The organism is Nostoc foliaceum FACHB-393, assembly GCF_014698505.1.
Lineage (GTDB): Bacteria > Cyanobacteriota > Cyanobacteriia > Cyanobacteriales > Nostocaceae > Nostoc > Nostoc foliaceum_A.
In genome coordinates, this window is sequence record NZ_JACJTD010000031.1 from 1 (window position 1) to 57,671 (window position 57,671).

The 57,671-nt window shown below is 42.0% G+C and carries 42 protein-coding genes and 1 tRNA gene (1 of these 43 running past the window's edge); 26 read left to right on the forward strand and 17 right to left on the reverse strand.

Annotated features, from left to right (window positions below):
* The 5 genes from H6G92_RS22960 to H6G92_RS22980 all read right to left on the reverse strand — a co-directional run.
* Nucleotides 1–182 (reverse strand): transposase (locus H6G92_RS22960; RefSeq protein WP_242059280.1); only part of this gene is annotated, 182 nt, incomplete at its 3' end.
* A 27-nt stretch (nucleotides 183–209) separates the two neighbouring features.
* Nucleotides 210–944 (reverse strand): FHA domain-containing protein, encoded by a 735-nt coding sequence (locus H6G92_RS22965; RefSeq protein WP_190896209.1) that lies wholly within the window; start codon nucleotides 942–944, stop codon nucleotides 210–212.
* Between the two features lie 902 nt (nucleotides 945–1,846).
* Entirely contained in the window at nucleotides 1,847–3,451 is a 1,605-nt protein-coding gene (locus H6G92_RS22970; RefSeq protein WP_190896093.1) for a serine/threonine-protein kinase, read from the reverse strand.
* Between the two features lie 694 nt (nucleotides 3,452–4,145).
* Nucleotides 4,146–4,976: a squalene/phytoene synthase family protein gene (locus tag H6G92_RS22975; protein ID WP_190896095.1), complete on the reverse strand. Its 831-nt coding sequence runs from the start codon at nucleotides 4,974–4,976 to the stop codon at nucleotides 4,146–4,148.
* A 746-nt stretch (nucleotides 4,977–5,722) separates the two neighbouring features.
* The gene (locus H6G92_RS22980; RefSeq protein ID WP_190896097.1) at nucleotides 5,723–7,252 is read right to left on the reverse strand and encodes an FAD-dependent oxidoreductase; all 1,530 of its coding nucleotides are present in this window, start codon (nucleotides 7,250–7,252) and stop codon (nucleotides 5,723–5,725) included.
* 581 nt (nucleotides 7,253–7,833) lie between these two features.
* Between H6G92_RS22980 and H6G92_RS22985 the strand changes: the two genes are divergently transcribed.
* The 3 genes from H6G92_RS22985 to H6G92_RS41350 all read left to right on the forward strand — a co-directional run bounded on the left by H6G92_RS22985 (nucleotide 7,834) and on the right by H6G92_RS41350 (nucleotide 16,003).
* Nucleotides 7,834–10,215: a glycoside hydrolase family 31 protein gene (locus H6G92_RS22985; protein WP_190896099.1), complete on the forward strand. Its 2,382-nt coding sequence runs from the start codon at nucleotides 7,834–7,836 to the stop codon at nucleotides 10,213–10,215.
* 186 nt (nucleotides 10,216–10,401) lie between these two features.
* Nucleotides 10,402–14,802, forward strand: coding sequence for a PAS domain S-box protein (locus tag H6G92_RS22990; protein ID WP_190896101.1), 4,401 nt, complete (start codon nucleotides 10,402–10,404; stop codon nucleotides 14,800–14,802).
* A 601-nt stretch (nucleotides 14,803–15,403) separates the two neighbouring features.
* A complete protein-coding gene (locus tag H6G92_RS41350; RefSeq protein WP_190896103.1) occupies nucleotides 15,404–16,003 on the forward strand; it encodes a LuxR family transcriptional regulator in 600 nt (199 codons plus the stop codon).
* A 297-nt stretch (nucleotides 16,004–16,300) separates the two neighbouring features.
* Here H6G92_RS41350 and H6G92_RS23000 read toward each other — a convergent pair whose 3' ends face one another.
* Both H6G92_RS23000 and holA read right to left on the reverse strand, forming a co-directional pair.
* Nucleotides 16,301–16,783 (reverse strand): DUF4168 domain-containing protein, encoded by a 483-nt coding sequence (locus H6G92_RS23000; protein WP_190896105.1) that lies wholly within the window; start codon nucleotides 16,781–16,783, stop codon nucleotides 16,301–16,303.
* A gap of 109 nt (nucleotides 16,784–16,892) precedes the next feature.
* Nucleotides 16,893–17,882, reverse strand: a complete 990-nt coding sequence (holA, locus tag H6G92_RS23005) for a DNA polymerase III subunit delta (RefSeq protein ID WP_190896107.1) — start codon at nucleotides 17,880–17,882, stop codon at nucleotides 16,893–16,895.
* 211 nt (nucleotides 17,883–18,093) lie between these two features.
* Here holA and H6G92_RS23010 point away from each other — a divergent pair, with 211 nt between their 5' ends.
* Nucleotides 18,094–18,882 (forward strand): DUF1868 domain-containing protein, encoded by a 789-nt coding sequence (locus tag H6G92_RS23010; RefSeq protein WP_190896109.1) that lies wholly within the window; start codon nucleotides 18,094–18,096, stop codon nucleotides 18,880–18,882.
* A 413-nt stretch (nucleotides 18,883–19,295) separates the two neighbouring features.
* Here the strand turns inward: H6G92_RS23010 and H6G92_RS23015 are convergent, their stop codons facing one another.
* A complete protein-coding gene (locus tag H6G92_RS23015) occupies nucleotides 19,296–20,081 on the reverse strand; it encodes an RDD family protein (RefSeq protein ID WP_190896111.1) in 786 nt (261 codons plus the stop codon).
* Nucleotides 20,082–20,123: 42 nt separating this feature from the next.
* A complete protein-coding gene (locus H6G92_RS23020; protein WP_190896113.1) occupies nucleotides 20,124–20,969 on the reverse strand; it encodes a hypothetical protein in 846 nt (281 codons plus the stop codon).
* A gap of 80 nt (nucleotides 20,970–21,049) precedes the next feature.
* Here H6G92_RS23020 and H6G92_RS23025 point away from each other — a divergent pair, with 80 nt between their 5' ends.
* The 10 genes from H6G92_RS23025 to H6G92_RS23070 all read left to right on the forward strand — a co-directional run bounded on the left by H6G92_RS23025 (nucleotide 21,050) and on the right by H6G92_RS23070 (nucleotide 31,614).
* Nucleotides 21,050–22,003, forward strand: coding sequence for a stage II sporulation protein M (locus H6G92_RS23025; protein WP_190896115.1), 954 nt, complete (start codon nucleotides 21,050–21,052; stop codon nucleotides 22,001–22,003).
* 574 nt (nucleotides 22,004–22,577) lie between these two features.
* Nucleotides 22,578–23,591, forward strand: a complete 1,014-nt coding sequence (locus tag H6G92_RS23030) for a PstS family phosphate ABC transporter substrate-binding protein (RefSeq protein WP_190896117.1) — start codon at nucleotides 22,578–22,580, stop codon at nucleotides 23,589–23,591.
* Nucleotides 23,592–23,702: 111 nt separating this feature from the next.
* Nucleotides 23,703–24,617: a phosphate ABC transporter permease subunit PstC gene (gene pstC / locus H6G92_RS23035; RefSeq protein ID WP_190896119.1), complete on the forward strand. Its 915-nt coding sequence runs from the start codon at nucleotides 23,703–23,705 to the stop codon at nucleotides 24,615–24,617.
* 1 nt (nucleotide 24,618) lies between these two features.
* Nucleotides 24,619–25,542 (forward strand): phosphate ABC transporter permease PstA, encoded by a 924-nt coding sequence (gene pstA, locus H6G92_RS23040; RefSeq protein ID WP_190896121.1) that lies wholly within the window; start codon nucleotides 24,619–24,621, stop codon nucleotides 25,540–25,542.
* Complete coding sequence (pstB, locus tag H6G92_RS23045) at nucleotides 25,536–26,330, forward strand: phosphate ABC transporter ATP-binding protein PstB (protein ID WP_190896123.1); 795 nt, start codon at nucleotides 25,536–25,538, stop codon at nucleotides 26,328–26,330. The genes pstA and pstB (H6G92_RS23045) overlap by 7 nt, the downstream gene beginning before the upstream one ends.
* Before the next feature lie 1,205 nt (nucleotides 26,331–27,535).
* Nucleotides 27,536–28,315: a phosphate ABC transporter ATP-binding protein PstB gene (pstB, locus tag H6G92_RS23050; protein WP_190896125.1), complete on the forward strand. Its 780-nt coding sequence runs from the start codon at nucleotides 27,536–27,538 to the stop codon at nucleotides 28,313–28,315.
* 119 nt (nucleotides 28,316–28,434) lie between these two features.
* Complete coding sequence (locus H6G92_RS23055) at nucleotides 28,435–28,761, forward strand: hypothetical protein (protein WP_190896127.1); 327 nt, start codon at nucleotides 28,435–28,437, stop codon at nucleotides 28,759–28,761.
* 81 nt (nucleotides 28,762–28,842) lie between these two features.
* Nucleotides 28,843–29,547, forward strand: a complete 705-nt coding sequence (locus H6G92_RS23060) for an SDR family oxidoreductase (RefSeq protein ID WP_190896129.1) — start codon at nucleotides 28,843–28,845, stop codon at nucleotides 29,545–29,547.
* 106 nt (nucleotides 29,548–29,653) lie between these two features.
* A complete protein-coding gene (hppD, locus tag H6G92_RS23065; RefSeq protein ID WP_190896131.1) occupies nucleotides 29,654–30,709 on the forward strand; it encodes a 4-hydroxyphenylpyruvate dioxygenase in 1,056 nt (351 codons plus the stop codon).
* 212 nt (nucleotides 30,710–30,921) lie between these two features.
* Complete coding sequence (locus H6G92_RS23070) at nucleotides 30,922–31,614, forward strand: HAD family hydrolase (protein WP_190896133.1); 693 nt, start codon at nucleotides 30,922–30,924, stop codon at nucleotides 31,612–31,614.
* Nucleotides 31,615–31,802: 188 nt separating this feature from the next.
* Here H6G92_RS23070 and H6G92_RS23075 read toward each other — a convergent pair.
* Nucleotides 31,803–31,876 (reverse strand) — tRNA-Pro (locus H6G92_RS23075).
* A gap of 138 nt (nucleotides 31,877–32,014) precedes the next feature.
* On the opposite strand from H6G92_RS23075, the gene lipA reads away from it, so the two are divergent.
* The 4 genes from lipA (at nucleotide 32,015) to H6G92_RS23095 (ending at nucleotide 36,655) form a co-directional block, all read left to right on the forward strand.
* Nucleotides 32,015–32,893 carry a lipoyl synthase gene (gene lipA / locus H6G92_RS23080; protein WP_190896135.1) on the forward strand — a complete coding sequence of 293 codons (879 nt, stop codon included), beginning with the start codon at nucleotides 32,015–32,017 and terminating at the stop codon, nucleotides 32,891–32,893.
* Between the two features lie 50 nt (nucleotides 32,894–32,943).
* Complete coding sequence (locus tag H6G92_RS23085) at nucleotides 32,944–33,870, forward strand: NAD(P)H-dependent glycerol-3-phosphate dehydrogenase (RefSeq protein WP_190896137.1); 927 nt, start codon at nucleotides 32,944–32,946, stop codon at nucleotides 33,868–33,870.
* Between the two features lie 575 nt (nucleotides 33,871–34,445).
* Entirely contained in the window at nucleotides 34,446–35,696 is a 1,251-nt protein-coding gene (gene sigC / locus H6G92_RS23090; protein ID WP_190896139.1) for an RNA polymerase sigma factor SigC, read from the forward strand.
* A gap of 503 nt (nucleotides 35,697–36,199) precedes the next feature.
* The gene (locus H6G92_RS23095) at nucleotides 36,200–36,655 is read left to right on the forward strand and encodes a Fur family transcriptional regulator (RefSeq protein ID WP_190728729.1); all 456 of its coding nucleotides are present in this window, start codon (nucleotides 36,200–36,202) and stop codon (nucleotides 36,653–36,655) included.
* Nucleotides 36,656–36,786: 131 nt separating this feature from the next.
* On the opposite strand, the gene H6G92_RS23100 is transcribed toward H6G92_RS23095, so the two are convergent.
* Together H6G92_RS23100 and cobN are read right to left on the reverse strand one after the other, a co-directional pair.
* Nucleotides 36,787–37,923, reverse strand: a complete 1,137-nt coding sequence (locus H6G92_RS23100; protein ID WP_190896141.1) for a peptidoglycan-binding domain-containing protein — start codon at nucleotides 37,921–37,923, stop codon at nucleotides 36,787–36,789.
* 9 nt (nucleotides 37,924–37,932) lie between these two features.
* Nucleotides 37,933–41,952, reverse strand: a complete 4,020-nt coding sequence (gene cobN, locus H6G92_RS23105; protein ID WP_190896143.1) for a cobaltochelatase subunit CobN — start codon at nucleotides 41,950–41,952, stop codon at nucleotides 37,933–37,935.
* A 95-nt stretch (nucleotides 41,953–42,047) separates the two neighbouring features.
* On the opposite strand from cobN, the gene H6G92_RS23110 reads away from it, so the two are divergent.
* On the forward strand, nucleotides 42,048–44,075 hold the full coding sequence (locus H6G92_RS23110) for a GAF domain-containing sensor histidine kinase (protein WP_190896145.1): 2,028 nt from the start codon (nucleotides 42,048–42,050) through the stop codon (nucleotides 44,073–44,075).
* A 120-nt stretch (nucleotides 44,076–44,195) separates the two neighbouring features.
* Here H6G92_RS23110 and H6G92_RS23115 read toward each other — a convergent pair whose 3' ends face one another.
* Nucleotides 44,196–45,026 carry an ATP-grasp domain-containing protein gene (locus tag H6G92_RS23115; protein WP_190896147.1) on the reverse strand — a complete coding sequence of 277 codons (831 nt, stop codon included), beginning with the start codon at nucleotides 45,024–45,026 and terminating at the stop codon, nucleotides 44,196–44,198.
* Between the two features lie 31 nt (nucleotides 45,027–45,057).
* Entirely contained in the window at nucleotides 45,058–45,969 is a 912-nt protein-coding gene (locus tag H6G92_RS23120) for a hypothetical protein (protein WP_190896149.1), read from the reverse strand.
* A 134-nt stretch (nucleotides 45,970–46,103) separates the two neighbouring features.
* On the opposite strand from H6G92_RS23120, the gene H6G92_RS23125 reads away from it, so the two are divergent.
* The 3 genes from H6G92_RS23125 (at nucleotide 46,104) to H6G92_RS23135 (ending at nucleotide 49,007) form a co-directional block, all read left to right on the forward strand.
* Nucleotides 46,104–47,024, forward strand: a complete 921-nt coding sequence (locus H6G92_RS23125; protein ID WP_190896151.1) for a metallophosphoesterase family protein — start codon at nucleotides 46,104–46,106, stop codon at nucleotides 47,022–47,024.
* A gap of 248 nt (nucleotides 47,025–47,272) precedes the next feature.
* Entirely contained in the window at nucleotides 47,273–48,622 is a 1,350-nt protein-coding gene (locus tag H6G92_RS23130; protein ID WP_190896153.1) for an MATE family efflux transporter, read from the forward strand.
* Nucleotides 48,623–48,713: 91 nt separating this feature from the next.
* The gene (locus H6G92_RS23135) at nucleotides 48,714–49,007 is read left to right on the forward strand and encodes an antibiotic biosynthesis monooxygenase family protein (protein WP_190896155.1); all 294 of its coding nucleotides are present in this window, start codon (nucleotides 48,714–48,716) and stop codon (nucleotides 49,005–49,007) included.
* A gap of 163 nt (nucleotides 49,008–49,170) precedes the next feature.
* Here the strand turns inward: H6G92_RS23135 and pcrA are convergent, their stop codons facing one another.
* Nucleotides 49,171–51,495, reverse strand: coding sequence for a DNA helicase PcrA (pcrA, locus tag H6G92_RS23140; RefSeq protein WP_190896157.1), 2,325 nt, complete (start codon nucleotides 51,493–51,495; stop codon nucleotides 49,171–49,173).
* Between the two features lie 599 nt (nucleotides 51,496–52,094).
* Here pcrA and H6G92_RS23145 point away from each other — a divergent pair.
* The 3 genes from H6G92_RS23145 to H6G92_RS23155 are packed head-to-tail and all read left to right on the forward strand — an operon-like array spanning nucleotide 52,095 to nucleotide 54,109.
* On the forward strand, nucleotides 52,095–53,063 hold the full coding sequence (locus H6G92_RS23145) for a sodium-dependent bicarbonate transport family permease (RefSeq protein ID WP_190896159.1): 969 nt from the start codon (nucleotides 52,095–52,097) through the stop codon (nucleotides 53,061–53,063).
* A gap of 4 nt (nucleotides 53,064–53,067) precedes the next feature.
* Entirely contained in the window at nucleotides 53,068–53,379 is a 312-nt protein-coding gene (locus H6G92_RS23150) for a P-II family nitrogen regulator (RefSeq protein ID WP_190896161.1), read from the forward strand.
* Nucleotides 53,380–53,407: 28 nt separating this feature from the next.
* Nucleotides 53,408–54,109 (forward strand): carbonic anhydrase, encoded by a 702-nt coding sequence (locus H6G92_RS23155; RefSeq protein ID WP_190896210.1) that lies wholly within the window; start codon nucleotides 53,408–53,410, stop codon nucleotides 54,107–54,109.
* A gap of 83 nt (nucleotides 54,110–54,192) precedes the next feature.
* Here H6G92_RS23155 and H6G92_RS23160 read toward each other — a convergent pair whose 3' ends face one another.
* Nucleotides 54,193–55,866 (reverse strand): sensor histidine kinase, encoded by a 1,674-nt coding sequence (locus H6G92_RS23160; RefSeq protein WP_190896163.1) that lies wholly within the window; start codon nucleotides 55,864–55,866, stop codon nucleotides 54,193–54,195.
* A gap of 1,068 nt (nucleotides 55,867–56,934) precedes the next feature.
* On the opposite strand from H6G92_RS23160, the gene H6G92_RS23165 reads away from it, so the two are divergent.
* Nucleotides 56,935–57,372, forward strand: a complete 438-nt coding sequence (locus tag H6G92_RS23165; RefSeq protein WP_190896212.1) for a CAAD domain-containing protein — start codon at nucleotides 56,935–56,937, stop codon at nucleotides 57,370–57,372.
* 134 nt (nucleotides 57,373–57,506) lie between these two features.
* Here H6G92_RS23165 and H6G92_RS23170 read toward each other — a convergent pair whose 3' ends face one another.
* Nucleotides 57,507–57,671, reverse strand: the final stretch of a protein-coding gene (locus H6G92_RS23170; protein ID WP_190896165.1) for an S-layer homology domain-containing protein. It continues 1,005 nt past the right edge of the window; 165 of the gene's 1,170 nt are visible here — the last part of the coding sequence; the start codon falls outside the window, past its right edge — the gene reads right to left on this strand; its stop codon occupies nucleotides 57,507–57,509.

The window sequence follows — 57,671 nt, forward strand, 5'->3', positions numbered from 1 at the left end:
CTCCCCTTAACTTTACGTGCTAATTTTTTCTGCTTACGTTTGAGGTTTTTCTCGTGTTTGGCAAGGTGTTTAGGATTGTCGTAAAAAGATATTTTCTTGCCATCGGTTACGACAGCAAAGTGTTTTAGTCCTAAGTCAATACCGTAAATCTTGCCCCTAAAAATTGTGTATATTTCACCCAATTGAAAATGACTATAATTTCCAATTTTTTAGCTGGGATTATATGGTATCTGTCTGCTAAAAAAGCGATCTAAAATTTCTGATTTTTGTTCTGAACTGAAGTTGTCATACCAATGTTCAAACTTCTCAACTAGCCCAGAATTTTTGAAAATCTCTGAATTATCATCTGGTTTTTCAAACAAAGGTTTTGGTCTGTCATGAGGATAAGTAAGTATTTCTACTTGATTATCGCTCTTTCGATGCACAAGTTGCATCAATAACTCCATTGCGACAGTTGGCAAAACGCGACACGTATAATTCATGAAAAAATCAAAAGTCATACTACCTAGACGGATGCGATCGCCATCTTTGAGCTTGATCGGCTTCTCTGCGCGATCGCCATTCACAAATGAGCCATTGGTACTCTTGAAGTCTATGAAGTAGAAACCTTGATCATCAATATATTGAATAGCAGCGTGGCGACGAGACATATAACTATCAGGAATGCAAATACCACTGCTGCGATTACGACCTATTGTCCAGATTTGCTGTGGCTGCCGTAAACTTTGGGTCTGATTGTCGCACAAGTTAGTCATCAAATAAACAGCAGCACTATCCACTACACCATGTACATAACATACTTTTACCCTCCTCAACGACGGTTGAGATAGGTTTTCTAGCTGAAGAATTTCATCTAGAAGGCTGCTGTGGTGTTCATACAACTTCAGGAATACCTGGTATAAAGTTAATCGCCGTTCTATTTCCGTTTGTGCAAAGTCAGCCATCATACATAAACCTTGTACTACCTGATTTTGGTTATGAATATTTTGCTTCAGTCTACAATCAGGGATAATTACGTTTTCACTTTCCGCTGGCTTAATAGCGTTAGGTTTAACAAATTTTAGGTACGAAATTCCCTGTTGTTTCTAGGCATCAAAAGAAAGCATGAAAATATCTTTAAAAAATTATTATACTTTATTGTTTATTGTAAATAATCATTTGCTATTTGTAACAGATAAAAACCATGAAGATTTGATTAAGAATTACCAAAAGTTAGCATATTTTTGCTACAAAACTGGATCTTTCTTAACATTTGCGAGAGCAATGGCTATCGCTCAACCCAACTATTATATATACTTGGTCAATTTTGAATAAATCTGAGTTTTACCTGAAGAATAAGAGCTACTTTATCAAGCTAGTGAGGAAATCAAAGCCTTGTGAACCTTAGAGGGTATTTTAAAAGTATTTGACGAATGGAATTCGCTACTACAAAAGCAAAGCCCACCTCCGTGGACTAATGCAAAATTAAGGGTTTTGCGTGTGTAGCTATGATTTATAAAATATATAAAAATAAACTTTTATAAGAGAATGCTTTAAAACAATACAGTTCAGTTTAAGACTTGATCCTCCTTAACCGTCCTTAAAAAGGAGAGAACAGTGCTCTTTTATTACTCTGAAAAAATAAAATATTTGTAGATTGGGTTGAACAAAGTGAAACCCAACAAAATCAAGGATTCTTGATGTTGGGTTACCCTACGGGATTTTGCTACGTTCCTCAACCCAACCTACGCCTAGATTTATAAAAACTAATCAGAAACATTGGTTTCTAATTTTTATCTCGTGAGAGTCATAAAACAGCGTTAGTCTGGCAACCAGAGCGAGTAGCTCTCAAATTTAAACTTTCAACTTACAATAAGCCTCGTTTCCCATTAGGACGCACGGTCATCCAATTTGTTTTTGCTAGTGCTAGCTGCTCATCAGAAATTTTGGCATTGGTGAGATTGGCACCACACAGATTAGCTCCTCGAAGGTTAGCATTGCTGAGATAAGCATTACTGAGGTCTGCGCCTCGCAGGTCTGCTCCTTCTAAATCAGCATGGTTAAAGTATGCTTTGCTCAAATTAGCATCCTTGAGATTTGCTTGCGTGAGACTGGCTCTGCCAAAGTCACTATTGTGGAGATTAGCTCCCTGGAGATTGGTTTTTTGCAATTGAGCGGAATGGAAATTTGTTTGGGATAAGTCAGCACCTTGCAGATTCAGCAAATTTAAATTGTGTAAGGCAAAATCCCGTCTTCCCTTGAGATAGGCTGTTAATAAACCTTGGGTATCTAACTTACGCTCAATTTTAGAATTTTGAACTTGCGAACCATTGCTGTTGCTGTTAGCTAAAGTCGTTGATTTGCCCATCCCAGAGCCGTGATGTAATCCAGCAGCTTCCGCAGCCTTGGCTCGTCTGGCGCGAATTGCTGCCGCTACCTGTGCCACTCCTGCACTGGTAACAGCAGCAGAATGGTTGTTACATAAAACAGCAGAATTTTCCAAGTGGTTGTGTGTTCGCTCTTTAGCTCCGGTATCAGATTTAAGCAGTAAACCCTTTGCTAAACTTTCTAAGTATGGTTCTATTTCCAATGCTCTGAGAACTTCTGCCGCTGACTGATAGCGACTACGTACAGACACGTCTAACATTTTTCGCAATACATTGCTCAAGTGGTCACTCACTTGCACAAGCTGCTCCCACATCATCTCGCCAGTGTGGGGATTGTAATCTAAATCTTTAGGAGTTTTACTAGTCAGTAAATAAATGCATGTCACCCCCAGTGCATAGATATCACTGGCGTAGACTGGACGCATCGCCATTTGCTCTGGAGGTGCAAAACCAGGAGTGCCAATGGCATATGCAGTTAATGCTGTCTGCCCTGATTGACTTGTCGCACCTTGGCTGACTTGGTTTTTGACCGCACCAAAGTCGATGAGTACCATTCTGGCATCTTGAGTGCGGCGAATTAAGTTGGCTGGCTTGATATCACGGTGAATCACCTTTTGCTCATGGATATATTGCAATAGTGGCAGAACCTCGCTCAAAAATTGCTTGACTCCAGTTTCGCTCAAGATGCCGTTAAGTTTCACCTCCTCCTGCAATGTATCACCACTGATGTATTCTTGAACTAAGTAGAATTGTTCATGATCTTCAAAATAGTCTAACAATCTTGGTACTTGGGGATGATTGCCAATCTTACCTAGAGTTTTGGCTTCTCGCTCAAAGAGTTCTCTGGCCATCTGTAAAACGTGTGGGGCGCTTCCTGATGGGCGTAATTGCTTAATTACGCAACTCGGTTCTCCTGGTAAGCCTTGATCATGGGCTAAGAAGGTTGCTCCAAAGCCACCCTGACCTAATGGTTTGATCACCTGATAGCGATCGCGCAACAGTAGTTGCGAGCCACAAGACTGACACCTTTGGCTATATACCAAATTTTCTGGATTGGGACAGGTAGGATTTAAGCAGTAGCTCATGCACTGTCAACTCGCTGCACGAATAATCACGGGGAGTGTTATACTCCCTTTCAATTATTTAGATATTAATCAACTCTTGCAAGGTAATTTTTGCTGGAAATCCTTTGAAGAGTTTCTAAAGTTTAATTGATATTACGTAAAGCGATCGCCAAAACAAAATAATTTATTATACTTACGTTGCCCAAAATACTTAGTTTACTTTATACTATATACCAAATCGTAATAACACTCTCTTAAAGCTTGTTAGATGTGGCGTGCTGCTCTCCCGACTCGCTAAGGTAGTTCGGAATTGAGCAAGTCAGCTTTAATCTAGATTTTTGCATGATTGTATCTATAATCTTATTCTGGATAATTGGTATTTAAAAGTATTGGAGGGGCAGTGCCCAACGCCAGTTGCTCTATTTGGATAGAAGTCAAAACGGCAACTTGGGCTGATAGCGCAGCGTTAACCGTGTTCGCTTAACCCTACTCAAAAGCTAGCTATGCGCAGCGTCTCGTAGAGAGCGTCTGGCTTTGCCAAGCAAGAGGGCGAACTGAACTTCTCCTTCTCTTCTCTACGAGACGCTGCGTCAACGGAGATGCTACGCAATGGGAGAAGACCGCACTGGCTCCCCTACAGAAAATAGCTATAGGATTTTGGATGCCCAAATTTGGAGGCAATTTAGAATCATCTCCATTAGTCGTTAAGAGACTATTAGCTGGCTTTCATGTTCACACTAATCAGTTGTTCGATAAGTGCAAAAACATCACTGCGGCTGAGTTTCTCTTTACCGTTAGCAAGGGCGTCAAGAGTTCCATTAGCTAAGGTTAAGGGAATTTGGCAAAAATCTAAGGCTGGGCCGGTAGGAAGTTCTTTGGTGTAAGCTTCTGCCAGGGCTAGATTGCGCCGCGCATACTCTTGCATATTTGCAGCACTCCAACCCTCTGGGAAAAAGTCTACCCCACGCCCTAAATCCTCAGTATGGTTACGCAGGATATTAACTGCTTGTAAACCCCGACCAAACCCAATTGCCTGGGTACGGTTAGTTTGTGTTCCATCGTACCAATTCCATAAGTCTGATAGTAACAATCCCACTGCACCTGCAACCCCAAAGGTATAACGATCCAAATCAGATTCTGTATCAATTTCCCAGTTTCTTTCTGCCCAGTAAGCCATCCGGTCTGCCATTGCAGCAGTGGCATCCCAAATTCGAGGTGCAATGGTCTCTGGTGCTAGCAGCAACCATTCTCTAATCCTCACAGTGACTTCTTCTAAGGTATTCTCATACCCACTAAATCCTGCCAAGAAAGCATCTACCGCGAAGCCATCAACCCCTGCCTGTAATGTCAGGCTAATCGTTTTTAAGAGCTTTGCTTTAGTAGCGTTATCTAGTTCGGGATTATCTTCAATTTCATCAATGGCACGCATACACAAATATGCTGATGCTACTGCTTCTTGTAATCCTGGCGGTAAAAGACTAATTGGGATATAAAAAGTTCGGCTAGTTTCTTTGAGGATTTGCAATGCATCTCTACGTAAATTCATGTTTTCACTCCCCGATTGATTTTTGCACCACATGAAGTTTGCAGTTTTTTGATGATACTGGATATAGTTTTGACTAAACCTTAAAAACTATAGACTATAAGATACGTTAGTATTTAATCTAAAAATTAATAGTTTTTGGTGCTGCAATTAACAAAACTCTCAAATTTAACAAAGTCTAATCCAGTATATAGGCTTTTGGTCGCAAAAATGTGTAATATGCCGTTTAATATAGCTTTCATAAACTTTTAGCGTATATATATATATAAATGCTAATATTTGGTTGATTGACGCGAATTTTTTCCATCAGCAAACATCCATTTTAGGGATTTGAAAGTGTTTTAAGTCTGCGTTAATCTGACTATCAAATTGTAATTATTGTATATATAAAGACAATCTAGGAAAAGCTGGTAACGAATAACAGGAACTGTACGCAGCTATTAGATGCGAACGGCGGCTTGTTCAAGAGTTAGGGTAAGTTAAATTGGACATAGAGGGCTGCGATGCCTAGGTTAGGCTACACCTACGCTTGATTGGTTACAGTGGGAACCTCCTTGCTGTTGAAGGTGACATAAAGTGACCATAAGAGAGAACAAGAAGTTCCCGTATATTTACGAGATTGACAATAAAAAAGTGGGCTGTTGGCCCACTCAATAAAATATTTATGAATATTTGACCTCTCACCGGTCTCAATACATGGAAATTCAAGTAGTTGTTTCGAGTCAGGTTAAAGCTACAGTCTCCACTTTTTACTTGTTTTCCACTGGTGCCAGCCCATTAATTGCTGGGCCGTTGATTACCTTGCCCTGGGTATCAAACCGCGAACCGTGACATGGACAATCCCAGGTCTTTTCTGAGGAATTCCAGGCAACGATACAGTTAAGGTGGGTACAGATTGCAGAATGTTCGTGCAGTATGCCGTTTTCATCTCGGTAAGCTGCGACTTTTGTCAAACCATGCCGCACTACTGCACCTGTACCGGGAGCAATTTTTTCAACGGAATCAACATCCCCTGGTGTCACCCACTCTAAATACTGGGCAGCAACGTTAAGATTCTCGGAGATAAAATCACCTACTCCACCAATTCTCACACGTGATGGGTCATAAAGCTCTGTCCAGGTATTCTTTCGCCCTAAAATTAAGTCAGTTAGGAGTATCCCCGCGATCGTGCCGTGGGTCATTCCTATGCCTGTATCACCCGTGACGATGTAGACGTTTTCCTCATCAAAAGGATTTTTGCCAATGTAGGCAATACCATCATCAGAATTCATTACCTGACCCGACCAGCGAAATAAAACCTCCTGTACCATCGGAAAACGTTCTTGTGTCCACGTTTGGAGTCTGGCATATCGTGAGGAGGCATCGTCAGCTTGTCCGGTTTTGTGGTCTTCGCCACCAACAATTAATAGATCATATTGTTCGTCAATGCTTTGTAATCTTACGTAGTGGTAGGGGTCGAGGGTATCCCAATAAAGGGCTTTAGGAACAGAACCGCGAGGTACTTTTGCACCGATGACAAAAGTCATGTATGGAGCCTGTTTAAAGTGCATAGTAGCTAAATTACTGATGGGTGAGTTGGTTGCTACTACCACAGCATCAGCTGTCACAACTTTTCCACTGCTTGTTTCAACGCGGGCAGGTAAACCACCTTGGATTTTTTCTACATGCGTCCCCGTATAAATTCTACCACCACGGCGTTGTATGGCTTCTGCAAGCCCAGCTAGATACTTTAGTGGGTCAAATTGCCCTTGTTGGGGAAAGCGTAGACATACTCCTGTATCAAAGCCAGTCAACGGCGCTTTTTTCACCATTTCAACATTAGTGAGTCCAACTCGGTGTACTGCTTCTAACTCGTGCTGAATCTCATCTATTGATTTGAGGTCTGGCGGAAAAAGATAGCCGTCAAGTCGCTCGAAATCGCAGTTAATGTTTTCTTGAGTAGCGATCGCCTCTATAGTATTAATTGCTGTTGTATGACTTTGAGCAACAAGTTGTGCGCCCTCTTTACCGTGCATTTGCTCCAGTTCCTGGTAACGATAAGTCAGGACATTCGATAGATGTGCCGTTGTTCTTGCCGTTTGACCACCACCAATAGGGCCATCATCCAGCACCACCACTGATTTACCTGCGCGGGTTAACATATAGGCAGTTGACATTCCTGCTATCCCAGCACCGACAACGCACACATCTGCATGAGTATTTTCGGTAAGCACGGGTTGATCTGGGACTTCTGCCGTTGTCATCCAAATAGAAATAGTTTTACCAGAGTCGTTTTGCATATTTTTTAGAGTCTCAAGCCTAATTTATTCTGCTGGAAAGAAGGTTATGGAGGTAAGAGCAATAGGAAAGTAAGAAGGAAAAATATCGAAACATTTTTCCTTCTGTGATTATGCCTTTATGTGTCTTTAATCCGTGCCACAACTCAGCTAAAATGTCTATTCCAGCTTGTTATTGTATAAGCGTAGACTATTAATTGTAAATAATGTATCTGCATCATGATAGACATAAAAATATGCTTAATAGGGGATGAAATTGCAAAATATTTGTAGACTAAAAAAATAGATTCTTTATAATATTCTTGGGTAGTGACAGCAAATATGATTGGTAATGCCTGGATATGCGATGTTCTACCAAATAAATATACTGAATAAACACCGTATTTGTCTTTCTCGCCTCATTCATAATTCTTGGTGTTGGATTACCCTGCCGTAATAGCACAAACTTGTGCATTACAAAAACCACTCTTGCTAAAAAAATATCTGCTAATCTTTCACTCAACTTCTAGCGAAAGAAAGAGTTTGAGGCTAAGTATCTCTGTAATCATGAATGCGGACAAGTGTTAACCCTCTTAATAAGTGATATGCCGCAATATTTCGGAAAACTACCCACTACTAACCAACCTTGGACAACTGTTAGTAATGTAAAAGCTGTAACCTGGGACAATAATATTATTAATTTTGATTGTGGCGACTCACGCCTTACCATCAGCGTACTTGCGCCCAATTTAATCCGCGTGCGTTTTGCACCAACAGGGGAATTTATGCCCCGCCGCTCTTGGGCAGTGACGCTAGATGATGGAGAATGGGCGACAACACCTTTTGCAGTCCGGGAAACTGAAGCAACGGTAGAAATTGAAACAGCGCAGATTCGTGTGTGTGTCCAGCGAGAAAAGTGCCGTATCGCCTGTTTCGACAAAGCTAATCGCCCTTTTGCACAAGATGCAGAGATGGGTATAGGTTGGCGGATGGGTGCAGTTGCAGGATGGAAAGAAATTGCAGCCGATGAACATTTCTATGGTTTTGGTGAACGCACAGGCTTTCTGGATAAACTCAGCGAAGTAAAAACCAACTGGACAACGGATGCCTTAGATTATGATGCACTGACTGATGAAATGTACCAAGCAATTCCATTTTTTATGGCTTTGCGCCCAGAGTTAGGCTACGGCATCTTTTTCAACACTACTTTTTGGAGTCAGTTCGATATTGGTGCTGAACAGCCAGGTATTTGGAAGATGGAAACTCGTGGCGGGGAGTTGGATTATTACATTATCTACGGCCCCGAACCAGCCCAAATCCTGGAGACTTACACTCAGCTAACTGGGAGAATGCCATTACCGCCTAAATGGGCGCTAGGTTATCACCAATGTCGCTGGAGTTACGAATCAGAAACCGTTGTGCGGGAACTGGCGCAAGAATTTCGTCAGCGCTGCATTCCCTGCGATGTTATTCACTTGGATATTGACTATATGCGGGGTTATCGGGTGTTTACTTGGAGTCCTCAACGCTTTCCCAACCCGACAAAACTCATTAGTGATTTAGCAGAGGATGGTTTTAAAACAGTTACAATCATCGATCCTGGTGTGAAATATGAACCAGAAGCCAACTATCACGTTTTTGACCAAGGATTAGAAAACGACTATTTTGTGCGTAAAGCTGATGGTGCTTTGTTCCACGGCTACGTTTGGCCTGAGAAAGCTGTTTTTCCTGACTTTTTACGTCCTGATGTGTCTAACTGGTGGGCTGATTTACACAAAAGCCTAACTGATATTGGAGTGGCAGGAATTTGGAATGATATGAATGAACCTGCCATAAACGATCGCCCTTTCGGGGATGATGGTGAAAAGATTTGGTTTCCGCTAGATGCACCGCAGGGGGGACAAGGGGACAAGGGGACAAGGGGACAAGGGGATAAGGAGAATATCTCTGTGTCTGCTTCTACTCATACGGAAGTGCATAACTTGTATGGGTTGATGATGGCTAAAGCTTGTTATGAGGGGTTGGAACGGCATCGAAGTTCAGAGCGATCATTTGTGTTAACGCGATCAGGTTATGCTGGTGTGCAACGCTGGTCTTCTGTGTGGATGGGGGATAACCAATCGTTGTGGGAGCATTTAGAAATGTCTCTGCCGATGCTTTGCAATATGGGACTTTCGGGTGTCGGGTTTGTGGGTTGCGATATTGGCGGGTTTGCTGGTAACGCCACGGCTGAATTATTCGCTCGGTGGATGCAGGTAGGAATGCTTTACCCATTAATGCGCGGCCACTCGGCAATGTCTACTGCTCGTCATGAACCTTGGGTATTTGGCGATCGCGTTGAAAATATCTGTCGAGAATATATTAATTTACGCTACCAACTACTTCCCTATATCTACACTCTTTTCTGGGAAGCGGTAACAATAGGCGCACCGATTTTAAGACCATTATTGTACCATTTCCCTAACGATCCGAAAACCTATAGTCTCTACGATCAAGTATTGCTAGGTGCGTCGTTGATGGCTGCACCAATTTACCGCCCTGGAGTTGAGCATCGATCTGTCTATTTACCCCTGGGCACTTGGTATGATTGGTGGAGTGGCGATCGCTATGAAGGCCCGATTCACATTCTTGCTCATGCACCACTGGAAAGAATGCCACTCTATGTCCGTAGCGGTGCGATCGTCCCCATGCAACCTGTCAGGCAATACGTTGATCAACACCTACTCGAAGAGATCCGATTACGGATTTGGCCTGGTAATAACGAATATCAGCTATTTGAAGATGATGGACAGACAAGCAAGTATCAAGCTCAAGAGTTTTCACTCACCAATATAAGTGTATTTACAGAGGCAACCCAAACAATAGTAGAAATTGGAGCAAGAGTTGGGAAATGGACACCTCCACTGCGTGAAGTGATTGTAGAACTTGTTGGTGTTGGAGAGCAACGTTTCCAAGATGATGGTAAGCGACAGACTCTGGAATTTTGAAATACTCGCAAAGGTGGTTTTTGAGCCACCATTATTTCCTACTCTAAATTGTGCAAGAAAAAATATGCATAGAGGTAGATGAAAAGTAAGTCAAGGGGTAGCCTAAAATACAAAGGACATAAATGATTAACCCGTAAGAAATACGGAAGTTTACTACGCTAGATAGATGCGGTTAGAGAACACTAAATGTTAAATATTAACCGCTTGCGGCTGCAAGATATATTTAAAATCCCTACAAATTCGCTTGTGGCACAAGTCGCAAGTGCGATGGCTGTTTTTGTTGGCAGCTTGGTACTAATTGGCTGGTACCTTGGCATTGAAGTTTTTAAGCGCGGCTTCCCTGGTAGTCCTGCCACAATGAAAGTCAACACAGCACTATGTTTTGTGTTGTGTGGTGTATCGCTGTGGCTGTTTTCAACAGGAGGAAGCAGGGCAGAAAGCAGGGGGAACAGAACAATTCAAAATTACCCCCACAGCGCCCGATTTCCTACTCTGCTAATTTCCAGGGTCTGTGCAATAGCTGTCACCACAATTGCTGCGCTCACACTCTGTCAATATTTGTTTGGCTGGAATTTCGGTATTGATGAACTAGTGTTTGGTGATTCGCCAACTAGTATAGCGACATCACATCCGGGGCGAATGGGGGTAAACACAGCAGTGAACTTTATGCTGGTGAGCATCGCCCTACAACTTTTGGTTCATCCAAAAACCCAGCGCAGTTATTGGTATGCCCAGATTATCGCTCTGGTTGCGGCTTTAATTTCCTTTCAGGCAGTCATGGGCTATGCCTATAAAGTGAGAGTTCTCTACGGAATTGCCCCTTATACAACATCAATGGCCTTACACACAGCGGTGCTGTTCAGCTTACTAAGTATAGGCATTTTGTGGGCGCGGGCAGAACAGGGATTAATGAGGGTAGTTACAGGCGATACTTATGGTGGCTTACTTGCACGTCGTTTATTAGTTGCCGCGATCGCAGTACCTTTTATACTGGGGTGGTTAATTGTTGAAGGTGAACGAGCAGGACAATACGGCGCGGCATTTGCAGTGTCGCTGTTTGCGATCGTTCTGATTGTGATTTTTACTATTTTGATTTGGCAAAGTGCGTCGGTTATTGAACGCCTCAGCCATCAACACGATCTCGCCCAAGAAGTACTGAAAACTTACGAAGCTAAACTGGGGAGTTTCGTAGATGCTAATGTCATCGGGATTCTGTTTGGCGATGTGTACGGCGGTATCCACAAGGCAAACGACGAATATCTGAGGATGATTGGTTACACGCGTGAGGATTTGTTAGCAGGTAGGGTAAGTTGGAGCAATATCACAGCACCAGAGTATCGATACTTGGATGAGCGAGGTATCGCCGAAGCAAAGGGAAACACCAACGCTGCTTGTACGCCTTACGAGAAAGAATATATCCGCAAGGATGGTAGCCGTATCCCGGTTTTAGTTGGTTACGTGCTGCTAGGAGAAAGCCGGGAAGAGTCAGTAGCGTTTATCCTCGACTTGAGCGAACGTAAGCAAGCAGAAGCAGAGCAACAAAAATTAGTATCGCTGGTAGAAAATAGCTCTGACTTTATTGGCATCGCTACCCTTGAGGGGCAATTACTCTACATAAATGATGCAGGTCAAAAGCTGGTAGGGCTTGCCAGCCTTGATGAAGTCAGGCAAAAAGCAGTATTAGATTACGCCATGCCCAAAGACAAAGCCTATTTTCAAGAACACATACTGCCAACTGTGCTATTACAAGGGCGCTGGCAGGGAGAATTCTGCTTCCGGCATCTCCAAACAGGTCAACCGATACCAGTTGATTACAATATCTTCACTGTTAAAGACAAGAAGACAGGTCAGCCAATTGCCTTAGCAACTGTGACTCGCAATATCGGCGAGCAAAAGCAGGCTAAAGAACAAATATTACAACTAAACAAGGATTTACAGCGCCGCATTACTGAGTTACAAACTTTGTTGGAAGTAATTCCCATTGGAATTGGCATTGCTGAAGATCCAGAATGCCAAAATATCAAAGTAAACCCTGCTTTTGCCAAGCAGTTGGGGATATTGCCAGATACAAATGCCTCCCTCAGTGCTTCCTTGGAAGAAAAACCAACATTTAAAATCTACCGAGAAGGAAGGGAACTCTCAGCAGAGGAACTCCCGATGCAGTACTCTGCTGCTCATGGTGTCGAAGTTTTGGATTTTGAAGTCGATATTGCCCATGAAAATGGAAAAATTGTCAACCTGCTGGAGTATGTTGCACCCCTGTTTGACGAAGAGGGTAAAACCAGAGGATGTGTTGGTGCATTTTTAGATATTACAGAGCGCAAACAGGCAGAGGAAGCACTCCTAAATCAGCAAAAATGGCTGGAGGATGTGTTAAATCTGATGCCAAGACCGTTGCTGTTTATCGAACCAGGAACGGCGCGGGTAACTTTTGCCAATCGCTCTGCTGACGAATTAGCTGGAGGCGAATTTCCCAAGGGTGTACCAGCCGCAGAGTATCACACAGTTTATCACTACACGAATGCAGCAGGCGATCGCATCCCCAATGAGCAAATGCCAGGAGTACGGGTTGCCCTTGGCGAACGCCTGAATGGATTGGAGGTAGACTGGCACACTCCTGGGGGTGTGCGTTCTCTATTAATATTTGCTGATACCCTGCCAGCAATGCACGGTCATCCGGCTACCTGTATTTTGGTGTTCCAAGAAATCAGCAACCTCAAGGATACACAAAAAGCCCTCTCGTTAGGTTACAAAAGGCTAAAGCTACTATTTGAGACAGCTAATGATTTACTATCGAGTCAGCAACCAGTAGCACTAATCGATAGTGTCTACCGAAAACTCTCAGACCAAATTGGTTTAGATATTTACTTTAACTATTTGGTTGAGGATAACTCTCAGGTAATGCGGTTGGGGTCTTACAGTGGCATTTCCCAGGAGGTGGCAAAGGAAATTGAGTGGTTGGCACTTAATCAAGGGGTTTGTGGTACTGTAGCGCACGAACGCCATCCCATGTCTGTAGAGAATGTACAGGAATCTACTGACCCAAAAACAGAATTGATTCGCTCTTTAGGCATTACTGCTTATTATGCATACCCATTGATCGCCCAAGGACGGCTGTTAGGTACTCTTTCTTTTGGCAGCCGCACTCGGTTAAGCTTCACCGAGAACCAAAAGGGGATGATGCAAGCAGTATGCGACCAAATAGCGATCGCAATGGAACGAGCTAGTTTAATTGCTTCTTTGCAAGAACAAACTGAGCAGTTGCAAGAAGCTAACCGCATGAAGGATGAGTTTCTGGGAATATTATCCCACGAGTTGCGATCGCCCCTCAATGCCATCCTTGGCTGGGCGCAATTACTACAACGAACCAAGCTCAGTGAAACCCAAATGGCTAGGGCTACAGAGACAATTGAGCGCAATGCCAAAGCGCAAACCCAGCTAATTGAAGACCTGCTGGATATATCGCGGATGACTAGAGGCAAATTACGCCTCAATGTCCTTACTTGTAATTTGGTTCCGATGATTGAGTCGGCCATCGACACTGTTAGCCTAGCCGCCCAGTCCAAGGAAATCGATTTGAGATTTTCCCTCATTCCCTCAAAAGAAACGCGAAATGCGCCACCAGGGATACACCCTGTGGTCACTTTCGCGTCAAATTCAGATTCGGGATTCGGGATTAATAGCGAAAATCTAGAATCTCCACAAGCACAATTCCAAACCAATCAACACCAAGAAAACAACTTCCTGGGCGAAAATTCTCAATTCTTAGTTTCCGGGGATTTCGAGCGTTTGCAGCAAATCATCTGGAATCTGCTATCCAACGCTATCAAATTCACGCCCGCAGGAGGACGGGTAGAGGTGCAATTGTCAGTGGTCAGTGGACAAGAAAAAGAACAGACAACGGATAAATACGCCCAAATTCAGGTGATTGATACAGGCATTGGGATCAGTCCTGATTTTCTTCCTTACGTCTTTGATCGCTTTCGTCAAGCTGATAGTTCTAGTACTAGAACCTATGGTGGATTAGGACTAGGATTAGCGATCGTCCGTCATTTAGTAGAATTACATGGCGGTACTGTCCACGCAAATAGTCAGGGTGAAGAACAAGGAGCGACGTTTACAGTCAAGCTACCACTTTTGAAGAGTGCCCCGATCAGACCCTTTGCCCCTGCGCCCCTCCCGCCGTCTTCCCCTCTCCCCGTCTCCCTCCTTGGCGTGCGGGTACTGGTTGTAGATGACCAAGCCGATAGCCGTGAATTCATCACCACAGTTCTCGAACAGTACCAAGCCGAAGTTCAAGCAGTTGCATCAGTTCAAGAAGCATTGCAAGTAATTACACAGTGGAAACCAGATGTTTTAGTTAGCGACATCGGTATGCCCCAGGAAGATGGTTACTCTTTGATCCGCAAACTGCGATCGCAACGCCCAGAACTAGGAGGAAATATTCCAGCCGCAGCGTTGACAGCTTATGCTAAACCAGAGGATCGGATGCGAGCTATACAAGAAGGTTATCAGCTACATTTACCTAAACCTATTGAGGCGGCGGAGTTAGCTACAGTAGTTGCCAGCCTTGTGGGACGAACTTAGAGAAAATGGGGCTTTGGGCATTGGCAATCTCCTTCTTTTCTAATATCAAAATTTATATAAAATTCAAACTTTTTCCTAATTAACAATCACCAAAAAGCAGTTTTTTTATTTGTGATTTAGCGTACTTGGTGAATACTTACATATAAAAATAACTTATATGTAAATTTTTATTTCAATATGAATAATTATTGCGTATTGGGGCGATCGCTATTTAGCAAAAGCGGCTTCAATAGGCAATGCAATGACTCCTCTTAAAAAGGCTTGCTCTTTTATTTCCTCCTTTAGTGCATTTTGAAGAAGGTCACTACAGGCGGGGAGAAATTATCCAAGGTTTATTAGAAGTGACTTCCGAAATAGGCAATTTCAAAGTTGTATTTAAAGTATGTAACTAAAATGGGTGACAAAGAGGCTACATAATTTGTGAATTAAGTATTATAAGAAAATAGTGTTAAAAATAACATTTGTATTTACTGATACTAGCATGATTGACCTGTAATATTCACCCAATTATTCAGTTAATCACGCAAAAAATAGATGATGCGTCTTTTAACTCTCATGTATCTAACAAACAAGGATTATTTTATACAATAATATAACTCCTATGATCGCCCTAAAACAAACATTAACTGAACCACAACAACTAGATAGTATTGACTTACATAACTCGAAGCGAGCTGATTTTTTACAAGAAGTAATTGAAGGCTTAGAAGACGGAATATTAATTTTAAGCCAAACTGGTGAAGTAGTTCATGCTAATGCATCTGCTCATCGCCTTTGTTGTCAATTCAATCAAGGCAATTTTAATCAGAATTTTGTTCCCCCAGCCATTTGGAATCTTTGTAAATCGTTACTCAGTAGTCGGTATTTGTTTTCTGATAAACTTCTGATTCTGTCGGATGAGATTGTGCTTGATAAGTTAAATATTTTTCGGATTAGGGTGAGACTGCTAGATTTAGATGGGTTTGAAGCGCCTTGTTTATTAGTGACCATAGAAAACCAATATGAGTCTGTAAAAAATGCAGCACTCACTGAAGTTAAAAAATTTGACTTGACACCGCGAGAATCTGAAATTTGGTTTCTCTATAGAAGCAACTACAGCTACAAAGAAATAGCGACTAAGCTTTACATCACCATAAACACCGTAAAGAAGCACATGAAAAATATTCACACCAAGCGACAAGCAAACATGTCCTATAATTGAATGGTAGTATCGCATTGAAGAAAAATTCAAAAGCGATCAATGAGTGTAAAATTAAAAAGATCCACTCATTGTTAACGCTTGTTTCTTTGCAAGAGTACACTATCTAATGGCTTTATTTATTCTTGATAAAAACTGATTTGGAAAATGCAATAGGTTATTAGCCATTAATCTAGTATCCACCAACAAATATTTGATGAATCAATGTAGTGTTTTTGAGAAAAGCAATACTAGCCCTCGCTTTCATGCGGGGGTAGTTATTTTTAACATGCTCCTCTCTAATTTTTATGTAAGTTCTAACTACGGAGAATCAGGAGTTTTTTGCAGGCGTAATAAGGTATTGTAAACCTGCCGTTTTAAGATATTGTTATTTTGTAGCTCTATAGTAATTTTGTTGAACTGATCAATACTCAAACCATTATCTTGGACAATTTTTTGAGAGCGGGTACAGTAATTCACTGCGATATCTTGAGCTTTTCTTGGAAGACCATTTAAACTGTTAGAATCGTTACAAACAATCTTGGGAATTTCTCCATTGCCAATAAGTTTTTTAATTTCTTCAAAGGCATTTTGACGTGCTGGCTCCATTGCTAGCACGGCTTGAGCGTAGCTGTCGATTTCAGTATTGTTAACTATTGGTGGTGGAGTTTGACCATAAGCTTTTGAACTCAATGAAAAAGCGTTGGAAATTACACCCGCAGTAGCGATCGCGCCGAAAAAGAATGATTGGGAAAGGATTCGCTTTCGGCTAGGACGAGAAAAGAAATCGGAAATTTTCTTCATATAGTGTGTGACACAGAACTACATCAGGGATATTATAAGAACTTTGAATTATTTTCAGAGTTGGAAGTTCCGGCAACTGCTCAATACATCATGCTTTTATATTTGATTGTCAACTTCCTCGGCATACTTGACAAAGTTCGATAACTTTAGTCTGGAATGTTGACATTTCTGATGCTCCTTGCTTGAGACTCACTTCTAACTCCAGTAGTAGGGGGAAGCAAGAGATTAACTGTTGCACAGAAAGCAGCTTGATTTCTTGCTGTAAAAAGTAGATGCGTTTGGGATTACCGATATCAGCAGCAATAGCGATCGCTTGTTGATTGCGCTCCCCACTTTCTATCATAATCTTGACCCAGAGCCACGTGCGAAATTGTCCAATGAGTGTGGCAACTATCCGTAATCCCGGCTCGGAAGCATTGATCAAATCTGCCAGTGTTGTCAAAGCTTTAGCTGTATCCCCTGTTCTAATTGCTGCTGCTAATTGTAAACTATTTTGGGTAGTATTTCTTACTAACTTGGTGACAGTATCTATGTCTAAAGGCTTATTGCTACCTTGGGCATATAGCCGCAATTTCTCTAACTCATTGTAGAGCAAACGTGTATCATTTCCGACAGAATCAGCCAACAACTGGGCAGTATTAGCAGTCAGTTTCACGCCCACAGTCTGAGCTGCTTGATTAACAGATTGCACCAGTAATTCAGTTTTCCAAGGGGGAATGAGGGGAAATTCTCGGAACTCCGTGGCAAATTGTTTTAACAACTTCGTAGATTTGAGGCGTTCATCTGGCTTGTTGCGACTGGTGAGCAATAAAAATGAGTTTTCGGGAATGACTGGTAGCGATCGCACCAATTCTGCTAAAACATTCTCTGGACAGTGCTGACACAGGGTTGTATTGATTAGCCATACCAAGCGCCCACCAGCGCCAAAAGTGGGTGTCATGACCTGATTTAACCCCTGAATAGTGGCATCAGCTTGATCTGGGGTGAATGAAGTGTAATTAAAACTTATCCATTGGGGATCGAGGACGCGATCGCGCAGCGTAGCGATCGCCTTTTCTATGGCAAAATCATCTTCACCCCAGTAAACATAGATTGGCATAGGTAAACCTCCTAGTAGATGGGGTCATTGGGCATTGAACATTGGGAATAGGTAAAGAATTTAACTTTTGATCTTCTGCCTCTTGCCCCTATGCCCCTCATCCCCCGATAAGCTTCTATTACACCCAAAAACTAAATACTTTTGAAATCATTCTCTTAATCAAGGTAATTTTCCCTAAAATCTATCAAGTGAGAGCGTGAGGCTATGAAGATTGGACGACAACTATCAAACTTACTTAAATCGGTTAGCACGACTGACGCTGCCAGAAACCCACAGATCCCAAGTCCAGCATATCCAGGAATCTTCTAAATTTCAGCCACATTCTGGGTTGAGACAAGCAGCGTCCTTTCCTGGCTATACGCTAATTACACCGCCCGCAGGAGAAGAATCACAAAACTCTGCTTTCTATGCCAAATTACAGACTTACCAACAGGAACTTTTACAGTTGCCTGTAAACCGTGATTTGATTGTGCCTCTACCTCCTGCTAGCTTCCATCTAACTTTAGCGGATTTAATTTGGGACAATGCTTACCTTGATGCCTGCGAAAAAAATCCCAAATTTGACGAGGAGTTACACTCTTGTTTAGCCGAAATGTTTCAGCAATATCAACAATTGATGACAAATAGGAGTCATCCGATTAAATGGCAAATGCTGGGACTGATACTGATGCCAAGAGCTGTAGCCGTTTGTTTAGTACCTCAAGATGAACGCTGCTACGAGGAAATTATTAAATTTCGTCGAACAATTTATCAAAATCCCAAGTTAATTGCTTTGGGTATTGAGCAGCATTATCACTTCACAGCCCATGTTACTTTAGCCTATTTTGGGGAGGTTTCATCTGATTTAGACCGCACAAGTTTTAGCACAATGCTTTCTCAATTGAATGAACAATGGCTGTTAAATTTGCCAGAATTTTTGATCAATCGCGTCGAATTGCGAAAGTTTGACAACATGACACGCTATTATCGTGAACCAGACTGGCCGATTTTAGATTTTTGACCTGAAACCGGATCATCTGAACAACATGAAACTTGGGTTTACTAATATAGCGGTTTTCAGTTGAGTCCAATACAGAGCTAACAAGAACAGCCCCTTTCCTAACTCTCTCCTACGAGGCTACGGTGTACACACATCTTTTTGCTGGGTGAAAAATGTGTATTGATCCCCCTAAATCCCCCTTAAAAAGGGGGACTTTGAGAGCTTTTTGCCCTCCCCTTTTTAAGGGGGTTGGGGGGATAAAAAGCCTGTAGAGCAACTCTAGAAGACTTGTGTATACACCGTAGCCTAAGAGGAGAGGGAAACGGAAAAACTTTTGTTGCTAGAAGCGGAGTAAGATTCAAAGCCTCTCTCTTTTTAGGAGAGAGGTAAAACTGTATTGTATATAAACGAAAAGTGCTATAGTTTTTTATTATCTAAAATTCTGGTTGTTGATATCCGAGGTAAACAGCTTCTAAAAAAACATCAGGTGTAACAGCTTCTGGCAACTTTTCTAAATTAATAATAGCTACAACTTGCTCGGCTAACTTTAGCGATAGCGAGGCTCTTGCCTTTAATGACATTGCACCACGTCGCTGCAAATACTCACGAATCACAGCAAAATCATCTGGCATCAATGGTGATAAATCGGCAATTTGTACTAACTGTTCATGAAGTATCTTTGCCTGTTCTGAAAGTGTCAATGTTGCAGATGCAGTGGGTGTTTGAGCTTGAATCACAATTGTCCCAGCAGCCAAATCACCTAAGCGCTTTTCGCGGCTACCCAACATAATTAAAAAAGCGCCAATAAACAAAGTTTCATCAAAGGGTCGCAGTAAAGCACGTAGCGTTGCTTGTTGTAGCCCGATTAGTCTACCATCATCTCGAACTACGCGAATTTTAGCAAACCGTTTACCAGGAGTTTGTCCAAACCATAAGGTTTCAAAAAAGACAAAATAGCTGATGTAAATTGCAAAAGCGATCAGAAAGAAAATTGCTATTAACCAAAGTCCTAAATTCTGAGCATTTGTAATTAAATCCTCAAAAAAATTGAACAATTGTGTCGAAAAAACAGTCCATGTAAGGAAAAAGACAAGCAAAGTTACAGCCAAAACTGTATAGTCAATCAGGAGTGCCAAAGCTCGATTACCGATTCCCGCTAGAGTGAATTCCAACTCTACACTTTCTGGAGTCTGGAATGTGATGCGATTAAAAAAGCGCATATAACTAATTCAAAATTAATAGAGTTGGATTAAGGTGTTGAGTTAACGAAAATCTTGCGAGGGAGGTTCTCGTAATTGCAAACCTAGACCCTCACGCCGACTACGTAAGTCCAAGTATAAAACAGCTTTTAGTGCTTGCCAGAAGGGCATAATTAAAATTCCACCTATCAAGCTTCCAATCCAAGAAATCAAATACACAATAGAGTAGATAGCAGAACCTTGTTCAAGCCTTATTAAGAATAAGCTAGGTATATAGTTTAATACAAACAGCAATGGCAATGTAACGATAAAAGCAACTAAAACTACGCCCTGAATACGAAATACTGAGGCTTTAGTTAACTCCCAACTTCTGGCAACACTTTCGCCACCATTAATATTTTCTTCAACCGCTAAGGGCACTTCAGCTACTATCCAACGGGAGTAGAACCAAGTTAGTCCTAACAATACAATGCCTGCCGTTACAATTATTGCCAATGTGGTTGCAACTATAATGCTGGAAGTACCTAATATCCCTCCTAATACTACTCCGATCAAGCCAGCTAGCACACCGCCTACGATCGCGAGTCCAAAATAAACTACCAGTAAAGATATACCTACTTGGAAACCAACTCTCAAAAATGACCACAGACGTGGATTGATATGGCTGTTGGCTGTTTGGACACCTTCAGGTTGGTAAATCAATTCTCCAAAAGCCAAGCGAGAAATTAGTCCAGAAATGGCTGCATATTTTGCCCAGCCATAAATTGGAACTAGAATCCACAAGTGAGCGATCGCAGCCAGATTAAGATAAGTTTTTAGATGAGAACGATACAAGCGTACCGCAGCACTGACAACGTTACCGATACTCAGTGGTTGTATGTGACCGGGAGATCCAAAGTTTTCAGACATAATGGCAAATTTTCCTTGAAACTACGGAGATGAATGTGAGGTTATCTTAAGCTAAGTTAAACTCAGTGTTCCCAAAATTCATGAATATTCAACGTTGGATTGCACGACGAGAAGCAAATTGGCAGCGTCTGGATGCCCTACTAAGGCAGATAGAAAAAAAAGGGTTAAAGTCCCTACGGGCAGCAGAAATTAGAGAGTTAGCGAGTTTGTATCGTTCCGTAGCAGCAGACTTGGCACGTGCCCGCACTCAGCAAATTGGCAATACTTTGATCCAAAGTTTACAAACTTTAACAACTCGTGCCTACACGCAGATTTACCAAGGTTCGCGGCGACAAGAATGGCAGGCAATTCTAGAATTTTACCGCTGGGGATTACCATCTGTAGTCCAGAAAACATTTGTATACATTGCTGCTGCAACGGCGCTGTTTCTACTGGGGGCATTAGTGGCTTGGTGGTATTCTTGGCAAAACCCCAGCTTTATGCCTTTGATCGTACCTGAAAACTTGATTACCAAGGTGCGAGATGAGCATAAATTATGGATGGGGTCAATTGTCGGCATTGAACCCCTGGCATCCAGCGGTATTATGATCAATAATCTATCGGTGTCTTTTGGGGCTGTCGCTGGTGGGATCACGGCTGGGCTATACACAGCCTATTTGATGGTATTTAATGGCTTATTGATTGGTGCTGTTAGCACTTTGGTGGGTCAAAATAATCTGGCTTATCCATTTTGGGCGTTTGTGTTGCCGCATGGTTCCTTAGAATTACCTGCGATCTTTTTTGCTGGGGGTGCAGGATTTTTATTAGCAAGAGCAATTGTATTTCCTGGTAAATATCGCCGTGGGGAAGCACTGAAATTCTATGGTTCTCAGGCGGTGCAGCTAGTATTTGGGATTGTACCAATGCTGATTATTGCTGGTGCGATCGAAGGCTTTTTTTCACCTAATCCCAGCGTACCTGATGCGATTAAATATCTGGCAGGAATAGGATTATTTGTACTTTTGGTAATGTATTGTAGCCGCAAACAAAGATGAAAAACTTTAGATATCAGCGGATTGGTAAACTCGAAAAATATTTTAGAATAAGGTAAATAATTTTCAGTTAAGACTTCACCGAGTTAGGACTTAACTATGTAAGAAAATTATCATAATTTGAAACTAGGATAATCATGGTAAAAACACTTGACGGTAGGTGAGATTTTTGGGTGGTTAAAGGTGACTCTGTAATACAGCAGTTTTTAAGTTGGTGAGTTCAAAAATACCCCACCTGCGCTGTCGCGTACCCTCGCCGATGCCTTAGGGAGAAAGAATTGGTTTCGATGCTGTTTATGCAGTCCTACTTGCCAAAAAGAACAGTTGAAATATTTCTCAGATTGATATATTCGTATTTGCTAATTACATAGCTCAGTCCAGGTATATTTTGGCTGAGGAATGCATCAATTTTGATTAACCTTTAATTAACTAAAATTTAACTCACGCATTAACTGGTCATGTCATCTTCTTGACTATGGACAGCCGGGTTATTCACTAAATTTTTAACTAGAAAAAATAGTTATGTATTGAGGTGAATTAACGGAAATTTAATGTCCAACAAACTAGGAATGTTTTTATGAACAAGATGAACTTTAAGCTTAACAGCCTGACAGTATTAGGTATAGTCTCATTAGTAGCCGCCACCTTTAGTGTATCAATATCTGCGGTTCATTCCCAAAGCGTCAGCACAGTTACAGTTGATGGTTCTAGCACCGTTTTCCCAATTACGGAAGCAGCAGCGGAAGACTTCCAAAAGGCGCAAAGAGGTAGAGTCAGAGTTACAGTGGGCGTTTCTGGTACTGGCGGCGGCTTCAAAAAGTTCTGTCGTGGCGAGACAGACATCTCTGGTGCATCTCGCCCCATCCTACAAAAAGAAATCGATGCTTGCAAAGCTGCGGGGATTCGTTATATTGAACTACCAGTAGCTTATGATGCTTTAACAGTAGTGGTTCACCCCCAAAATTCCTGGGCAAAAAATCTCACAGTCGCCGAATTGAAGAAAATGTGGGAACCTGGGGCACAGGGTAAAGTCAACAACTGGAATCAGATTCGCAACGGATTCCCTAATGCACCACTGAAGTTGTTTGGCCCTGGTGCAAACTCTGGAACCTTCGATTACTTTACCGAAGCTGTTGTTGGCAAAGCCAAGTCTAGTCGGGGTGACTTTACTGCTAGCGAAGATGACAACGTACTTGTACAAGGTGTTAGCCGTGATAAGAACGCCCTTGGTTACTTCGGTTATGCTTATTACGCAGAAAACAAAAATAAACTAAAGGCAGTGCCAGTTAACGGCGTATTGCCTTCGGAAGCGACAGTGAAAAATGGTAGTTACAATCCACTATCTCGCCCCATTTTTATCTATGTCAGTTCTAAGTCTATTGACAAGCCAGAAGTAAAGCAGTTTGTGCAATTTTACTTGCAGAATGCAGCTAAGTTCTCTCAAGAAGTAAAGTACGTTGCTCTGCCAGCATCAGCATATACTACCGCCCAGAATCACTTCAATAAAAAGAGATATGGCACGATTTTTGGTGGACAAGAATCGGTTGGGCTGAAGATTGAAGAATTATTAAGCCGTGAAGCTAAAGAATAAGCTTAATTGTCAATTTTGAATTAGTTCAAAATCTGCAATTCATCAAAGGGAGGTGTAGTACCTCTCTTTGCCTATTTAAATTTATCATCTCAGGAGCGATCGCATCCCAGCATGAGTAGTGCAAAACAAACTCAACTTTCTCGAAAGCTAGTGCGTGATTTGCAAGAACGGGCAATTGAGTCTGTCTTGTTTTTGGCGGCACTTTCTTCTGTGGCAACAACAGTAGCTATTCTTGGTATATTATTTTACGAATCTATACTATTTTTCCAGAAAGTATCTTTATGGAAATTCCTGACAGATACTCAATGGACACCTTTATTTGATGACAAGCATTACGGTATTTTGCCGCTGGTGACAGGAACTTTAGTTACCACATTAGTTGCTTTATTAGTAGCAGTACCACTAGGTACGATTATTGCTATTTACCTGAGTGAATTTGCTTCACCCATCGTTCGGGAAATTGTCAAGCCAGCTTTAGAACTGCTAGCGGGTATTCCCACAGTAGTTTACGGTTATTTTGCCCTCTTATTTCTCACACCAATGTTGCAGGTAATTCTGCCAGATTTACCTGGTTTTAGTATGTTAAGTGCGGGACTCGTCATCGGCATTATGATTATTCCTTATGTTAGTTCCCTGAGTGAAGATGCCATGCGTACAGTACCCGCACATATACGCGAGGCTTCTTATGCAATGGGGGCTACCCGCTTTCAGACAGCTTTGCGAGTCGTATTACCAGCTTCTATTTCTGGCATCTCTGCGGCTTACATTTTGGGTATTTCTCGTGCGATCGGTGAAACTATGATAGTGGCTATTGCTGCGGGTGGACAACCAAACCTGACCCTTAACCCGATGGAACCAGCCGCTACAATGACAGCCTACATTGTATCGGTGAGTCTCGGCGACCTACCTCATGGCAGCCTGGAATATCAGACCATCTTTGCAGTTGGACTCACGTTAGTGCTAATGACTTTAGTCTTCAACATCATTGGTCATTTTCTCACCAAGCGCTATCGAGAAATTTATTGATATGACAACTCTTAATATTCAAGAAGTCCGTAAGACTATTAGCCGGAATAAGCGATCGCAATATATTTTCAACATTATTGGCATATTGTCAATGCTGTTTGGTATCGTCACATTACTGGCACTATTGTTTGATTTAATTACCGATGGTTTCCCACGTCTTTCGTGGCAATTTTTGACTTCGTTTCCTAGTCGCAGGGCGGAAGAAGCAGGTATTCTCTCAGCTTGGGTGGGAACGCTCTTGGTAATGTTTGTAACGTCTTTAGTAGCCATACCCATTGGTATAGCATCAGGTATTTACCTAGAAGAGTATGCCCGAAAAAATTGGTTGTCTGATGTAATTGAAATTAATGTCACCAACTTAGCTGGTGTTCCCTCAATTATTTACGGACTTTTGGCTTTGGGTGTATTTGTTTATGGGTTCAATTTCGGTCGAAGCATTATTACCGCTGGGTTTACCTTGGCGTTATTGGTTTTACCAGTGGTGATCGTTTCTACTCGCGAGGCTCTGCGTGCTATACCAAATAGTATCCGTGAAGCTGCCTATGCAACTGGGGCTTCTAAATGGCAAATGATTTGGGATCATATTTTGCCTTACTCAACAGGCACAATTCTCACTGGGATTATTGTTGCCTTGGCACGAGCTATTGGTGAAACTGCACCCCTAATTACCATTGGTGCGCTCACATTTATAGCCTTCTTACCAGAACCACCAATTACTGGGCAGTTTCCCTACATCTCATTGTCTTGGTTACTCGCTCCGTTTACAGTTATGCCCATTCAAATGTTCGATTGGGTATCTCGTCCCCAAGCTGAGTTTCAGGTGAATGCAGCAGCAGCAGGTATTGTTCTAATTGCTATTACTTTGGCTATGAACGCTGTAGCAATTTATATTCGCTATCGTTTACGCAAAAAAATCAAATGGTAGAAATTGCATCATCAACCCTAGAAAAATCCATCAAAGCTTCCGTCAATTATCTGAATTTCTACTACGGTGGAACAGTCCACGCTCTTAAAGACATTAATCTGTTAGTGGGTGAAAAACAAGTAACGGCGCTGATTGGCCCTTCTGGATGTGGTAAAACCACTCTGTTACGTTGTTTTAATCGAATGCACGATCTATATCCTGGAAATAGCTATAAGGGGGAAATCACTCTCGAACCAGATGGGATTAACCTGCTCAGTAATAAGGTTGACCCAATCGAGGTGCGGATGCGGATTAGTATGGTATTTCAAAGGCCTAATCCCTTTCCTAAGTCCATTTACGAAAATGTGGCTTATGGTTTGAAGGTGCGGGGTGAATCTAAACGTACAATCCTTGATGAGAAGGTGGAGAAAGCTTTGCATGAGGCAGCTTTGTGGAATGAAGTCAAGGATCGCTTGAATGATTTAGCTTTTAACCTTTCTGGTGGTCAACAGCAGCGGTTGTGCATCGCCCGCGCTTTGGCGACTGACCCTGAGATTGTTCTATTTGATGAGCCGACATCAGCTTTAGACCCCATAGCTACCGCCAGTATTGAAGAGTTGATTGATCAATTGAAAGAAACGGTGACGATTTTGATTGTGACTCACAATATGCAGCAGGCCGCTCGTGTTTCTGATTACACTGCGTTTATGTATTTAGGTGAGTTGGTGGAATTTGATCGGACAGAAAAGATTTTTAATCACCCCTTGAAGCAACAAACGGCAGACTATGTGAATGGTCGTTTTGGATAAGAATATTTTATAGAAAACTAAAAGCTTGCTATATCTAGTTTATCGCCCCTTCAAGCGATGCCTACGAGCGGGTAAAGCGATCGCACTTTGCGAAAATAGAACAAGTTTAGCTAAGAATGATAATCACTTAAAAGTTGCGAAAAAGCGCCTGCGATCGACAGGCGCTTTATTTTTTTATTTTTGTAGGAAATTTAATGATGATTAGAGTTTTTAAGTATCTAGTGAGTCTCTGAGGCTGAGGATAGAACAAAAAATCTTAAAACATAGACTATACAAGCATTTCAAACCCACATTCCGTACTTTGAACTTTCACAGTTCCTACGATGGTAGTAAACTAGTACACTGTAGCGGAAGTTTGCCCTAACTTTATTTAACAAGGGGATTTTGCCCGTTCCGAGATTTAGTTTAACCCAGACATAGCTTCCAAAAGCTAAAAATAGTTGTTGCATTTTACATACAGCGGTTCTCGTTTACGTGAGGTACACCCGTAGGGGCACGGCACTGCCGTGCCCCTACACCTGGCGATATAATGTTGTACCGCATCTGAGTGGGAACCGCTATATTCTTCTATATGATCTTGAATAAAAAGCACCGAAAAGTTAATTAATGAAGTTATTTTAGCTAAACATAATCGACTTATAGCAGTTGAGCCAATATTTTTAATTAAAAGAAAACACGCTATCTAAATATTATCAAAAATTTTCAGCCTGAACTATAACAACAGAAAAACGTAATTAAAAATATCATGAGCAGTGAGGCATTTTTTAGCAACTAATCTTTTTAATGAGGAGGTACTAATCTAATGATTCAATTAAGTAGGCTTACAAAACACAAAAAAAAATATATAAATGAGATACGATTTTAATTTTTAAAAGACCCTTTGCTTTTTACTGATAATATTTTATCAATTTTTCAGAAAGGTTAAGTCATGAAAATATGACGAGTCAGGGCAAGCAATCTTTCTACTTTCTCCCTTAACCAAGAGGTATTAGTCAATGTTGAGAAGGTGGTAGAAAATGTCTGTAAAAAATAAATTTTGGGACACAGCATTATATAAATATCTACTAACCACTTATCTGCTGCATGACTACTGTATAGCTACGTAATTTCCATGAATATCTCATTTTGGGAGTAACATAGTGAAACAGCGTTGCTGATTTGTACTGTTTTACTGAATCAAGTTTTGTTTCACACGTTTTGGGAATATGAGTAAACTAATTCCAGCCATCAGAGTCAAAAACTTCAGCTTCTATTACGACACTCAAAAGATAGTTGAAGGCGTGTCAATGGATATTTACCAAAACCAAGTCACGGCAATTATTGGTTCTAGTGGTTGTGGAAAGTCTACTTTTCTTAAATCGTTAAATCGCATGACTGAATTAGAAGGAGATGTGAGGGTTGAAGGGAGAGTAGAATTTTATGGGCAGAGTATATATGAGCGTCGTGTCAACATCAATCGCTTACGTCGCCAAGTAAGTATGGTTTTTCCCAAGCCAAATCTTTTTCCCATGAGCGTTTACGATAATGTTGCTTATGGGGTGAAATTAGTTGGATGGCATCCGAAAGTAGAATTAGATGGAATCGTAGAATCTGCCATCAAAGCTGCCGAACTTTGGGATGAAGTCAAAAATAAGCTGCACAAGTCTGCTTTAGAACTTTCTGGTGGTCAACAACAAAGATTATGTATTGCCCGTGCTTTAGCAGTCAAACCTAATGTTTTGTTGATGGATGAACCTTGTTCAGGTCTTGATCCTACTGGTAGCATGAAAATTGAGCATTTGATCCATAACTTACGTTCTGAGTTGACAATTGTAATTGTTACTCACAATATGCAGCAAGTTGCTCGCCTATCTGATTTTACGGCTTTCTTTTATAGTAATGAAAATCGTATAACTCAAATGGTTGAATTTGGTACTACAAATAAAATCTTTACTAACCCTGTGGATTCTCGCACTCGTGACTATGTTTTCGCCCGCGTTAGTTGAAGCATTTCTCAAATTCTAGCTATTCAGAGAGCCATAACATAGTGGAAGCGGAAATGAGGAGTTAAACTTAATTTCCGCTTGCTTTGAGTTTTTCTTGTGTTCAGCAATACGAACTGACGTTGACAGTATTTTTAAATAACTCATTTACAGAATCTATTCAAGAAAAAGAGAAAAAAGAAGATTCATCGGGAAATCCTAATGGAAAAACATTAGATGAATTACTATTAAAAATTATTCAAGTTATACAAACAAAGTCTCCTCAAACTAAATTATCTGTGTCTAAGCTAGGCTCAGAGTTACAGAAAATAATCGGAGAATCTCCTAATTCAATTATTAAAAAATTAAAGTTAGGTTCCAATTTTACTAAATATTTAGAATCATCTCCCATATTTACATTAAAGGCGAGTGGCAAGGAATACGAGGTAACAGCACTACTCTGCGAATAGATATTTTCTGGATGTTTACGTACAACCTGAGCCTGTAATTCAGTATTATGTAAAAACATGTAAAGAATTATAAATACTACGATGCAAGATAAAGTCGTTGTTATTATCGGTGCTACTGGTGGTATCGGTTCAGCTTTAACACACAAACTTGCGCCTACCGGAGTCCGGTTGGTACTGGCTGCGAGAGATGCGGTTCGTTTAACAACATTAGCAAATGATTTACCAGGGGAAGTTTTGACCGTTCCTACCGATATTACTGACCCCCAACAGGTAGATACTTTGATAGAAAAGACCATTGCTGAGTTTGGTCAAATCGATATTTTAGTGAACGCTGCTGGTGCTGGTATACTCAAGCCCTACAACAGCCTGGAACCAGCTGATTTAGACAAGATGCTAGATGTCAACTTAAAAGGCAGCTTTTACACCACTCAGGCGGCTGCTGAAGAGATGCAAAAGCGTAAGTCTGGTCACATCTGTAACGTGGTAGGAATTCTGGGCAAGCATTCGATGGGAATGGCAGCGGCTTATTCTGCTTCTAAGTTTGGTGTTGTCGGTTTTAGCAAGTGCATGGCAGAGGAACTCAAGCGTTTTGGTATCAAGTTCACGCTATTCTACTTTGGTGGGGTAGATTCTCCTTTCTGGGATAATGTCAACCTAAAAGTAGACCGGAAAAAAATGCTCAGTCCTGAAACTGCTGCCAATGCGATTTTCTTTGCCCTTTCTGCCGAACCGCAAGCTGTGCCAATGGAAATTAACATTCAACCTGACAGTCATCTGTTCTTTTAAAGTGGGAGTGCGTCTAGATAATTCTTGCCTGGGAAAGACCTGAAAATTTAGCAAAAAAGGCAAAATTTACAGATATATAAGCTGTTATGCTGGATTTTCAGTATCTATGAAAATTGATCACGTTCATTTCTATGTAGAAGACGCTAAAGTATGGCGCGATTGGTTTGTACACCATCTTGGTTTTCAAGCAGTAGCCGATCGCAGTAGTTCATTTCACACTTGTACAGAAGTGGTGAAAAGTGGTGCTGTCTGCTTTTTTCTGTCTTCACCACTGTTACCCACAAGTCCAGTAGCTGAGTTTTTGCGTCAATATCCACCCGGTGTGGCAGATGTCGCTTTTGCTGTGGAAGATGTGGAAGCTGCGATCGCACTAGCTCAAAAACACGGTGCTACAATCCTACAACCCATCCAGGAACAGAATGTAGGCGCAACATCCCTCAAGTCGAGCAAAATTGCCGCCTGGGGTGGACTGACTCATACGTTAATAGAAAGGTCATTGGTTTTTGACAAAGGACAAATGACAAATGACAACACTTTTACCGCCATAGATCACATAGTGCTGAACGTAGCAATTGGCGAATTAGAGCGTGCTGTCGCTTGGTACGAAAATATCTTAGATTTTCAACCCCAGCAAGCATTTAAAATTAAAACTGATCGCTCTGCTTTACATAGCCAGGTGATGGTTTCGCGTAACGGTAGCGTCCAATTGCCAATTAATGAACCAGCTTCTAGTAATTCCCAAATTCAGGAGTTTCTAGATGTCAACCGAGGGCCAGGAATTCAACATATTGCCTTGCGGACGACTAATCTTGTGAGTGCGATCGCTAAATTTCGTGCCAGTGGTTTATCATTACTCTCAGTTCCTCAAACCTACTACTCGCAGTTAAAACAGCGTCCAGGACTTACACTATCACCTCAAGAACTAGAAGCGATCGCTCAACAGGAAATTCTGGTGGATTGGCAAGAATATGCTCCTTTAGAGGGAAGAAATATCGCACCCTTGTTACTACAGATTTTTACCCAACCAATATTTGAACAGCCAACATTTTTCTTTGAGTTTATAGAACGCCGTTTCCAAGCTCAAGGTTTTGGCGAAGGTAACTTTCGCGCCTTATTTGAAGCTATTGAAAGCGAACAAATTAAACGCGGTACGCTGCAATGATGCCTGATTACAAAATATCAATTGAAATTCAGCCAGACTCTAAACAAGTTGATTTTATTGACAACCAACTTCAAGATTTTAATGTAGGTAAGATTGGAGATTACCAATATACGCCACTGTTTCTACTTACTTCAATTCAATAGTGCAGATTTGCGATCGCAAAATAGCCACACAGCTGCGATAATTTTAATAAAATTTAACAATTTCCGCCGATGCTAAGACTTATTACTGACTTCGACGGCCCGATTATTGATGTTTCGGAACGGTACTACCGTGTTTATCAATTTTGCTTGGAAAAAACCCGTCGCCCAGACCAAGTAGTACAAGAACTTCCAAAAGCGGAATTTTGGCAGTTAAAGCGATCGCGTGTTCCTGAAAAACAAATCGCCTTAAATTCAGGGTTAGACGAAGCCCAAGCCCAAGAATTTGCCCAGTTGCGGCGGCAAACTGTCCATACAGAACCTTATTTCAACTATGATACTCTCGCACCCGGCGCTGTGGATGCACTGTTAAAAATTCAACAAGCTGGAATTGATTTAGCAGTTATGACTATGCGCCGAGTTCGGGAACTAGATTATGCCTTCAAAAAACACGATTTAGGAAGATTTTTCCCAGAAAATCGTTGTTATTGCCTGAGTAACGACTATGTTAAAACTCGTGATATTGAAGATAAGCCCTTGTTGATGGCTAGGGCATTAAAAGAACTGCCCCCGGCGGCTGATACTTGGATGGTGGGAGATACAGAAGCCGACATCACTGCTGCTAAAAATCACGGTATTAAGGTAATGGCTGTGGAATCTGGTATCCGCGATAGCACCCAATTGGAACTTTACCACCCCAACTTAATCGTTAAGGATTTTAGCGCTGCTGTAGATTTAGTCATAGAACCTAAACGCCTTGTCTAGAAAGGCTCTTTGACATACTCCCCTGAATGCGCTTCCCTAAATTCAGGGGAGTATGTCAAAAGTCGCTACACTATTTGCCGAGCCATTAACCCTTCAACAGTAGCTAGCTCTTGAAAAGTTCCTTGTTGTACAACCCGGCCTGCTTGCAATACATGGATGCGATAAGCGTTGCGAATGTACAATAAAAATCGGGATGACTGGATTCGAACCAGCGGCCCCTTCGTCCCGAACGAAGTGCGCTACCAAGCTGCGCCACATCCCGCCACAAAAATGGCATTGTAAATTAAGAATATCACACCTTGTGCCAAATGATAGAATTACATCTATATATATGATCGCTTCACCCAAGGCTTTGCTTGCTACGATTAAATTTGTATAACTCTAGTGGTAAAAGCGGATTGTGACTGTAAAACCAGACTGGTTGCGGGTAAAAGCACCTGGGCGTGAGCGCATCGGTAACGTTAAAGACATTTTGCGGGATTTAGCCCTCAATACAGTTTGTGAGGAAGCGTCCTGTCCAAATATTGGTGAATGCTTCAATGCCGGTACTGCCACGTTTTTGATTATGGGCCCGGCTTGTACACGCGCTTGTCCCTACTGCGATATTGATTTTGAGAAAAAACCCAAACCACTAGACCCCACGGAACCTGAACGACTAGCAGAAGCTGTTCGCCGCATGAAACTTAACCATGTTGTGATCACTTCTGTAAACCGAGATGATCTGGCAGATGGTGGCGCGTCTCAGTTTATAGCGTGTATTAATGCGGTTCGCACTGTTTCACCCAACACCACAATTGAGGTATTAATTCCTGACTTGTGCGGTAATTGGAATGCTCTAGAGTTGATTCTACAAGCTGCGCCAGAAGTATTAAACCACAATACCGAAACTGTGCCACGCCTGTATCGCCGGGTGCGTCCCCAAGGCAACTACGATCGCACATTAGAATTATTACAGCGCTCTCGCCAAGTTTCTCCTAGCACATACACGAAATCTGGGATCATGGTTGGACTCGGTGAAACTGATGCCGAAATCCGCCAGGTCATGCAAGACTTGCGAACTGTAGATTGCGACATTTTGACAATTGGGCAATATCTCCAACCCAGTCAAAAACACTTGCAAGTAAATGAATTTGTCAACCCAGAACAATTTGCTGCTTGGAAGACATTCGGCGAAGAAATCGGATTTTTACAAGTTGTGTCTTCTCCTTTGACAAGAAGTTCATATCATGCGGAACAAGTCAGGGAATTAATGGAACGTTACCCCCGCAGCCAATTTTAGATTTTAGATTTTATATTGGTGACCTAAGAGGATGGGGAGACTTTTGATTAATGACTAATCCAAAAACTGTAGCAATTCTTGGTGCGGGTGCTTGGGGTGCATCTCTGGCAAATCTCGCCGCAGCGAATGGTCATCAGGTGCGCGTGTGGTCGCGTCAAGGTTCCCAAATCCAAGCAGTTTTAAAAGATGTCCAAATAGTCGTATCTGCTATCTCGATGATTGGTGTGAGAGATGTTGCTTCCCAAGTCCATTCTTTCCCCCTTTCTCCAGAGGCAATTTTTGTGACGGCGACGAAAGGCTTAGACCCCGAAACCACCTGCACGCCGTCACAAATTTGGCAAACAGTATTCCCTAACCATGCAGTAGTTGTTTTGTCTGGGCCTAATTTATCAAAAGAAATTCAAATGGAATTACCAGCAGCCACGGTGGTAGCCAGTAATATTCCCACGGCTGCGGAAATAGTGCAGTTAGTATTTTCTTCTCATCGTTTCCGGGTATATACCAATCCCGATCCCTTGGGTGTGGAACTGGGGGGAACACTGAAAAATGTCATTGCGATCGCAGCGGGTGTGTGTGATGGTTTACAACTGGGAACCAATGCCAAAGCTGCTTTAGTCACCCGTGGACTTACAGAAATGGTTCGCATCGGCAATGACTGGGGTGCAAAGACGGAAACTTTTTATGGTTTATCGGGTCTAGGAGATTTGTTAGCAACGTGCAATAGTCCCTTAAGTCGCAATTACCAAGTCGGTTACCAGCTAGCTGGTGGTAAGTCACTTATAGAAACTCTCGCAAATTTACAAGGAACTGCTGAAGGAGTGAATACTTGCCGGGTTTTGATGCAACGAGCCAAGCAACAAAACATTCCTGTTCCAATTACTGAGCAAGTTTATCGGTTACTTCAAGGTGAAGTCACACCCCGACAAGCCCTTGATGAACTAATGCTGCGAGATATCAAACCAGAATACAACTACTAGTTAGTAGTCGTACAAGTTCAAATTAACGGCTTACAGGGGATACCGAAGAAGACGCAGGGACATTTTATTCTCTGCGTCTCAGGTCTCACCCTCTCTGTGTCAATAAAATTTTTACCGTTAATACTAATCACTTACTCGATATCTATGAGTTCTACTTATACCTGAATAATCCTGAGAAAAAATTGATAAATCGTCAGGATATTACTTTCATAGCCATGTAAATGTGACTATGCCAACTATAAACATGATATTCACTGAAGTATGTTTATACCCTGTTATAAAAGTTACTATCAGTAACCATCAAGGTTGAAATGTTAACTAAGTAGTTTAAATATTGAAAACCTAGCTGCGGATTTGAATAGCTATTGGTTCAATCAAAAGTTTAGCAGCCGATTAAGTTCAGTAATAGTGTATCCAATAGAACCATTACAACTAATTTCTAAAAAAATTGTAATGGAATCTTCAACTATGTTAGTTCATCGTAAATCACGGGAACAATAACAACAGTTGAATAGCTGACCGTAATCTAAGCTGACCGAAATCTATTGTTACCTGGAGCCATTGAGACGATCTTTATGCCAGCAACATCTTTTTATGCAGATGCCCCCTACAACACCAAAAAGTCCCGCCAGGCTTTGGACTCGGATCTCACGGTTGATGAAAGTGAGTTATCGGTAGATGATTTACAGGAGCTAGAGATGGCTTCTGTTGACCATGCTAACTTTGCTGCTAGCACTAACCGTCGTAGTACAGACCTAGTACGTCTATACCTTCAAGAAATTGGTCGGGTTCGCTTGTTGGGGCGGGATGAAGAGGTTTCAGAAGCTCAAAAAGTCCAACGTTACTTGCGGATGCGGATAGTGCTTGCTAACGCCGCCAAGCAAGGGGATGAAGTGATTACGCCCTATTTAAGGTTAATCGAAGTTCAGGAACGTCTGACCTCTGAACTCGGACATCGCCCCTCTTTAGAAAGGTGGGCTGCTACTGCTGAAATAGTTTTAGCCGATCTCAGACCGACTTTGGCAGATGGCAAACGTCGCTGGGCTGAAATCGCCAAGTTGACAGTAGAAGAGTTGGATCAAATTCAGTCCCAAGGACTCCAAGCAAAAGAACACATGATTAAGGCTAATCTTCGCCTAGTTGTGTCTGTTGCTAAGAAGTATCAAAATCGTGGTTTGGAATTGTTGGATTTAGTCCAAGAAGGTACGCTAGGTTTAGAGCGGGCTGTAGAAAAATTTGACCCAACTAAGGGTTACCGCTTCAGTACCTATGCTTACTGGTGGATTCGTCAGGGAATTACACGGGCGATCGCTACTTCTAGTCGCACTATCCGCCTCCCTGTCCATATTACCGAAAAGTTAAACAAAATCAAAAAGGCCCAACGCAAAATTGCTCAAGAAAAAGGTCGCACCCCAACTCTAGAAGATTTAGCAACTGAGTTAGAGATGACACCGACCCAAGTACGAGAAGTTTTGTTGCGGGTTCCTCGCTCCGTTTCTTTGGAAACCAAAGTAGGCAAGGATAAAGACACTGAGTTAGGCGAATTACTCGAAACTGACTGTGTAACACCAGAAGAAATGTTAATGCGAGAATCTTTACAAAGAGACTTGCATCATCTTTTGTCAGATTTGACGAGCCGGGAACGCGATGTTATTTTAATGCGGTTTGGTTTGGCAGATGGTCATCCTTACTCTTTAGCAGAAATTGGCCGCGCTCTCGACTTATCACGGGAACGAGTTAGACAAATTGAATCCAAGGCTTTGCAAAAGCTACGTCAACCCAAGCGTCGCAACCTCATCCGCGACTATTTGGAATCTCTAAGTTAGTCATTTGTCATTAGTGAGCCAGTGCGGTCTTGGGGGTTTCCCCCATGAGCAACTGGCGCTAGCGTAGCGGTAGCGAGGTACGAGCGTCACCCGCAGGGTCATTTGTCATTAGAAAACTACACTTGACAAATGACTAGGGACAAAGGGCTGATTTGATCCCCAGATCAAAAGCCTTTTAAAGGCTTATAGCAAATTAATTGCATTTAATCGAATAATACTTTCCCCAGACCTTTGCTCAGATACCTTGAAGGTAGGGATCAAATAAACAATTCAAAATTTACTGATTCAAAATTAAAAGTCAAGAGATGCAATCGTTACAAGTATCCTAACTATTAACTGTAGGCAAATTAAATGCAGTACAGCTTAATACTTGAATTTTGATCAAGATTTGATGAATTGTTCTTAAATATTTAGTAAGAATTCTCAATAGGCAATGATTGTTGCAAATTGCTCCCAAGATTTGTTATATTCTCAATTAACGAGCTTTGTTGAGAAATATTAGTATGACTGTCTACACAACTACTTCACTCAAGGCAGAACTGAACGAACGAGGCTGGCGATTAACTCCCCAGCGCGAAACAATTTTACACATTTTTCAAGAACTTCCGCAAGGTGAACATCTGAGTGCGGAGGATCTTTATCAGCGACTAGAAACTGATGGTGAAGGGATCAGCCTGTCAACTATTTATCGGACTTTGAAGTTGATGGCTAGGATGGGAATTTTACGGGAACTAGAACTGGGCGAGGGACATAAGCATTATGAGATCAACCAGCCCTATCCTCATCATCACCATCACTTAATTTGTGTTAGGTGTAACTCCACCATAGAGTTTAAAAACGACTCAATTTTAAAAATTGGGTCGAAAACCGCTCAAAAAGAAGGTTTTCATCTGCTTGACTGTCAAATGACCATTCATGCAGTGTGTCCCAAGTGCCAACGGGCGCTGATGCCGCTTTAGCACTTGGGTGGATAATAAGACGAAACTACTCAAATTAACCAAATAATTGGAATTTTGAGCAGTTCGTAATTTGCTGTTACTGGAGGCAAGCAACCAGTTGGGAATTGATACTAACAACACCAAAGCGGATGTTAAAAGCGTCCGCTCTTAAGATCCTTGAGACTAATGCCGTAGAATTCTTGGGCTTGTTTAATCGCTTTTTTGGTGTCATCTGCCATCACACCATTCAACTTGCCTTTATAAAAACCCCGCTCCCTTAGTCGCGTTTGGATTTCTAGGGTATTAAACTCGCTTTTGCTAGCAGTATTAACTGAGCTATACAACTTAGCTCGCGTAGTTGGGCCAGCAACGCCACTTGCTGCTAGGTAATTAGCTGCCTGGAATCTCCTTACAGCATCGGCAGTATAGGGGCCATAGTAGCCATTTGGCTCTCCCTCTAAATATCCTGCCTGGATCAATTGTTCTTGAATAATTCTAACTGGCTCACCGCGATCGCCTACACGAAGTTTATCTCGATTGACTACCTTTTGGTTTTTGGGAGCCTCTTCTCCATCACCGATGCCAACTCCCGGCAATTTACGCAATGTTGCTGGGCCAACAACTCCATCAACGCTTAATTTGTAAGAATCTTGGAACCGCTTGACAGCTTCTTCGGTAATTGGACCAAATATCCCCGTGGCGTTTCCGTAATAAAAGCCTGCGACTCTTAAGCGTTCTTGTAAAACCCTCACATCTTCACCTTCATCCCCCTTAGAAAGGTAGTTGGGATTACGGCGCTGGCTGCTAGCTGAACTAGTAGTACTGGGCTTTTTGGCTTGTGTACTTACAACAGTAGCTTTTTTAGCTTGTGTAGTTGTAGTACTGGGCTTTTTGGCTTGCCAGTTTTCTAATTTTTGCAGGGTGCTTGCTCCAACAATGCCATCCACTGGTAAACCGGCGGCCTTTTGGAAGCGCCGCACAGCTTCTTGTGTGGATACGTCATATACTTGGGTGACTGGAGCTTGATGAAAACCTGCTGTTTTCAACTTTTGTTGTAGATTTCTGACAGAAGGGCCTCGATCGCCTTTTTCCAGTGCCATGACGCTGGTAACAGCGCCAAGAATAGACAAGGACAGAGCGAGGGGCAACATATACTTCCAAGCCCTACCAGAAAGCCGTTTCCAGTCTGGTGCAGCTGCTTTGTTAAACAAAGAACTGAGGGAGACCAATTCACTGGGTGTGCTGTCTTCGTAGGCGAAAGCTAGGTGCAAATACGCAAGATTTTCCATATTTCTTTCCTACACCATTGATTTTTCTTCGATAACTGCTTCAGCTTGATGTACTAGGTTCCTCAAAGCTTCTAATGTTCCTATATTTACATCCTCCCACAAATTGCGCTTGTGTGCTTCTAATAATCTTTCAGCAATATCACGCAGAGCATAAGGGTTCTTTTGCTGAATAAATTCTGACACAACTGGATCGAGCAAGTAAGCTTCTACTATGCCTTGATACATATAATCTTCGACACATTTAGCTGTTGCATCATAGGCGAATAAAAAATCTACCGTCGCTGCCATTTCAAAAGCACCTTTGTAACCGTGGCGCATGGCTCCCGCAATCCACTTAGGATTAACTACGCGAGAACGATACACTCGGGCAATTTCTTCTTTCAGTTGGCGGACGCGTGGTTGGGCGGGTATGGAATTATCACCAAAATACGTTTGGGGATTTTTTCCCTGTAGAGAACGCACCGCCGCTGTTAAGCCACCCTGAAATTGGTAATAATCATCGGAATCTAGTAGGTCGTGTTCACGGTTATCTTGATTGTGCAGGACAACTTGCATTTGCGCCAAGCGTTGCTTGAAGGCTTCAGGGGAGGGGATTGGGGATTGGGGACTCTTAAGAGGCAGAGGGGCTGGGGGCTGGGGGCGGGGGGAAGTAATTCCCTCTCCTCTGCTCGCTGCTCCCTGCTCCCCTGCTTCTGCTCCCGAAGAGTAGGCGTAAGAACTCCAATTAATGTAGGCGCGAGCTAAATCTTCGTCATCTGTCCAGTTTTGCGATTCGATTAAACCTTGGAGTCCAGCACCGTAAGCACCTGGACGAGAACCAAAGATGCGATAGCCCGATCGCACCACGGCTTCTTCTAAAGTTAATCCTTGGCTTGTCCACAAATCAGTTTCTTGGCGAACTGCATCTGCAAGGGGATTTTGCTCTGGCGGTTCATCTAAGCCTGCTACTGCTGACACTGCTTGAGCGAATAAATCAATTAAGTTGGGAAAAGCATCCCGGAAGAATCCCGAAATTCGCAAGGTGACATCTACACGGGGACGGCCCAAAATCGCTAGGGGCAAAATCTCAAAATCCACTACTCGCCGCGCTGCACCATCCCATACAGGTTGAACTCCAAGTAAAGCCAAGGCTTCGGCAATATCATCACCGCCAGTTCTCATGGTGGCTGTTCCCCACAATGATAAGCCTAGTGTTTTGGGATACTCGCCATGTTCTTGAGTGTAATATTCAACGAGAGTTTCAGCGGCTTTTCTACCAATATCCCAAGCTGTTTCTGTGGGAATGGCGCGAATATCGACAGAATAAAAGTTTCTCCCGGTTGGTAGAACTTCCGGGCGGCCGCGTGTGGGTGCGCCAGATGGAGCGCTGGGGACATAACCGCCATCGAGTCCGTGTAATAAATGGGTAATTTCTTGGCGGGTTTGTTGTAAGGCTGGAAGAAGGCGATCGCGTATCCAGGTAGAGACGCGATGAATTGCGTCTCCCTCCCCAGCAAAGACGCGATGAATCGCGTCTCTACAAGAAGAATTTTGATTTATTAGTTGTTCTACTAAGAGGGCGGCGTGTTCTTCTAGGACTTCGACGATATCACCGAAGGTACGGCATTCTATGCCATTGACTACTGAATATTCACCACTAGGCGTTGACAAATCGGCTGTGAGAGGATCGAAGTCTAGTCCCCAATCTTGAGCGATCGCACGGGTGATGCCTGAAGAATGGCGATTGGGGATGCGAGCGATCGCTACTATTAAATCTCGTAGCTGCCTTCCTTGGGGACATTGCCCAAAAATGTGCAACCCATCGCGGATTTGGGCTTCTTTTAATTCACAAAGATAGCCACCGATGGAATTCAAAATTAAGGATTCCGACTTAAAAATTTCTGTTTCATTTTGGATTCCTAAATCTAGATGGAGATTTTCTTTGATTACCAGTTCGTGGATGCGATCGCGAATCACTGGCAAACGCGAAGGATCTAAACTGTCCGCTTCATAATACTCATCAATTAAATTTTCTAACTGTTGCAAAGAACCGTAGAGTTCCGCACGAGTCATGGGCGGCGTTAGGTGATCTATAATCACCGCTTGAGCGCGACGTTTGGCTTGAGAACCTTCACCAGGGTCGTTGACAATAAACGGGTACAGGTGGGGAAGTGCGCCGAAAGCCACTTCTGGATAACAATTACTCGATAAAGCCACACTTTTACCCGGTAGCCATTCTAGATTTCCGTGTTTCCCTACATGAACTACAGCATCAGCACCAAAAGTTTCTCTAACCCAATAGTAGAAAGCTAAATAAGCATGGGTTGGTTCTAAATCCGGCGCATGATAATTCAAACTGGGGTCATTATCATAACCCCTTGCTGGCTGAATTCCCACGAAGATGTTGCCGAGTTGGATTCCGGGAACGGGGATAGAGGCAGGGGGGCAGGGAGCAGAGAGCAGGGGATAAGAGTTTTCACCTTTGCCTCCCGCACTTTGCCCCATTCCCCACCGTTCACTAATACCTTGCTGAACTGCTGGCGGTAATGAAGCGAAATATTCTTGATACTCTTCCCAAGAAACACTTTGGTTTACCGGAAGCGATTCTCGACCTTCCGGATCATTGGTTACGCCATCTGTCAACCGCTGAATCAACTCGTCTCCTTGAAGAGGTGGATTTTCTACTTCATAACCAGCTAGATGTAAAGCTTGAAGGATTTCTACACAACTAGCTGGGGTGTCGAGTCCCACACCATTAGCAAGCCGTCCATTGCGGTTAGGGTAGTTTGCCAAAATTAGAGCAATTCGCCGTTCTTGGGGGGGTTTGAAACGCAGACGCGCCCAATTTGCTGCTAGTTTAGCAACGAACTCGATGCGATCGCTCACTGGTTCATAAATTACCACATCTGTCTCTAAATGGGGATTACGAGTTTGTACTGCTTTAAAAGACACAGCACGAGTAATAATCCGCCCATCTACTTCTGGTAGCGCCACATTCATCCCAATATCGCGGGGAGAAAGCCCTTGAAACTGTGACTCCCACTGCTCAATTGATCCGCCACTGAGAATTACCTGCAACACAGGCACATCTAATTTTTCCCATAGTTCAGTTTGAGGTGTTTCGCTTTCCAAGCGTGCTAGAGAAAAACTGGTGGTATTCAGCAGCACAGCTATTGATTCGGCTTCTTTGGGTTGAAAAAATTCACTCAACTCAACCTGAACATCGGGTTCACGCAATGAGGAAACAAACACTGGCACAGGTTGTAAATTTTTCTGTACCAAGGCTTCGCATAAAGCATCAATTACCTTGGTATTTCCAGCTAAATAATGAGCGCGGTAAAAAAGGATGCCGATTTTGGGAATTGGGGATTGTAAGCTTTGAGGTTCTGAGGTGAATGAATGAGGTTCTGAGGTTGATGAATCCAGTTCTGAGGTGGATGAATCAGTCTCGAATTCTCCTTGTCCTCCTTGTCCCCTCATCCCCCACTCCCCACTCCCCACTCCCCATTCATACAATCCCACACGCGGAACTGGCCGGGGTGGCGGGGGATTGTATGCAGTTAACAGGCAACTGTCAGAGATAAATTGCAGAGCATTAACAAAATTTTCCACACCGCCTTCGCTAAAATACTGCCATATTTGGTTAACAATACCCAAAGGTACGGTAGAGTGGGAGATTAAATCGGGATCAAAAGCGTCGTCCCCTGGCATTACAATGAGGGTTTTACCATTACGTTGCACAATTTCTTGAACTACTTCTAAGCCATAACCCCAGTAAGAACGTCCTCCTAAGAGGCGCAAAATAATTACCTGGGCAAGTTCCAAAACTTGCTCCCCATAAGTATCTATGCTTAATTGTTGCTGCAACTGCAACAGGTTGGCGACTCTTAATGCAGGAAAGCTTGTAGGTAATTTTGTCACCGCAGCTGCCAAAGTTTGAATGTCGGTATCAGCAGCCGTAATTAACACGAAAGGCGCTGGAGTTTGTTCTAGAAAAATTAAGCCCTCTGACTGATTCCATCCACCCGATATGCTACTTGTACGATGCATAATGCTGTATTACCGTCTTAAACTATATGGTTATTGCACAATCAAAACAAACCTTTTCCTTGCATTCAGCCCCCTCTTACCAGTAATGATTTAAAATGCTTAGTTCTCCTGATTTGAGCTTTTCTCGAACCTTGCCTATTGTTGTATTTAATCAGCTTGGGGAATTGTTGGAACAGATGGCTCAAACGGTGGGAAGTGCCGCTCTGATACTGACAGAAGCTGTATTGATGCGGATTTACATACCTGTGGAATGGCAAAGGCAAAGGTTTACGTTGGTGGTTTCTGAGCAGTTTAGTGCGCTGTTGATAGGAAACTTAGCGCAGGGGGAGGAAGGGGAGCAGGGAATTGACTTGGCACTCAATGCTAGTTTGACATTTAATTTAGAGGCGATCGCAACATTTGTCTACGAATTGAGAGACTTGTTTGAGTGCGATTCCTCCACTCACCAAAATCTCGAAGGCTATCGCCAAATTATTCGGCCCAATGATGCCACACTCCAAAGTCAATTCTCGCTGTTGTTATTAGAATATCTCTTAACTCAGCCAAACCAAGAGATAATAGCACCTCCAAGCTCAACTGCACCGACAGTTTATATCTGTCAGCCAGTGGAAGATGCTTTAAAAAAACAGATTTCCCAAGAACGGTTGTTAAATCAGGTAACAACACAGATCCGCAAAAGCCTGGATTTGCCAGTAATTATGGCAACGGCAATTACACAGGTGCGTGAGTTTCTAGAATTAGACCGATTAGTAATCTATAAATTTGCAGGTTCCAAAGTCAATACTCAAGAATACCAGTCTGACACTATTCCCTTCAACGGAACCGCACTGGTAACAGGCATGGAATTGTCCGTTGGGGAACCTTCCGAAATCTATTTTTCTATACACGAGAACAACGGTAAACACTCGCCTTCTGTGTCAGTCAATAATCAGCCATTACTAGAATACTGCCACAACTATGGAGGTTATATTGTCTATGAAGCCCGTGCTACAGATGCTATTACATCGGTGTTGAATTACACGGAAAAAAATTGCTTTATCCGAACCTCTCAATGTTGGAATAAGTATCGCCAAGGCTTTACTTTAGCTGTGGATGATGTCGAAAAAACTTATGCTCTGGAAGAGTGTTTGCTGAATTTTTTAAGGGAATGCCAAGTGCGGGCTAAGTTGGCTGCACCAATTATGTTTGAGGATAAACTGTGGGGTTTGCTGATTGCTCATCAGTGCAATGAACCACGCCAGTGGACTGATAGCGAAAAAAACTTGCTAGTTGCGATCGCAGAACAATTAGCGATCGCAATTCACCAAGCTGAGTTAATGCAAACGCTCACCCAAGAAAAAGAAACTCTCGAACAACGAGTCATTGAGCGCACAATGGCCCTGCGTGATGCCCTCCTCGCCGCTGAAGCTGCTAGCCGCCTCAGAAGTGAATTTCTAGCTACTATCAGTCATGAATTGCTCACGCCTTTAACTTATGTTATTGGGATGTCTTCTACATTGTTACGCTGGCCTTTAGGTGAATTGAGTCAACGACAACGGGGTTATCTGCAAACAATCCACGATAGTGGAGAACATTTATTAGAAATGATTAATGACATCCTCGATTTATCGCAAATCGAAGCTGGTAAGGCAGCTTTAAATATTGCGGAATTTTCTTTGGTAAATGTTGCCGAAAATGCTGTAAAGTCACTACAAAAAAAGGCAACAAGTGAACAAATTACTCTTAAACTTGATTTGCAAATCGATCCCAGGCGCGATCGCTTTACCGCCGATGCCGAACGAGTAGAACAAATTCTCTGGAATCTGTTAACTAATGCCATTAAATTCACTCCTGAAAGTGGCTGCGTTACCTTACGCCTTTGGGTGGAAGATGATACTGCTATTTTTCAAGTGGAAGACACCGGGATCGGCATTCCCGAAGAAAAATTACCATTACTGTTTGAGAAATTTCAGCAACTCGATACACCCTATCGCCGCCGCTACGAAGGCACTGGACTTGGACTAGCTTTAACTAAACAACTGGTGGAACTCCATCGGGGTCGAATAGAAGTAGAATCAACTGTAAGTATTGGCTCAATTTTTACTGTATGGATACCAACTCAGGCAATGAAAGTGGTAAGTTAGGAGTTAAGCAAGAGACGCGATGAATCGCCGTCTTTTTGATGATTTACCGTATCTTTGCGCTCTAGAATTTTCATCAAAAAACCTAACCGAACCATCTTGCCTTTCCCCTTGTCTTTTTCTTCAATTTGAGGCTAGGCTAACGAGCATTTTTTCAAAAATTTTCAACACATGCTCCTCTCCATTGTCTCTAATAAAAATGCCAAAATTTGGGTGAGAGTTGATTTCAATTAACCAATATTGATTATCTCGATCTAATACAATATCAAAACCACCATAATCAAGGTCTAACTCTTCAAAAACTGGTTGGGCAAAATTAGCAATCTCTGACAGTATTTGTGGGTCGTTAATATACTTGGCTTTCGCACCATCCCAGTGTAAAGGACTGAGATTACCGACAAATTTGGCATCATTTATATCTTTTTCATAGAGCAGAACCAACTCTTTATTTAAGAAAACGGCTCTATATTCAGATTTGATATGAATAAATTCTTGAGCAAGAGCAATGTAATCATACTTATTATTGATCTTAAAAATTTCTTTTAAAGCAGTTCCAATTTCATTTATATTCTCACATAAAAAGACATTATGCCCGCCTGCGCCAGAATTCCTTTTAATAATTACTGGTGTTTCAAATTTCTCTTTTATTTCTAATACGATATCTTGAATAGTTGGAAATTTTAAGTAAATCTTATATTTTGTGTCACAAAAAGGGGACAGAAAACCCACTGTCCGAGGAAGTTGAACTTTTTTATTTAAAACATGATAAGTATATTCTTTGTCTTTGAGCAGGTGTGCTACTGCTTGATTAAGTAAGGGAGTGCTATAGTTACAAAAATAATGCTGTTTACTATTCAATTTTATTTTGACTAAGTTTTCCGAAGGATGAAGAATTTCATAGCTGATGTTTAAGTTTTCACAAACTTTCAGCAATAGCGAAACATTGTCTAACATAAATACTTAAAGTTAAACTCAAAATTAGGAATTACGAATTATTTGAACTTGTTGTTTGCCGTTTAAAAATAACCATTTCAGTACCAACAACTGGGTTACGCGCTATCAGCTTATCTTGGGAGTCGATAATTTCTAAATGAGTAAAATCAAGTTCTTGAGAGCGTTGTAATATCTCCGCAGCTAGTTTGTCTTGCTGAGATTCATTGAGAGTGTACCAATCATTACTAATTTTGACAGTCAAGTTACTCGTGCGGAAGTTGGCTTGAATTGACTTTATCAGACCAGAGGCAATGCGATCGCTAATTTCAGCTACCTGATTTTCAATAGCTGCAATCAAGGCTTGTTCTGGTGTTAATTCTATGGCTGGTGTTGGCGTTGGCGTGGGAATTGGTTCCGGTTCAGTTTCAGGTTCTGGCGGCGGGGTAATTTCCTGTGGTGGCTGTTGTACTTCTGGCGGTGGCGTAATTTCCTCTGGCGGCTGTGGTTCTGGTGCAACTGACTCCGGTGGAGTAGTTATTGTTGGTGTCGGTGTTGGTGTCGGTGCAGGAACCTCTTCAACTGGTGGAACAGTTGCTACTTCAGTAGATTTACCAGTAATTACAGTCGCTGTTGTCCAAACAAGAATTACAGCAATTCCAGTAACAATTCCTGTCAAAGCTGTATCTGATAACTTTGTTGACAAATTTGATGGTAAAAACAAGCGGATTGTCCTTAACAGTCCACCCCAACGCAACTGAAGCTTCTGGAAAAAACTGGGTGTTTCCTCAGTACCAGGTGGGGGTGCTGTCTCCAGTTTCTCCACCGTTACTTCTAAAACCCCAATCGTCCCTCGGAGAAGTTGGATAATTTTAGCCTTCCAAATTGGCTGAACTCTCTGGTAAGGTTTTTGGGGAGGTTGATTTACCTGCTCATCCGTCGGTTTTGACTGATTGTCTTGTGACATGGAACTTTCACCAAAAGCAGCGAATCAAAGACAAACAACGTACATTATTACTGGTGCTGCCTTCTTTTGCCTTAATGTATCACTTCATTGCACATTGCTTCAGCTAAACTGACATTTATTAAATTTGGTGACTTATGAATCTAAAACGCCGTCAATTTTTATTTTTAAGTAGCCTCAGCGCCGTTGGTACAGGATTTTTCAGTTGGATGTTAGCTAATCAAAATTATCAAAGTGCTGATATTACGGATTTAACAACAGCTATAGCCGCTAACCCAGCCAAAAAAGACTTGTTATTACGTTTTGTGTCTGTGGCTGATACAGGGACTGGGGCTAAAGGACAGTATGCTGTGGCTGGAGCAATGAACGCGTATCACAAACAAAATCCTTATGATTTAGTCGTTTTAGCTGGAGATAACATTTACAATAACGGCGAAATCGAGAAAATTAATGCAGTTTTTGAGCGTCCCTATCAACCTTTGCTAAAGCAAGGTGTGAAATTTCAGGCTTGTTTAGGTAATCACGATATTCGTACTGCTAATGGTGATCCACAAGTCAAATATGCCGGCTTTAATATGAAAGGAAGACGCTACTATACATTTAGCCGTGGCTCTGTGCAATTTTTTGCTTTAGATACTAACAGTAATGCTGATTGGAAAAACCAGCTACCTTGGTTAGAGAAAGAATTAAGTCTTAGTAAAGCTCCTTGGAAAGTCGTATTTGGCCACCATCCAATTTATTCATCTGGTGTCTATGGGAATAATCCAGGTTTTATTAAAACTTTTACTCCTCTATTTAAAAAATATGGCGTTCAACTTTACATCAATGGTCACGAACATAATTATGAACGCACTCGTGCTATTGATGGTACAACTTATTTAATTTGTGGTGCAGGTGCAGGGAATCGTCCTGTAGGGCGTTCTGAGTGGACAGAGTATTCCACCAGTGATTTAAGTTTTGCCTCTTATGAAGTCTATAAAGATAGAATAGACGTTGCTGCGATCGCTACTGATAAGCGCATTTTTGATAAAGGCATTATTCAATTAAAATCAGTTTAGTTATATGACTACAGTTGAGCAACTAAAATATTGCGTTGAGAACCAAAATCAACCAAACAATAAAATACTGTCGCGTTAATTATTATCTGGTGGCAATTCATCTCCTGTTAGTCTTTCCTCCGTAAGACTGTAACGCGAATCCTCTTACTCCATTAAGATAGATTGAAGTTCACAGGAGCAGCATCTTCTGAACATGGGTTTAGATTTTGGAAAAACCCTTTGTTCTTCACATCGGGTTATAAGCATATATGTTTTCTGAAGTTAAAAAATGTCTCGTGTTAGCCGTACCTTTAGCAGCAGCACAACTGGCTCAATCTGCAACTGGTTTTGTGGATACGGTAATGATGGGCTGGTTGGGAAGCCAGACTATTGCATCTGGAGCATTAGGAGTTACTATCTTTAGTTTTTGTCTGTTGATCGTTACTGGTATCGTTTCTGCTGTCAGTCCATTAGCTGCCCAAGCATACGGAGCCGGAAATAGAGAAAAAGTTGGCACAATTGTCCGGCTGGGACTAGGGATATCTTTGGTACTAGGAATACCAATTACATTGCTGCTTTACAATGGAGGTGCTTTACTACTTCTACTAGGGCAGGATGCTAACGCAGTAGCATTAGCAGAGATTTATTTAAGGGCGATCGCACTGGGTTTTATTCCTGCTTTAGGCTTTGCAGTACTTAAAAGTTTTCTTTCTGCTCTATTCCAACCGCAATTAGTGATGGTGACTGTAGTTTTGGGTACTCTGCTCAACATCACAGCTAACTATGTGCTAATGTTTGGCAAACTGGGATTTCCGGCGCTGGGTTTAGCTGGTATCGGTTGGGCAAGCACACTCTCACTTTGGAGTATGTTTGTTGCTTTGATAGTTTATATATGTAATCAGCCTCACTTTGCAGTTTACGGTATTTTTCAACCTTCATCTAAAAAAGCTTTTCCCCTAGAGCATCGTCGGATCATTAGCGAGATTTTTCAGGTTGGATTGCCCATTGGGGGGCTGATTGCGGTCGAAGCGGGACTGTTCACCGTTGTTACCTTCATAATAGGACAATTAGGAACAAACGTTCTTGCTGCCCATCAAATTGCTTTACAAACAATTTCGATATCATTCCAGATTGCACTAGGCATTTCTCTAGCGACAACAGTACGTGTTGGGCAGTTAGTTGGACAGAATGACCTGCTTGCTACTCGTCTGGCTGGATATGTAGGCATTGCCATTGCAGGTCTATCTATGGGTGTGGTAGGTATTACATTTTGGTTAATGCCAAAGTCGATTATTTCTCTTTATATTGATATCAGCGATCCAAACAATGCAGATGTGGTTGCCCTCGCCCTGAAATTGCTGGGAGTCGCAGCGATTTTTCAAATAGTTGACGGTGTGCAAGTTACTGCGGGGGGAGCATTACGCGGACTAAAAGACACTAGAATTCCGATGTTGATTGGTATTTTTGCTTATTGGTGTGTTGGTTTATTCACTGGTTATACTTTCGGAACCTCGTTGGGGTATGGAGCTATTGGTCTTTGGTGGGGACTGGCTATTGGTTTAGCGATCGCTGCAATAATCATGACTTGGCGGTTTAGCAACAAAACAACTAACCACTGATAAACAAAGATGAATTATCTGTAGCTATTAGTAAACTTACGGATGCGTATCAATTGCGTTAAAATTAGCCGAATTCTCACCACAAAACTTTATGATTCTTGAGGCAGTTATTCTTAATGTCAAATCTGGTCTAGAATTTGATTTTGAAGCTACTTTCAAAAAAGCTTCTAAAATTATTTCCTCAATGGACGGATATTTATCCCATGAATTGCATAAATGTATAGAAGTCCAAGGTAAATACTTATTACTTGTCAGATGGGAAACTTTAGAATCTCATACTGTAGGATTTAGAAATTCTGCTGAGTATCAAGAGTGGAAAAAACTTCTGCATCATTTTTATGAGCCATTTCCTACTGTTGAACACTTTGAAGAAATGAAAATATGAAAAACAAGATCCCCGACTTCTTTGAAAAATCGGGGATTTGTGGCTATATGATAATACGGTTCAGTTAAGGGTTATTGGTGTAGCTAATTGGTATTTTAAGACGCGATAAATCGCGTCTCTACATGAGGGTTTTGTTGCTCATTTTGAACTGTATTGGGCTATATCACTCTACTCGTTGCAACTGCGCTACTCTTGGGTCAACAATTTTTTGTCCCAAGCTGGAAAATTTAATTGCCACAGACATCTTATTACCTGTTCCGAAGACATGAGTAATTTCACCAAGTCCGAAGGTTTTATGTAGTACTCTATCGCCTACTTGCCAATTCTGGGTTGCGTCTTGTTTACTACTAGAAGTAGAGGCACTTTTGGTATAACTTTGACGACTCGCGCGTTTAGTAGATAATAATTCTTCTGGCAACTCATCGAGAAATTGCGATCGCATCGCAGGTTCACGAGAACCATATAAACGGCGTTCCCGCGCATGTGATAAATACAACCTTTCTTGGGCGCGAGTAATCCCCACATAACACAGGCGGCGTTCTTCTTCCAAAGATGCGGGATCACCCAGCGAACGGTAGCCGGGAAATAGCCCTTGTTCTAATCCGACCAAAAATACTACGGGAAATTCTAAACCTTTGGAAGCGTGCAAAGTCATCAAAGAAACGGCTGTTTGCCCTTCTTTTAAGTTATCCAAATCGGAACTAAGGGCGGCGCTACTCAAAAAGTCTCGCAGGGAAACCTCTTCGTTTTCTTCTTGAAATTGCAGTGCGGCGTTGTAAAGTTCCTGGACGTTTTGTACCCGATCTGTGGCTTCATCTGTGCCTTGACTCATCAAGTCTTGAACGTAACCAGAATCTTCTAGTATTCCTTGCAAAACCTCAGTTACAGGAAGCGTACCAATTTGTGCTTGCCAACGGCTGATCATTGCGGCAAAGTTATTTACAGCTTTTGTCGCTCGTCCGGCTAATGTATTAACTGATGTTTCATCGCTGAGTATTTCCCATAGGGTTGTCCCCAATTGTTGGGAGGCGTTCATCAAAGCATCAATGGTGGTTTTGCCAACTCCCCGCCGGGGAGTATTGATAACTCTTAATAAACTAACTGTATCAGATGGGTTAGCGATCGCTCTTAAATATGCGATGACATCTTTAATTTCTTTGCGATCGTAAAATCTCATTCCCCCCACAACTGTGTAAGGAATTTGATATTTTACCAACAATTCTTCAAATGGCCGAGATTGAGCATTTGTCCGATAAAGTATGGCAAAACTGCCCCAGTCTAACTCTGGATTTTGGTTTTCTAAAGTACTAATTTGATTAATTACAAATGCTGCTTCTGCAAGTTCTTCATCGGCTTTGTGACAAGTAATCTGCTCACCTGGCCCCCGCGTTGGTTTGAGGATTTTATCAATCCGTTGGGTGTTATTTTCAATTAATTCATTAGCCGCTTGCAGAATGTTTTCACAAGAACGATAGTTTTCTTCCAGCTTAACCATCGTCCGAGTGTCATCATCTACCAAACCATCACCAAAGTCTTCCTGAAATCCCAGCAAGATGGTGAAATCTGCCATCCGAAAGCTGTAAATTGATTGATCTGCATCGCCGACAACGAAAACTGAGCGATTTTCCCATTCCCATTCGCTCTTTCTAGTTTCGGCATTAGTAACTAATAAATTAATAAGTTGATACTGAGTGCGGTTAGTATCCTGATATTCATCTACGAGAATATGGCGAAACTTGCGATGCCAATAACCCAAAACTTGCTCGTTTTGCTGAAATAATCTAGTCGGTACCAGAATTAGATCGTCAAAGTCTAGAGCGTTGTTTTCTGCTAACTTATCTTGATATAAATTGTAGACTTGGGCAATTACCCGTCCGCGATAATTGGGTTGATCTTGCTCAAATTCTTGGGGCGATAAGCCTTGATTTTTAGCGTTACTAATAGCGTAGCGGACAGAGCGAGCGTCAAACTTTTTATCGTCTAAATTTAACTGTTTATTGACAATTTCTTTGATCAGAGTCATCACATCTGATTCGTCAAAGATAGAGAAATTGCGATTCCAACGCCGTCCTTTTTCGTCTACGTATTTTTCAATATCAAAACGGAGAATGCGAGAAAATAGACTGTGGAAAGTGCCACACCATAAGTCTTTGATCGTGTTTTTGTAAACTTGCGATCGCAATTGCGTTTGTTGATATTCAGTTAACAAATCCAATCGCTGGCCGTGTTGTTTCATTGCTAATTGTTCAGCAAACAGCCGTTGAATCCGTTCTTTCATCTCCCGCGCGGCTTTGTTGGTAAAAGTAACCGCCAGAATATTCTCTGGATCAACGCGGTGTTTCAGAATCAGATTCGCAATGCGATAAGTCAGCGCTCGTGTTTTGCCGGAACCTGCGCCAGCAACAACTAGCAACGGACCGCAGTAATGTTCGACGGCTTGACGTTGGCTAGGGTTAAGGTGACTGAGAAAGTCGATGGTTGTTGTCATGGATGTGAAAAAGCGATGTCTCCGACGGGCTAGGCCTACGCCTGGCGTCACATCAATAGAGAGTTGCTATTGCCCAGGTTACAATATCTTAACGAAACTTGGTCAACAAAGATTGCCTAACGCAGTACTTTGATCGTCTCTCTTCATCAGATATTCTCCCTATTCCCTATTCTCTTTCGCCCACAAGGTTGTACAGGTTTACCGTCACTTTTCGCTATTACGTTAACTTTTCCATGTAGATAAGTTAGCCACCAGTTATTACTGCGCGTTCTGTCGTAAAATCAGCGACGGGGAATCAAAAATTATAAAAATACTGGTCAATTTCTAACTTGTTCTGTTGTCAACAGTAGGGGCAATTCATGAATTGCCCCTACAGATTTTCGTAGGGACACCGCAATGTTCCCTAGCCCGTGGTTTATTTACTTGAAAAACGCTGTAATACCTAACCAAGAGTATTGTCACCAATAAGACTATTCACTCCTTGAGTACCCAATTGACATAGGGTAACAATACACAGTACATCATGATTCAACCGTTAAATTTTTAAAGATGAAAAATTTCTTTAATTTCAGGTTTAACCAATACAAGGAGGGGTGGATATGGATCTTAGCTTAATTGTATCCAACATTTTGAATCCGCCAATCCTGTTTTTCTTTTTAGGCATGATTGCTGTTTTTGTCAAGTCCGATCTCGAAATTCCTGCACCAATCCCCAAACTATTTTCGTTGTATCTGCTATTTGCTATTGGTTTTAAAGGAGGCGTAGAACTAATCAAAAGCGGTGTCACTCAGGAAGTGATTCTAACACTGGCGGCAGCAATGATGATGGCTTGTGTTGTTCCAATTTACACCTTTTTTATCCTGAAGTTGAAATTGGATACTTACGATGCTGCTGCGATCGCAGCAACCTACGGTTCCATTAGTGCCGTTACCTTCATCACAGCTAGCGCTTTTTTAACTGAGCTTGGCATTACTTTTGATGGTTACATGGTGGCAGCCCTTGCCCTGATGGAATCCCCAGCGATTATAGTTGGTCTAATTTTGGTGAATATATTCACCGAAGATGGAAAGCGAGAGCTTTCGTGGCCGGAAGTCTTGCAAGAAGCATTTCTTAATAGTTCAGTTTTTCTATTAGTAGGTAGTCTATTAATAGGTGTGTTGACAGGAGAACACGGTTGGAAAGTATTAGAACCCTTTACTCAAGGGTTATTTTATGGTGTTCTCACCTTCTTTTTACTTGACATGGGATTAGTCGCTGCGAGAAGAATTAAAGACTTGCAAAAAACCGGAGTTTTCCTGATTTTATTTGCCATACTAATTCCTATACTCAATGCAGGCATTGGGTTAGCGATCGCCAAATTGATCGGTATGCCTCGCGGAGATTCACTGTTGTTCGCTGTATTGTGTGCCAGTGCTTCTTACATTGCTGTCCCAGCGGCTATGCGGATGACTGTTCCAGAAGCAAATCCTAGCCTGTATGTTTCTACTGCTCTAGCGGTGACTTTTCCATTCAATATTATTGTGGGAATTCCGTTATATCTCTACGGAATTAACCTATTTTGGAGGTAATAATATGCACGTAGTTAAAAAGATAGAAATTATTGCTAATTCCTTTGAACTTGCCAAAATTTTAGATAATTTAGACAAGTCGGGTGTACATAACCATGCCGTAATCCGCAATGTTGCTGGCAAAGGATTACGAGGAACGACAGAAGATTTAGACATGACCATGCTTGATAATGTTTACATCCTCGCGTTTTGTATGCCAGAACAACTCAAACCTGTTGTCGAAAATATCAAACCACTGCTCAACAAATTCGGAGGTACTTGCTACGTTTCCGATGTAATGGAGATTCGCTCTGTTAGATGTGTAGCGTCGATGTAAGAGAGTTATAAATTTAATGAAGCATTTCATGGAACGTCGTGACTTTTTAAAGTTAGGAATGACCGGGGCGTTTGGGATGATGCTATCTGCCAGCGATTTACTCTGGCGGGTAGAACAGGCTAAAGCTGACGAAAAGCACCCAGCCCCCACTCAATCCCTCAGCCCCGATGCCGCATTGCAAAAGCTGATGGAGGGGAATCAGCGATTTGTTCAGCATCAACCCCAATACCCCGATCAATCTGCACTGCGGTTGCAAGAAGTTGCTCAAGCTCAACATCCATTTGCAACTATTCTGAGTTGTGCGGATTCACGAGTCCCCGCAGAAATTGTTTTTGATCAGGGCATCGGAGATATCTTTGATATTCGGATTGCCGGAAATATTGCCACACATGAAGCGATCGGCAGTATTGAATATGCGGTTGTCTTGTTAGGTAGTCCGCTATTGATGGTGATGGGTCATGAGCGTTGTGGGGCTGTAACCGCAGCTGTACAAAACGAATCGTTACCTGGTGATATCAGTACTTTTGTTCAGGCAATTAAGCCAGCACTGAAAAAGGTTAAGAATAAGCCGGGTGATGCGGTTGAGAATGCTGTGGCGGCAAATGTGCAATATCAAATTGAACGGTTGAAGCACTCAAAGCTTTTAAATGAGCAGGTGCAATCTGGCAAATTGAAAATTGTAGGGGGTCGTTACGATTTGGATACAGGCAAGGTAATAATTATTACTTAGTTTGGCAAAGCTTAAATTTCAGACAGTAGCGATCGCTTTTAGTTTTCCTATCAAAGATAATGGCGATCGCATTTCCACTCAGTTTATTCCTGCACAGTCATTGGCAGACGAATGGTGAAAGTAGAGCCTATTCCCGGATGACTTTTGACAATAATTTCACCACCCATCATCTGGCAAAAGTGGCGGCTAATTGCTAAACCCAGTCCCGTACCTCCATACTTTTTCGTTGTCGAGGTATCTCCTTGCGTAAAAGGTTGAAATAACTGCTGTTGTTGACGTTGAGACATACCTATGCCTGTGTCAGTAACAGTGAAAGTAATCATACCCAAGGGAGCCTCCGGTCGGAATTCATTCTTTTCTCTATTAACAGTCAGCGTCACCTTGCCGTTTGTAGTGAACTTACCTGCGTTGCTTAGTAAGTTTAATAACACCTGCCGCATCCTAGTTTGATCGGCGTACATGATGCCAAGTTGATCATCAAAATGCACTTCTAAAACATTGGCATTTTTTTCTATAGCTGGTTTGACTGTGAGGACAACATTATGAATCAGCGTCGCAATCTCGAATGTCTCTGGATAGAGAGTCATTTTCCCCGCTTCAATTTTTGACAAGTCGAGGATTTCGTTGATCAAGTGCAGTAGATGTTTACCAGCAGCATTAATTGTTTCTAAGTCTGTGATAAAATCTCCCGATAAGCCGAGATCGGTAGCGTCGTCTTCTAGAAGTTGGCTCAAGCCAATCACAGCATTTAATGGTGTGCGTAATTCGTGGCTGACATTGGCCAGAAATACGCTTTTTGCCTTGCTAGCAGCTTCGGCTAATTCTTTAGCTTGTTGTAGTTCTTTTGTTCGCTGAGATACTCGCTCAATCAGACGATTTAGAGATTTGGCAAGTAGCCCAATTTCATCTTCAGTGGTGACGGGCGCTCGTAAATCGAAATTAGATTTCCTTGCAACTTGCTCTGCTACTTGGGTGACAGTGATAACTGGTTCAGCGATCGCTCGACTGGTACGCCATGCGACAATGGCTGCGATCGCTACCGAAACCAGCATACTCATAATTACAATGAATCGCTCAACTACTTTTGCCTGCTCAACGGCTTTTTGCCTTTCTTGCTCTTGATCTTCAGCAGTTTGCAGGATGTTAGTCAAGCTTTGAGAAAGCTGGTCTAGCCGGATGGCTGTTTCACCACGCATAATTGTCAATAACTGCGATCGGGCAGAGGAAATCTGCTGAGGCTGCACTTTTTGGGAGTCAACTTCCTTTAAGACGACCTCGATTTGGTCAACGTAAGCTTTTAAATTATTTTTGTAATCCAGCAATAAAGTCTGTAAAGTCGAACTTGTTGCTGCTAGTCTTTTAGGCTTACTCTCGATAAATCCGGCAATTTTTGACTCTAGTTGCTTGGCTTTTTCAACATTATTCAGAAAATCGGCTTTTTTGTTTTGTAGCTGTTGTGAATTTTCCAATACAGCAACTAGGTTAGAGCTATGCAATTGTGCCCCTACTACTGCATCTTTATAATTGCTCAGTAGTTGTCCTTGTTCATAGGCTTGATTGAATTGCCTGACTTCCCTTCCTCGGTAGTAATTGGCAATCACTAACCCAGTCAGTGAGCCAAAAAATCCAATTCCAATAGCTACAAAGTACCCATAGCCAATTTTTTGATGGATGCGCCAAGAACTGGCTTTGAGTTTCCCTCGTGAGGGAAATTCTATAGTAGGGAGTTCGTCTGTCGATGGCTCTTCGGCTGACACTTTTTTGCTTTCTGAACTGCTGTCGCGAGGGGTTGGCTTTTGAGAAAGGTATTTCTCAAACCTTCTGGCCTTCCCACAAAAATCACCAAGTCAGTCTAGCTTATGCAAACACTTTAATTGGTGATTAACATCTACATTATCTTCTTTTATAGCAATAGAAAATCATTGCTTACTAGATAATTAGCATAACCTTATAGAGTATAAGTAGTTTTGATAGCAATTTTGCTAAGTACACTTACTGATAGCGAGTAGAATTCACATTTTTTAGCAACACCGAATTAGTTTACTGCACTAAAGACTTATCTGAGACCGTCTTCTCCTTACTACAACACTTTCCTCAATATTCGGTTGATAGCAATGAGTTGTTGCCATCAGGTACGCCACTACTCTAACTTACTGCTTCCTTATAAAATTATTACAATCAGGAAAAAAACAAAAGCTTTGATATTCGTTGGGCATTGGGAAGCCAGTGCGTTGGGCGGGCAATGTCCGACTTGTACTCCTATGGAGAAGCAAATGGCATCATGGGGCATTAGGTATTGGTTATTTCTCCCTCATCCCCAGGCGCGTATATCATAAAATAGTTATACCGTCTAGTCTATGTGAATACACAAAAACTTTTATTCCGTATTAATATCAATACGAATGCGTTAATTGACGAACGCGGCTTAAGATAGCTTTAATATCAGCTAAAATCGGCTTTTAGGCTTATATAAATGAGAGGTAGGCTGATTTTTGCCTGATTTGTACTTAGATTTAGTACGATTATGAGCAAATGACACAGAATGGGATAATCACAACCTGAGGATTCCAGTTGATTCAAAAAAGAACTCAGAAAGCTGATTATAATACATCCTGCTGCCTTCTAAGTTCTATCCTCCTACTGACTGTCTACCTTGTAGTTGATGCAGTAGATATTACGGGGCAATTATAGTTATAGGACACTAAAACCCTTTTGTGCCCTTTACTCAATTGTACTGATGCACTTGTGCATTACCTAATCAACAGCCTTTTGGTTGTAATTATCCAGATTAAAAAAACTCAACTGTCAAATTTATGGGAGTGAAAATGCCAGAACAAGAATTTACTGAAACCGCATCCAAAGAGACTACAGTGGCAGAAATCAACAGCCAAACGGGAACCATTACCAAACTCCAGCCTCCCGCCCAGTCTCAAGACGAATGGCTAAAATACGGGGAGCAAATTTCTAGCTTTTTAGCAACATTGCCAGAATATCTCGGAAGCTTCTTTAATCAATATAAGCAACCCCTGGTCACTGTTGGTTTAATTGTGGGATCAATTGTTGGGGTTAAAGTACTCTTGGCAATATTAGATGCTTTGAATGATATCCCCTTGGTAGCTCCTACTTTTGAGTTGATTGGTATTGGTTACTCTGCCTGGTTTGTTTACCGCTATTTACTCAAAGCCTCAACCAGGAAAGAGTTAACTAGTGAAATCACCACTCTTAAATCACAAGTGGTTGGTAAACAAATTCCAGAAGCTTAATATCTGACTATCGCTTCTCTACGAGACTCTAGACGTAGCTTGCTCGTGTGTAGGAGTACGCTCTAATTCCAAATCACCGAAGTCTGATCGCTGGAAGTCGGCGATCAGACTTCTCTCAAAATTCTCTACGAAGTTCATTGAGACGAACCACCAGCGGACAATTTACCCTTTAGGTTCGGTTTTACAGTCTGCGAAAGTTCTGGAGATACTTTGGGCAATGCCTGCGACGGGCTACGCCTACGCACAATGTTTTGAGATGAAATTCCCTCCAACTTGCCCCGTTTTACTAAAGCTTGATG

Coding starts and splice junctions, on each gene's coding strand:
- pstB (WP_190896123.1), top strand. CDS start 25,536: ATGGTAGAAATTGCATCATCAACCCTAGAAAAATCCATCAAAGCTTCC.
- H6G92_RS23120 (WP_190896149.1), bottom strand. CDS start 45,969: ATGTCACAAGACAATCAGTCAAAACCGACGGATGAGCAGGTAAATCAA.
- sigC (WP_190896139.1), top strand. CDS start 34,446: ATGCCAGCAACATCTTTTTATGCAGATGCCCCCTACAACACCAAAAAG.
- holA (WP_190896107.1), bottom strand. CDS start 17,882: ATGCCAATCTATGTTTACTGGGGTGAAGATGATTTTGCCATAGAAAAG.
- H6G92_RS23110 (WP_190896145.1), top strand. CDS start 42,048: ATGCTTAGTTCTCCTGATTTGAGCTTTTCTCGAACCTTGCCTATTGTT.
- H6G92_RS23135 (WP_190896155.1), top strand. CDS start 48,714: ATGATTCTTGAGGCAGTTATTCTTAATGTCAAATCTGGTCTAGAATTT.
- H6G92_RS23020 (WP_190896113.1), bottom strand. CDS start 20,969: ATGTCTGAAAACTTTGGATCTCCCGGTCACATACAACCACTGAGTATC.
- pcrA (WP_190896157.1), bottom strand. CDS start 51,495: ATGACAACAACCATCGACTTTCTCAGTCACCTTAACCCTAGCCAACGT.
- H6G92_RS23060 (WP_190896129.1), top strand. CDS start 28,843: ATGCAAGATAAAGTCGTTGTTATTATCGGTGCTACTGGTGGTATCGGT.
- H6G92_RS23130 (WP_190896153.1), top strand. CDS start 47,273: ATGTTTTCTGAAGTTAAAAAATGTCTCGTGTTAGCCGTACCTTTAGCA.
- H6G92_RS22965 (WP_190896209.1), bottom strand. CDS start 944: ATGGCTGACTTTGCACAAACGGAAATAGAACGGCGATTAACTTTATAC.
- pstC (WP_190896119.1), top strand. CDS start 23,703: ATGAGTAGTGCAAAACAAACTCAACTTTCTCGAAAGCTAGTGCGTGAT.
- H6G92_RS23070 (WP_190896133.1), top strand. CDS start 30,922: ATGCTAAGACTTATTACTGACTTCGACGGCCCGATTATTGATGTTTCG.
- H6G92_RS23150 (WP_190896161.1), top strand. CDS start 53,068: ATGCACGTAGTTAAAAAGATAGAAATTATTGCTAATTCCTTTGAACTT.
- H6G92_RS22985 (WP_190896099.1), top strand. CDS start 7,834: ATGCCGCAATATTTCGGAAAACTACCCACTACTAACCAACCTTGGACA.
- cobN (WP_190896143.1), bottom strand. CDS start 41,952: ATGCATCGTACAAGTAGCATATCGGGTGGATGGAATCAGTCAGAGGGC.
- H6G92_RS22980 (WP_190896097.1), bottom strand. CDS start 7,252: ATGCAAAACGACTCTGGTAAAACTATTTCTATTTGGATGACAACGGCA.
- H6G92_RS23000 (WP_190896105.1), bottom strand. CDS start 16,783: ATGAAGAAAATTTCCGATTTCTTTTCTCGTCCTAGCCGAAAGCGAATC.
- H6G92_RS23025 (WP_190896115.1), top strand. CDS start 21,050: ATGAATATTCAACGTTGGATTGCACGACGAGAAGCAAATTGGCAGCGT.
- pstA (WP_190896121.1), top strand. CDS start 24,619: ATGACAACTCTTAATATTCAAGAAGTCCGTAAGACTATTAGCCGGAAT.
- H6G92_RS23100 (WP_190896141.1), bottom strand. CDS start 37,923: ATGGAAAATCTTGCGTATTTGCACCTAGCTTTCGCCTACGAAGACAGC.
- pstB (WP_190896125.1), top strand. CDS start 27,536: ATGAGTAAACTAATTCCAGCCATCAGAGTCAAAAACTTCAGCTTCTAT.
- H6G92_RS22970 (WP_190896093.1), bottom strand. CDS start 3,451: ATGAGCTACTGCTTAAATCCTACCTGTCCCAATCCAGAAAATTTGGTA.
- H6G92_RS23165 (WP_190896212.1), top strand. CDS start 56,935: ATGCCAGAACAAGAATTTACTGAAACCGCATCCAAAGAGACTACAGTG.
- hppD (WP_190896131.1), top strand. CDS start 29,654: ATGAAAATTGATCACGTTCATTTCTATGTAGAAGACGCTAAAGTATGG.
- H6G92_RS23085 (WP_190896137.1), top strand. CDS start 32,944: ATGACTAATCCAAAAACTGTAGCAATTCTTGGTGCGGGTGCTTGGGGT.
- H6G92_RS22975 (WP_190896095.1), bottom strand. CDS start 4,976: ATGAATTTACGTAGAGATGCATTGCAAATCCTCAAAGAAACTAGCCGA.
- H6G92_RS23145 (WP_190896159.1), top strand. CDS start 52,095: ATGGATCTTAGCTTAATTGTATCCAACATTTTGAATCCGCCAATCCTG.
- H6G92_RS41350 (WP_190896103.1), top strand. CDS start 15,404: ATGATCGCCCTAAAACAAACATTAACTGAACCACAACAACTAGATAGT.
- H6G92_RS23030 (WP_190896117.1), top strand. CDS start 22,578: ATGAACAAGATGAACTTTAAGCTTAACAGCCTGACAGTATTAGGTATA.
- H6G92_RS22990 (WP_190896101.1), top strand. CDS start 10,402: ATGTTAAATATTAACCGCTTGCGGCTGCAAGATATATTTAAAATCCCT.
- H6G92_RS23015 (WP_190896111.1), bottom strand. CDS start 20,081: ATGCGCTTTTTTAATCGCATCACATTCCAGACTCCAGAAAGTGTAGAG.
- H6G92_RS23095 (WP_190728729.1), top strand. CDS start 36,200: ATGACTGTCTACACAACTACTTCACTCAAGGCAGAACTGAACGAACGA.
- H6G92_RS23115 (WP_190896147.1), bottom strand. CDS start 45,026: ATGTTAGACAATGTTTCGCTATTGCTGAAAGTTTGTGAAAACTTAAAC.
- H6G92_RS23125 (WP_190896151.1), top strand. CDS start 46,104: ATGAATCTAAAACGCCGTCAATTTTTATTTTTAAGTAGCCTCAGCGCC.
- H6G92_RS23155 (WP_190896210.1), top strand. CDS start 53,408: ATGGAACGTCGTGACTTTTTAAAGTTAGGAATGACCGGGGCGTTTGGG.